This is a genomic window from Pseudolysinimonas sp. (assembly GCF_051954455.1).
In the GTDB taxonomy this organism is placed as follows: domain Bacteria; phylum Actinomycetota; class Actinomycetes; order Actinomycetales; family Microbacteriaceae; genus Pseudolysinimonas.
On sequence record NZ_JBQCHS010000024.1, the window covers coordinates 1 to 57108 of the forward strand.

Sequence of the window (57108 nt, forward strand, 5' to 3'; positions counted from 1 at the left end):
GCCCGGGTTGGGGGCGGCGGTGCTGCCCGCGGCCGGGGATGATCACGGGTATTCGTTGTCGGCGACGTTGGGGGCGGGGACGCACACGGTGTGCGTGGTCGCGTTGGATGACGCTGGCGGGGCCAGTTCGCGTCTTCTCTACGGCGGACCCGGCGCGTCCGGCAACTGCGCAGTCCTCACTCGCGCGAGCTGACGCTCCGGTCAGGAGGCGGGTCCGCGTCCCAACACTCGACGCACTGCTCTGGCCGGGACCGACCTGTTCAGGGCGTGCAACAGGGGTCTGGCCGGCCGACCGGTCATGAGCCGGCGCAGTCGTGCTGCTCGCCATCCGATCCGCGGTGCCGACGCGAACGCTCGGGACCAGACGGCGCCGACCGCCTGGATCGAGCGCCGCCGCTCGATGTCGGCCCGAGCAGCCGTGCGGACGGCCTCGCGCAGTCCTGGATCGGTGAGGTAGGCGTCGACCGCCTCCGACCAGGAACGCCCGTCATCACCTACCAGAAGCCCGGTCACGCCGTCGCGCACAGTGAGGTAGGGGAGCGATGACTGGTAGATGCCCGGGATGCCGAGCGCCGCGTACTCGCGGAACTTGTTGTCGGTCTTGTAGAGGTTGGACGGCGATCCGGACAGGGGTGCCAGGGCGAAGTCCCACTGACGCTCGATCTGAAATCGGATGTAGCTCTCATAGTCGGGGAGGAACGGAAAGCGACGAATACGGGGGTGGTCGGGGACCGAAGCGTATTCGGGGCCGATCAGTTCGAGTTCCAACTCCGGGTGCGTCTCGAGCGACCGCATCAGCTCGGGGATCACGGGTATGAGGTCGATCGCCCGGTCGGCGCTGCTGGACGCGAAACCGCCGCGGACGATGGAGCGAGCCGGCGGCGCCCCCGGAAGGGAGGGGACCAACGAGAAGTCGAAGAAGGACTCGAGCTGCATCGTCGGCACGCCGAACCGGCTGACGTAGTCGCTCAGCGCCGGGGTCGACGCCAGAACCCGGTCGGCGTTCCTCACCAGCTCTTCGACGCGGGCCTGCACGTGCGGATGCCGGTAGTACCGACCGACCTCGGTGTCGAGGCTGAGCTCCCAGAAGTTGTCGTCGAGGTAGTACCAGTACCGGATGCCCAGGCGGTGCATCATGGCCGCCTGATAGTAGATCGGGATCGTGTCCACGCGAGCCAGGACGGGGATGGTGCGGCGGCGGATATCGCTCGAAGAGAGCTCTGCGACCGTTCGGGTCCGCAGGGTCCAGCCCTTCTCCTGCGCGACACGCGAGAGGATCTGCTCCAGCAGGCGGATCGTCGGCATCCGCGATTCGCCGACCAGCAGGATCTCCCTGGATCCACCCATGGCGGGCTCTCAGTCCCCGGACTTGCCGGACCTGTTGCGCGGACCCTTGGTCGCACGGCGGACCAGGGCCCCGAATCCCTCGGCGGCGAGCAACGCCTTCGCGCCTTCGAGCCTGTTCCAGAGCCGGGGGCGACCGATCGTGCTGTCCCGCTTCTGGCGGTCTGCCGCGCGGTGCGGGTTCTTCACGAACTCGACGAGGGGTGCCAGGACGATGGGCCATTCGTACCCGTGAGCGACGCGACGTACATTCTCGGCGGCCGCGTCGTGCGTCGCGCGATCATAGACCACACGCTCGATCGCGTCGGCCAGGGCCTCGACGTCCTCTTCGGGAACCGCGACACCGAGACCTTCTCTGGCCACCAGGTCGGCGAAGTGGTCCCCCCGCGTCACGACCATGGGAAGACCCGCCCACAGGTAATCGAGGATGCGCGTGCGGAAAGAGAACATGGTCTCGATGTGCACCGGATGCGTGCTGACGCCGAGATCCGCTTCCAGCAGGTAGTTCTGCCTGTCCGCGTAGTCCACCCAGGATTCGTTGAAGATCACATTCCTACCTGCGACGCCGAGCTCCTTGGCGAGCGATCGGGCGCGGCTGACGATCTCCATCTCCTCCACGTCGGGATTCGGGTGCTTAGTGCCGAGGAAGAAGAGCTTGAGATCCGGCCGCCGCGGTGCGAGAGCGGCGACCGCCCGGATGAGCGTGAAGGGATCGAACCAGTTGTATATGCCGCCGCTCCAGAGCAGCACCTTGTCGTCCTCCTCGATCCCCGGGTAGACGCCCTTGAGTACCTGACGCTCGTGGACGGGCGGCTCGGAAGCGAGCCCGAAGGGCACGACATCGATCAGGTCGTTCGTCGATGGGTCGGCGCGGTATGTGTAGGGATTGACTCGCCCCAGTGCCGTGAGAGCTCCTAGCCAGAACATCCGCTGACGCTCCGACGCGGCGAGGAAGAAGTCAGCGCGCTCGAGCGTCTGATTCATGAAGTACGAAAGGTGCGCGTGGCGGCGCTCGGCAGTCCGCAGGTCGTATTCCCCGTCGTACTCCAGGTTCTCGAGCTGCATCGGAACGTAGGAGTCGCAGATGAGGATCTTCTCGCTCGACGCGAGATCGGGCCAGATCGCCATAGCGACGCCCTGAAAGAGGATCATGTCGGCCCAGCCCTCGAGCTCGGCGAAGGCGTCTCCGTCGCCGAGCTTCAGGCGCTCGACCGAGAACGGTGCCGTCATCTTCTCGACCTTGGACCAGGACACGAGCCGTACGTCGGCCACCACAGAGAGGGCCAGCGCCATGTGCCAGGCGCGGATGCCGGGACCGGCGAGCTTCTTCCCGATCGAGTCCGCGGTGAGGACCACGATCCTCCGCCGTGTCGGTGTCTCGGACATGTCAGTCTCCTTCAGGGCCAGCGAGGTATGCGGAGAGTGCCGTCCGCCAGTCCCGCGGTACGAACCCCGTGTCGAGAACACGCGTCAGGTCCAGTGAGGAGTGGCGTGGACGCGGCGCGTGACCCCGGTCTCGGGCGTACTCGTCGGTGCGGACGTCACGGACTCGTGACGGGTCGGCGCCCACTTCGGAGAAAACGGCTCTGGCGACTTCCGCCCAACTGACGAGGTCACCGGTGTTCGACAGATTGTAGGTTCCCGAAGAGGCGCCGGTCTCCACCAGGTGGCGGACGCCGCGGGCGATGTCGATGGCGAAGGTGGGGCGGCCCAACTGATCGTCGACCACGGACGGCTCGACCCCGCGCTCCGCCAAGGAAACCATGGTCCGCACGAAGTTCTTGCCGTCTCCGACGATCCAGCTGCAGCGGATCAGCCAGTGCTGTGGCAGCGAGGACACGGCGAGATCTCCCGCCGCCTTGGAAGCGCCATACACGGAGATCGGGCTCAGGGGTTCGTCCTCGCGATGCTCCTCGACCGACCCGTCGAAGACGTAGTCGCTGGAGAAGTGGACGAGGGGAATGTCGGCCGCGAGGCAGCGAGCGGCGATGAAGGAGACCGCTGAAGCGTTGGTGGCCCACGCGTCGCGCCGGCCTTCCGGGTTCTCGGCCTCGTCCACCTTTGTGTAGCCGGCGGCGTTGATCACCAGGGCGTAGTCACGCCATCGGATCCGGTCGAGGTCTTCGACGCGGGTCACGTCGCACTCCGCCCGAGAGAGGAAGACGCCGCTCGGGAACTCGGAACGTAGGGCACGGCCGAGCTGACCACCCGCTCCCAGCACCAGGACCGGCTTGGCGGCGAACGGCGTCACCTCGGCCAGGGTCGGATGCGTCAGATCCTTCTCCGACCGGATCGAGCGATCGAGTGGGATCGGCCACGGCACCTCGACCGTCTCGTCGGCGAGGTTGAGGAACGTGTAGTCCGCGTCAGGGGACCAGTGGTCATCGACGAGGTAGGAGTACGCGGTCCCCGGTTCGAGCGTCTGGTAACTGTTCCCCACGCCTCGCGGCACGAAGACGGCCGTTTCCGGCCCCATCTCGATCGTGAAGACCGAACCGAAACCGGGGCCTTCGCGCAGGTCCACCCAGGCGCCGAAGATCCGGCCGGACGAGATCGAGACCAGCTTGTTCCACGGCTCGGCGTGGATGCCGCGGGTGACGCCGACCTCGTCGTTGTAGGAGACGTTCTGCTGGACCGGCCGGAAATCCGGAAGGCCGAGGTCCACCATCTTGGCGCGCTGCCAGTTCTCCTTAAACCATCCGCGGGCGTCGCCATGCACGACGAGGTCGACGACGAGCAGCCCGTCGATTGGTGTGGTGCGGATTCCGAGAGCCACGCTCACTGCCCTTGCGCGGCGTAGAACGCCTCGGTCGCGTCCTTCGCGGGCGACCACCAGGGCTCGTGCGCGCGGTACCACTCGATGGTCGCGGCCAGCCCCTCGCGGAAGTCCCGGTACGCCGGGCGCCAGCCGAGCTCGGTCCGAAGCTTGGTTGAGTCGATGGCGTATCGAAGGTCGTGGCCGGCTCGATCGACGACATGGTCGTAGGCGTCCGTCGGGAGACCGCTGAGCTCGAGAATGAGCTCGACCACGTCCTTGTTCGAGCGTTCGCCGTCGGCGCCGATCAGGTAGGTCTCGCCGATGACACCGGTGCCGAGGATCGTCAGCACCGCGCTCGAGTGATCGTCGGCATGAATCCAGTCGCGTACGTTGAGGCCGGCGCCGTACAGCTTCGGCCTGATACCTCGCAGCACGTTCGTGATCTGGCGCGGAATGAACTTCTCGACGTGCTGGTACGGGCCGTAGTTGTTCGAGCAGTTCGAGATCGTCGCTCGGACCCCGAACGAGCGGATCCAGGCACGCACGAGCAGGTCGCTGCCTGCCTTCGTCGAGGAGTAGGGGCTCGACGGGTTGTACGGAGTGCTCTCCGTGAACCGATCGGGGTCGTCGAGCTCGAGGTCTCCGTAGACCTCATCGGTCGAGACGTGATGGAACCGTATGTCGTGCCGACGGGCGGCCTCGAGCAGCGTGTAGGTGCCCACGATGTTCGTGTCCAGGAAGGGCCGCGGGTCCGCCAGCGAGTTGTCGTTGTGGCTCTCGGCCGCGTAGTGGACGACCGCGTCGTGGCGACGGAACAGGTCGTCAATGAGATCGGCGTCCCCGATGTCGCCCACGACGAGGCGCACACGGTCCTCGGGAAGGTCCTCGAGGGAAGCGGCATTACCCGCGTAGGTGAGCTTATCGAGGACCGTGATCTGATGATCGGTGTGCGCCACCACGTGGTGCACGAAGTTCGACCCGATGAACCCGGCGCCGCCCGTCACGATCAACTTCATCGCGAACCCCTTTCCAGGATGTCCAGCAAGTAGGTGCCGTAACCGGACTTGACCAGCGGCTCGGCGCGCGCGCGGAGCTCGTCATCGCTCAGGAACCCCTGGCGCCACGCCACCTCCTCGGGCACCCCGATCCGCATCCCGGTGCGGCGCTCCATCGTTCGGACGTAGTCGGCGGCGTCGGTCATCTGATCGAACGTCCCGGTGTCGAGCCATGCGGTGCCGCGCGGTAGCGCTTCGACTCTGAGCTCGCCCATGTCGAGGTACGCGCGGTTGACGTCGGTGATCTCGTACTCGCCGCGCGCGCTGGGGGCCAGGTCGCGGGCGATGTCGATGACGCGGTTGTCGTAGAAGTAGAGGCCCGGCACGGCATAGTTGCTCGTCGGGTTTAGCGGCTTCTCCTCGAGCGACACAGCACGTCCGTGCTCGTCGAAGTCGACCACGCCGTAAGCCTCGGGATTGGCGACCCAGTATGCGAAGACCGCCCCTCCGACGACGTCCTTGAACCTCGTGAGTCGCGAGCCGAGCCCGGGGCCGTAGAGGAGGTTGTCGCCGAGGGCAAGAGCGACGGAGTCATCACCGATGAAGTCCGCGCCGATGGTGAACGCCTGGGCGAGCCCGTCCGGGGAGGGCTGCTGCAGGAACCTGAGGGAGATGCCGAACTGGGAGCCGTCGCCGAGCAACCGCTCGAATGCGGGGGCGTCATGGGGTGTCGTGATGACCAGGATGTCGCGGATCCCGGCCAGCATGAGGGTCGACAAGGGGTAGTACACCATCGGCTTGTCGTAGACCGGGATCAGCTGCTTCGAGACACCGATCGTGATCGGGTGGAGCCGGGAGCCCGTGCCGCCGGCCAAAATGATGCCCTTCACGTCGAGCCATCCTGCCAGACCCTTGCTGCGTGTCCGCATCGGCGGGGTCGGTCGGAACGCCAATTGGTACAGTCGACCGGTGCGCGATGGTCGAGGCCGAACCCTGATCATCATGCCGGCGTTCAATGAGGAACGGAGCGTACACGGGGTGCTCCGAGAGGTCGAGGACATCCTGGGGGCCGAGGTCGACTGCATCGTGGTCGACGACGGTTCGCGAGATCTGACGGCCGCGGAAGCGCGCCGCGCCGGCGCGATCGTCGCTCGGCTCCCCTTCAACCTCGGTGTCGGCGGGGCGCTTCGCACGGGCCTGCGGTACGCACTGGACTGTGGATACGACGCAGCCGTTCAACTGGACGCCGATGGCCAACACGACGCCCGCTATGTGTCCTCGTTGCTCGATGCCTTGTCGGGAGCCGATCTCGTCATCGGCTCGCGCTTCGCCGGTACCGGCGACTACGTGGCCCGCGGTCCGCGGCGGTGGGCGATGGTTCTGCTCTCAGGTGGTATCCGCCTCTTGACGGGGAACAGGCTCACGGACACCACCTCCGGTTTCAAGGCGTACGGACCGATGGCGATCAAGGTGTTGGCTGAGGCGATGCCGGCGGAGTACCTGGGTGACACGGTCGAGGCGCTGGTGATCATCTGCCGCGCCGGTGGCCGGGTGCGGGAGGTGCCCGTCTCGATGCGAGAGCGATCCGCCGGACAGCCGTCCGCGGGGCCGCTGCGCTCGGCGCGGTACCTCGCCCGTGTGGTCCTCGCGCTGGTCATCGCCGCGATCAAGCCGTCGAATTCTGTCGAGACGAACGCGTGAGCGTCACCAGCTACGTCCTCGGGATCATCGCCGCAGTCGCTTCTCTGGTCTTCGTCGTCGAACTGCTCCGGCGGGGGCGCCTACGAGAACGGCACGCGATCTGGTGGATGATCGCGTCACTGCTGTCACTCGTGATCGGGATCTTCCCCGGGACGCTCACGTTCGCGGCGCGCGTCGTGGGCATCAACGTGCCGACCAATCTGGTGTTCTTCGTCAGCATCGCGGTGCTGTTCCTGGTGTGCATCCAGTACGCGACGGAGCTGACGTTGGTGGAGGAGCGCAATCGTCGGCTCGCCGAGACGGTAGCGCTGCTTGAAGTGCGGGTCGCCCAGCTCGAAGGCGCCCGGCCGGCGCCGCCCGGTGTCGAGGACGATCTCTAGTCAGCTCGAGCCGCGAGCTCGGCGTCGCGGCTCGGTCGACTGTTGATCCAGACGAGGATCGCTAACAATCCGGCGACCGACACGACAACGGAGACCTCCACGGTCAACGGCGACGGAACTGCGGCCCACCACCAGCCTCCGCCACGGCCGGGATCGATCGCGAGTGCCTTCAGGCCGCCGGTGTACCGGCGCATGTTGAAGTAGAACGCGACGCAGATCGCCAGCATCAGTGCGCCCGATGCCACCGCCTGGCGAGACCCGCGCCAGGCGGACGCGGTCCTCGGTGAAGCGGCGGCGACCCCGAGCCCGATGATGATCAAGGGGAGGAGGTAGCGGGGCTGCACTGCTCCACCCACCGTCACGTGCGACAGGAGGAGCAGCAGCCACGGATAGAAGTAGGCCGCCGAGGCCACGCTGCCGAGAGCCAATCCTCGGCGCAGAGTGAGCGGCCGAAGTCCGATGAAGATCACGGCCACCGCCACCGCGACAGCAGCCGCCGGCACGATCAGGGGGAGCGGCGTATCGATCCATCCCAGCGGCCAAGCGCCGTACACCCCCGACCAGAGGTAGGGGATTCCGGTCGCGTTGTCGATCATCTGGCGCACCGACAACGCCGGTGCGGAGTGCTCCAACCCTGCGGTGGATGCTGCGGACTGCCCGGACGTGAGGTAGAACGTCACGGCCAGAGCTGAGGAGACACCGATCGCGGAGAGCGGTATCACCTTCGCAGAATCGCGCCTCAACCCCAACAAGAGCCCGACCATGATGCCGAACACCGCGAACCCGGCAGCATCCGCGCGGGCCCCTGCCCCGATGAGGCTGCCGATCACAATCAGTGCGCTGAGCGCCCATTGGCGTCGGCCCCGGGTCGTGACAGCCCCCCACGTCGCAAGCCACACGGTCACGGCCGAGATGATCGCCCAAGAGGACGGATTGGTCGACGGGATGATGAACAAGCCCAGCGGTACGACGCTGGCGGCGACGGAGACGACGAGCGCAGCTCGCTTCGGACGCGGAAGACACCAGAAGAGCGTGGTGAAAACGGCGACGGCGAGGGCCGAATTGAAGATCCGCATCGCCACCACAGACGTTCCCACATCGGGGCTCGCCATCACAGACATCACTCCGTAGAAGACCGGCGGATAGCCGTGAGCGGTATCTACGCGAGAGGTGGCGGACAGGCCGCTCCGGCCGAGGTCGACGCAGGCGGCGCTGCGATTCGGGTGAGCGTAGTAGCACGGAGCGCCGCCCGATGCGATGGGAAGGGGAACTTCGCGTTCACTCGACTTGGACGCAGGCTGACACAGTCCCGGCCGTTCGCCGAGGCCGCACCAGATGGACGGGAGGTGGTAGTCGTCATCGGGACTGGACCCGACGGGCGACGAGAGGCCCCACCCGACGAGCAGGGTCAGGAGGAACAAGGGGGCCAGGATCCGGCGAGCCCAGGTGGTCCGCGTTCTCACAGTGAGGATTCCGATCGGGATGTTCAGACGGTGACGGCGGGGTCGCCGCGCCGACGTCTCCCTCAGGCATTATCCCCGACCGGATCCCCGCACGTCCTCGCAGCTCCACCGCGGTGGCCCGACGAGGCCCAGTCCTAGACTCTGGCCGGTGACGATCCATCTGCTGATGCCTTTCTACGGGGAAGCCGCTCTCTTCCGGATCGCCGTCGAGAGCGTCCTCGCGCAGGACGATCCCGACTGGCAGTTGACGATCGTCGACGACCGGTACCCGGGCACCGCTCACCTCGATGTCTTGCGCGAGCTCGCTGATCCCCGCATCGAGTACGTGCTCAACGAAAGAAATCTCGGCATCTCCGGGAACTTTCAACGGTGCGCCGAGCTCGCCAGGGGTCGCTGGGCGACCATCTTCGGGGTCGACGATGCGTTCCTTCCCGGATATGTCGGGCGCGTCCGTGGCCTCGTGACCGAGTATCCTGACGCGTGGGTCATCCAGCCCGGCGTTCAGGTCATCGACGAGGCCGGCCGACCCGCTCTCCCCCTCGCTGATCGGGTGAAGCGCTGGTACCGACCACGAGCGCAGAGAATAGTGCTCCGAGGCGAAGAGCTCGCTACCAGTCTTCTGCGTGGGGATTGGACGTACTTCCCCTCGTTGCTCTGGTCGGTCGAGTTTCTCCGGACGCACCCGTTCCGTGCCGGCCTCGAGGTCGTTCAGGATCTGACGCTCAAGCTCGATGTCGCGTTCGATGGAGGATCGATGGTCGTCGACTCCGACCCGGTCTTCCAGTACCGGCGTCATGACACCAGCGTGTCCTCGGTGCGAGCCGTCGATGGATCAAGATTCCTCGAGGAGCGCGAGTTGTTCGTACGTTCGGCCGCGCGGGCGGAAGGGCTGGGCTGGGTTCGAGCCCGCCGGGCAGCGCGCCGGCACGCCTCGTCGCGGCTCAATGCACTGAGTCGTCTTCCATCGGCGGTCGCGGCCCGGGACTTTCGCGGGGCAGAGCTTCTCGCGCGACACGCCCTGGCGAGCTGGGGGCCGTCCGCCGCCGCGAGGAGGGCCGAGGGATGAACGCTGCAAGTGGGCGAGCGCCACGACGCTGCTCCTGCCGACCGCTTCGCGGCGTCAGCGTCAGCCATAGGATCGGGAAGTGAGCGCCACCCCGGGACCGATCGCCGGACGCGTCGCGGCGGTGGTCACGTCGTTCCATCCGGGCGAAGGACTTCGGGACTTGATCGCCGCGACCCGAGGGCAGGTCGCTCGAATCGTCGTGATCGACAACACGCCTTCCGGCTACGAGGGCGCCGACTCCGTCGTCGGCACCGCCCATGACCTCATCATTCGAAGGAATGGCACGAACGAGGGCCTCGGAGCTGCTCTCAACCGGGGAATCCGAGAGGTCGGTGACGCGGAGTTCGTATTCCTGCTCGACCAGGACTCCGTCCCTCCGGCGGGCATCGTCGCCGGGCTGGGAGCCCTGTTGGACGCGGACCCCGAGATCGCGATAGCAGCACCGGCCCCGTGGGACCCGGCGCACCAGCGCTACCTGGATCCGCGCGCGTCGCGCCGACCTTCGATCGCCGCGCTCCCCGTGGTCATCACATCTGCGATGTTGCTGCGTCGCGCGGCGTTCGACCAGACGGCCGGCATGCGCTCCGACTTCTTCGTCGATTGTGTCGACCAGGACATCTGTCTTCAGCTGGGCCGGCTCGGCTGGCGAGTGGTTCAGGACCGTCGTTGGCGCCTGCCCCACTCGCTCGGGTCGACCAGGTGGCACGGCATCGGCGCGCTGCGTCTGCGGGCGACCCACCACCCCACGTGGCGGCTCTACTGGGCCGCCCGCAATGGTGTGATCCTCAGTCGGGAGCACCGTCGAGACGCGCGTGGCTGGAGTCTGATGAATCTGGTGCTTTTGGCCTACTGGGCTGGCACCGTGCTCCTCTTCGAGCCGCCTCGCATCGTCCGCCTTCGGACCATGGCTCACGGGCTCCTCGACGGCCTGCGCGGTCGCCGCGACGTGCACCAGCTGCCGACATGACCGGCGGAGTGCCCTCTGTCGGTGCTGCAGGCTACGCGAGGTCGGCGGCGCTGGCGGCGATGGCGCGGACGGCGCCGCTCGTCGTCCAGCTCGCCGCGACTCCGTTCGTGATCGGATCCGCCGGGGTGTCGAGCTACGCGGTCTGGGCGATCCTCATGACGACGATCAACCTGCTCCTCACGGCGGACCTCGGGGTGGTCGGCGTCATGCAGCGATTTCACTCCCTCGCGCGTGGTCGCGGGGATCCCGCCCTCGGAGCGCGAGTCACCTCCAGCGTGCTTCTCGTGTTGTGCGGCCTGCTCGTGATCATGGCTGTGGCCGGACCGTTGATCGGACGCCTCGTGATCTCTGTGGTCCGCGTCGATCCCGGAGTCGCTCCGGAGGCGCTCACCGTCTTCGCCAACGCCGGAGTGATCGCGGTCCTGCAGCTGATGGGTCTGGCACTCAGCTCGTATCTCGCCGCGCATGAGCGCTTCGCGGCCATGGCCGTCGCATCGCTCGGCGCCCGGGCCGTTGCGGCGGTCGTCATCGTGATCGCTTTGACCAGCCGCTCCGGCCTCGATGGACTTCTGATCGCCGCCTATGTGGATGCGGCGATGGCACTCTTCCTTGCGGCAGTGTTCAGTGCCCGTCACCTCGTCTTCGAAGTACGTCGCCCCGTTCACCGACGCGAAGCTCGGGCCTTGTGGGCCTTCGCTTGGCGCAATCAGGCGAGTGCGCTCGGGTTCGTCGCACAGCGCGAGAGCGACCTCGTCATGGCGTCGATCCTCCTGCCGGCCGTGGCGCAGGCCACGGTGGCGTCCGGCGCGCAACTGGCCGCCGCAGCGTCGCTCGCCCCGACGGTTCTGCTCGTCCCGCTTTTCAGCAGCTTGAGCCGGATCGCCGGCCGTTCGGTGCCCGACGCCGTGGATGAGCTGCCTCGGGCCGAGTCGAACTGGTTCGCCTTCCTGTTGCCTTTCGCGGCCGTTGTGATGGTGGCCCTTCCCCCGTTCGCTGCGGCGTGGGTGGGGCCCGATCTCCCCGCCGCGTATGCGGTGACGGCGATCCTGAGCGCAGGGTTCCTCGTCGCTCTGATCAATTCGGCGCGCGCGGTCCTGGTGCGTTCGATCGGTCGACCCGGTCTGGAGACTCTCTCGTTCGTGGTCGTGGTCGTGGTCAAGTTGGTCGTCGGGATTCCGGCAGCGATCTACCTCGGCGTGATCGGGCTCGTCGCCACCACGATCCTCGCGGCGGCGGCAGGGGCGGTCACGTTATGGGTCGGCTCCACGCGTTCGATACCCGGGCTCCGAGCCGGGCGGGTAGGAACCAGCCCCCTGATTCTCGCGGCGGTCATCCTCGCAGCGGGTCTTCCTATTGCGTGGCTCATGCACGAGCTGCTGCCGCGCTGGCCTTCTCTCGGAGCCTCGATCTTGCTCGCGGTGACGGCAGCGGGGATAGCAGCTGTGGTGACTCTTGGTGCCCGTGGCGCTCGGGGGGACGCGCGGCCGCGGGCATGACTCGCGGCCGGGCGCATCATTCCCGCGGCTGCAGCGCTCGTCGCCAGCTCAGCTCCTGCGACGCCTTCACGCAGCAGATGACGAACGTCATCCAGCCGAACTCCGCGAGGATCGAGCTCTCCGCGAGCGAGATCACCAGCAGCGCAAGCAACGTCGCTGCCGGCCACGCGTACACGACGCTGCGACGGCGCCCGGCCAACAGCCACGACCGCGTGAACGCCAGTCCGGCCACCCCGAGGAACAGAACGAGGCCGACGATCCCGAGCTGGAGCCACACATCGAGAAACGCGTTGAGTGCGGTGCCGGTGGGTCGGTCTCCCGAGGCGACGAGGAGCGAGTAGGGATAGATCGACGTCCGCCACGGACCCATCCATCCGAACCCCTGGAGGAAGTTCTGCTGGATGAGCGCGAGAATCTGCTTCCACAGCTCGATCCGGTAGTTCAGTACTCCGCTCGCGTTGAAGAGGGCGATCAGCGGCGCTCGCAGGAGCCAGGTCACGACGGCAGCGACCGCCGCGAGACCGAGGACGAGTATCTGGAGGGCAGGTCGTCCCGACGCCGGCACGCGACGGATCCCGTAGAGGATCGCGGCGGCGACCCCGACCAGGATCGCGGCCCCATAGACGACGGGCGAGAAGGTCAAGACGATGCAGATGCCTGCTACAGCCAATGACGAGACGGCATTGAGGCGGCTCACCGAACGGGTGCGGGCCTGTGTCGCGAAGGTGATCGCCCCCACGATCGCCACGAACCCGAGTTGGTTCCTCGTCGACACGACGCCGGAGATCGGTAGCAGGTCGGCGATCTGACCCTTGACGCCGAGCACCGGGATCGGACCCTGAAGGATGAGCCCGGCGAAGATCTCGACGCCGAGTGAGACCACGAGGACGAACCTCAACACGTCGCCGAAGGCGCGGACCACCTGGATGCTGTCCCGGGAGAGGGCGACGAACACCCCGACCAGGGTGAAGGCGGCGAGGTACACGAGACCGCCCGCCGTCGCCCATTGATAGGAGCTCCACACGAGCGAGACGAGCGACCAGCCCAGGAACGCGAGCAGCGAGATCGGCAGCAGCCCGTGCAGCTCGATCTCGCGGCGGCGGATCACGAACGACACCGCCATGAGCACGAGCAGCACGACCAGAGCGCTGAGCAGGCCCGGCCATCCGATGAGGCGCCGGGCCGGGTAGACGAGGACGGCGAGCCCGATGCCCGTGGTGGCCAACGCCTGCGTCAGCCGAGGCGAGCCGAAGAACTCTGCGAGGGGGCCGGTTCGCTCTTCGGACATGCTCATGGGGCGGGGGACTTCCGGCTCACGGTGATGGTCACCACGACGAGCAGCGTGAAGCCGATCTCGATGAGGAGACGGCTCTCGGCGAGGCTGTGCACGAGCAGGGCGACGAGGACGACGACGGGGAACAGGCGCACGAGGCCGGTGCCGGGTGCGGCGTCGATCGCCGTGGTCCAGGCGCGGAGGAGCGTGACCACCACGAAGATGCCGAACACGATGAGGCCCACCACGCCGAGTTGCAGGAAGACGTCGAGCCACGCCTCGTGCGCCTGCAGGTAGTTGATGCCCCCGTGCTCGATGAGCCCGTCGTAGGGCTTCAGCCACGGCACCCAATAGCTGACCCAGCCCCAGCCGCCCACCGGCCGTTCGAGGGCCTTCTCGATCACCGTGCGCCAGATCACGGTGCGGAAGGTGAGGTCCGAGCTCTTGCCGAGCAGTTTGAGGAGCGGATGCCAGGCGAGCACGACCACGGCGATCCCGGCGACCAGCACAGCTGCGCCACCGACGTAGAGGCCCGTCCGCACTCGGCTGCGCGCGCGGCGCACGAGGAGGAGGAAGGCTCCGACCAGCAGTGCGACCGCTGTTGCCGCCATCACCGTCGACGATCGTGTCAGCGCGAGCGTCAGCAGCGCGACGATGATCCAGACCCCGAGCCAGAGACGTGACCCGCTCCGGGCGACGAACTGCACGAGGAAGACGATGAGCGCGAACATCGCGGCCAGCGCCAGCAGGTTGGAGTTGCCGACGATGCCCTGGATCTGCCCGCCGTGCAGCAGCAGGTCGCGCGACCAGTAGCACGCGTTCGGGATCTTCTTCGAGGGATCGCAGTACGCCACCCACAGCGGCAGGATGTGATGCCGGATGACGAGCGCGACGAACAGCTCGAAGACGAGCGACAGGCCCAGGATCCAGCGCAGCGCGGTGCCGAACGAGCGCAGGAAGTCGGTCAGCGACATCGTCGTGGCGAGGAACACGCCGAACGTGGTCGTGATGAGCGAGGCGAGGGTGCCGAGCAGTGTCCACCCCGGATAGTTCGACCAGATCGTCGACACGAGCATGAGCGCTAGGAACGCGACGAGGGTGAGCGGGAGGCGTCGGAGGTCGACCCGCGCGCGGACGATCTCGATGATCCCGAGGATCAGGAGCACCAGCACGATCGCGCCCCAGCCGTACCAGGTGAGCGAATAGCGCCAGAAGTCGCCCGCGGTCAGGGTGAAGAGGCCGAGGGTGGCGATCGTGCGGCGGTAGAGCGTCGCCTCGGGCATGGGGTCAGGTTACCGGGGCGACCGCGAGACCCCGTGATGGGGGGTCGCGAGCCCGGCGGGTGGAACATAGCGTGGGCGACAAGGCGGAGCGGGGGCTCCGCGGGTTCGTGTTGAGCTGGGGGGCTCCGCATGCTGAGAGAACGCATTCGTCCGACGCTGTTCGTCGCGGCCATCATCGTCGCGACCACCGGCCTCGTCGCCGGAGGTCTGGCCGCGCCGGCGACCGCGGCCACCAGCCCATCCACCGCCGTCGCCAAGATCCTCGCCGACACCAATGCGCTGCGGATCGCCAATGGGAAGGCGGCTCTCGCCGAGAACCCGGCGATCGACCAAGTGGCGCAGGCCTGGGCTGCGCAGATGGGCGCCGCGGGCACGATGTCGCATAATCCGAGCTACTCCACCCAGGTGCCGACGGGCTGGAAGCAGGTCGGCGAGAACGTCGCGACCGGCTACGCCTACGACCGCGTCGTCTCCGACGGCTGGGCGAATTCGCCCGACCATCTCGCGAACATGCTCGGCGACTACACCGACATCGGCATCGGGTACTGGGAGTCGCCGTCCGGCGTCACCTACTTCGTCCAGGACTTCGGCGCGTACGCGTCCGGCAGCACCTCGTCGACGCCCGCGGCGACTTCGTCGCCCACTCCGAGCCCGACGCCGTCGGCGACGGCATCGCCGACGGCGACCAGCGGCTCGACCGCGACGGCGGGGGCATCGATGCCGAACTTGCCGACCATCCCGTGGTCCGGCGGCCCGGCGTACTACGCGCAGTTCCCTGTCGCCAAGGCCGGTGGCTGGACCGACCCCTCCTTCTTCCCGATCGGCGTCTGGTACGGCAAGCCGAGCCATGCGGCGACGCTCGCCTCCCTCGGCATCAACACCTACGTCAACGCCGAGCACGACGGCTCTCCGATCTCGATGATCACGAATGAGGGGATCTCGGTGATCGCGGGCGACGAGTGGACTCCGGCGGAGGTCAAGGGCAACAACAAGGTCGTGGGGTGGCAGGTCTCCGACGAGTGCGAGATGGCCATGGGCCCCTGCGCGACGGGTGGCGAGGCTGGTGCCCTCGCCACGCAGAAGTCGTTGGTGGCGCCCTTCCGCGCCTACAACGACGGCCGATTCCTGCAGGCCAACTTCTCGAACGGCGCGCTGGGCACCTGGTGGGCGCCGAACACCATGGGTCAGCACGTCGGGCTCATGGACGTGACCAGCGTCGACAAATACGCCTACACGAACCCCGAGGCCGACTACGTCATCTCGCAGGCGCCGACGTGGCCGAAGGGCAAGAATCCGGACTCCGCTGCCGCGTACGGCTGGCTCCAGGACCGCATGGAGACCTACTCGTCGAAGCCCAACTGGGTGATCGTCGAGACCGCCAAGCCGTATCTGGACGACCCGAGCGCACGGACCATCCAGCCCGATCAGATCGAGGGCGCGGTCTGGAACGCCATCATCCACGGCGCGACGGGCATCACCTACTTCCAGCACAACAACAACGGCTGCGGCAACTACTCCATCGTCGAGTGCGGAGCGACGCTGCAGAACAAGATCAAGGCGATCGACTCCCAGGTGAAGTCGCTCGCTCCCGTCATCAACACGCAGTCCTACGTATGGAACTTCGGCAGCGGCCTCGACACCTCTCTCAAGATCGTCGGCGGTTACGCGTACATCTTCGCCATGACGGACGGCTCGACGGGGACCAAGACCTTCACCCTCCCCGCCGGGCTCTCGGGTTCGGTTCAGGTCGTCGACGAGAACCGGACGGTCACGGCGAACAACGGAGTGTTCGGTGACGCCTTCGCGGCGGAGTACTCCCATCACATCTACAAGGTGGCGCTGACCGGTGCGGCTCCCGCGACGGGCAACGACGCGCCGCCGGTCGGCGGTGGCTCGTCGTCGGCCCCGTCCAGCCCCGTACCCTCGCGTGCGCCGGTGGGGTGGATGGATTCGGCGTCGTTGTCGGGGTCGACGTTGACGGCGTCGGGGTGGTCGATCGATCCGGATACGGCGTCGCCGGTTCAGGTGCAGCTGGTGGTGGACGGTTCGGTGGTGGTGTCGGGTTCGGCCGGGACGTTGCGGTCGGGTCTGAGTGCGGCGGTCGGGATGTCGGCGTTGGGGGATCGGCACGGGTATGCGTTGTCGTCGACGTTGTCGCTGGGTCGGCACACGGTCTGTGTTGTGGCGGTGAATGATGCGACGGGTCCGAACACGACCTTGAGCTATGCCGGTCCGGGCGCCTCCGCGAACTGCGCGATCGTTCAGCGATGATCGCTAGACGAACGCCGCCACCCCCGTGATCGCCCGCCCCACGATCAACGTGTTCATCTCCCGCGTCCCCTCGTAGGAGTACAGCGCCTCCGCGTCCGCGAAGAAGCGGGCGACGTCATAGTCGAGCACGATGCCGTTGCCGCCCATCGACTCGCGGGCCCAGGCGACGGTCTCGCGCATGCGCGACCCTGCGTACTCCTTGGCGAGGGCGGCGTGCTCGTCGCGCTGCACGCCCTGGTCGAGCATCTGCGAGACACGGGTGCACATCGCGATCGACGCCGTGATGTTGCCGAGCATCTTGGCGTAGTGCTCCTGGATCAGCTGGAACGAGTGCAGCGGCCGCCCGAACTGCTGACGGGTGGCGCCGTACCCGACCGCGCCCTCGTACGCGCCGACGGCGACGCCGACCATCGCCCACGCGACCTCGGCGCGGGTGAGGCGCAGCACGCCGGCGGTCTCGCGGAACGAGTTGCCGTTCTGCAGTCGCGAGGACTCGGGCACGCGCACGCCGTCGAGGGTGATGTCGGCGTTCTGCACGATCCGCAGCGCCTGCTTGTTCTCGATCCTCGTGGCGCTCCACCCGGCGGAGTCCGTCGGCACGATGAAGCCCTTCACCTGGTCGTCCTCGGCCGACTTCGCCCAGACGATCGCGTGGGTCGCGATGGTGCCGTTGCCGATCCAGCGCTTGGACCCGGTGATCACCCAGTCGTCGCCGTCGCGGGTCGCGACCGTGCGCAGGCCGCGGGCGCTGTCGGATCCGGAGAGCGGTTCCGTGAGCGCGAAGCAGCCGAGTGCCTCCGCGCGCGCGAACCGCGGCAGCCACTCGGCGCGCTGCTCGGGCGAGCCGGCGACGCCGAGCGATCCCATGACGAGGCCGTTCTGCATTCCGACGAGGGTCGCGATCGACGCGTCGACCCGCGCGAGCTCGAGCGCCACCCAGCCGCGGAACACGGCCGAGTTCTCGAACGGGCGGGTCTCCTCCCACGGCAGTCCGAACACGCCGAGCTCTGCGAGCCCGTCGACCACCGAACGCGGGAACCACGCGGCGCGCGCCCAGTGGTCGTTCGCGATCGGCTTCACCTCGGCCTCGAGGAACTCGCGCAGCCGGGCCAGGAAGTCCTGCTCCTGCGGTGTGAGCAGCTCCTCCGAGCGGTAGAAGTCGGCGGCGAGCGGGGCCAGGGTGCGCAGGGGGGCGTCGGTCGTCATGCGCGCGACGATACGGTGGGCTCGCGCCCCGCCCAACTCGATTGGCGGTGTGCTCCAACACCTCCGGGAGGCCCCTTCGTGTTCGTGGAGATCACCAACACACCGCGGGATTATGCGTGGGGTTCCCCCAGCGCGATCCCCGAGCTCCTGGGGCGGGAGCCGAGCGGCGGCCCGGAGGCGGAGCTCTGGCTCGGGGCGCACCCGGGCTCGCCCGCGCGGCTGGTCGGGCGTGACGAGACGCTGCGCGATGTCGCACCGCGACTTCCGTTCCTGCTCAAGGTGCTCGCCGCCGCGTCGCCCCTGTCGCTCCAGGCGCACCCGACGATCGCACAGGCGGAGGAGGGGTTCGCCCGCGAGGAGGCCGCCGGGGTGCCGCTCGACGCGCCGTCCCGCAACTACAAGGACCGGCTCCACAAGCCCGAGATGATCTACGCGCTCTCGGACCCGTTCCGCGCGCTGTCGGGGTTCCGCCCGGCGGAGGAGACCCGCACCGTGCTCGAACCCGTCGCCGGTGATGAGCGGATCGCGCCGCTCCTCGACCGGCTCCGCACCGACGCCGACCTGCGGGCGACGTTCGAGTGGCTCATCACGGGCGGCGACGACGTCGACGACCTGGTCGCGGCGCTCGTCGAGACCTCGTCGGTCGCGGACGACGTCGCCTGGGACACCGTGCGGCGGCTCTCGGAGGCGTACCCGGGCGACCCGGGGATCGCGATCTCGCTCCTCCTGCACACGGCGGTGCTGCAGCCGGGCGATGCGCTCTACCTCCCGGCCGGCAACATCCATGCCTATCTCGAGGGAGTCGGTGTGGAGCTCATGGCGGCCTCCGACAACGTGCTGCGCGGCGGTCTCACCCCGAAGCACGTCGACGTGCCGGAGCTGCTGCGGGTGCTCGACTTCACGCCGCGGCCCGTGCCGTACCTCGTGCCGGACGAGCCGGCGCCGGGGGTGCGGGTGTTCCGGCCCGACGTGCCGGACTTCGTCATGACGGTGGTCGACGGGGTCGAGACGGAGGTCCCGCTCGCCGGCGACGCGATCGTGCTGTGCGTGCGGGGGGAGTCGCGCATCTCGGGAGGACCGAGCGTCGAGCGCGGGCACGCGGTGTTCGTCGGCGGGGAGTCGGCGGTGCGGATTTCGGGCGATGGCCTCGCCTTCGTCGCGACCGGAACACGACGTTGATCTCGCTGCATCCGGAACACCAGCGAGCGAAGGCGAGGAGGACTCGACGCTAAGATCGAGCCGTGCGTCGAGGTGTTTCCATCGTCATCACCGCCATCACGGCAGTCATCCTTCTTGCAGGGTGCGCGGTGGCTCCCGTCGCCCGTCATGTCGCCACCCGCAGCCCGTCTCCGACCCCCAGCGTCGCGCCGGCGACGGCGCCCTCCCCGCGACTTCCCATCAGTTGTCCGCGGCTCCTCGCCACCGCGGAGTTGCAGGCCCTTCTGGTCGATCCGATCTCGGTCCGAGACGACGGGACAGCGCCTCACGACTTCCAGGGAGCCGTGCTCGACCAGGCGGGCGGTCTCGCGTGCGCATGGGGCGGAGAAGACAGGACCGACTCGACCTACAACACGGGGCTGACGCTGACTCTGCTCCCCGATGCGACGGCCGACTTCGCGGCCTTCCAGAGGGACCCGTATCTGAACGGCAACAACGCACCGACCGTCGGGGCGGCTTCCGTGATCCATTGCAATGGGCCGCAGGCGCCGTGTCTCGGCGACGTCCTCGTCGGAGCAACCTGGCTGGAGTTCACCTACTCCGATGCCGGGCGGGCCGCCGACCCCACGTCGGCGGTCGTCGCGCTGCTCACGAGCATCGCGAGCCGGGTCCAGGGACTGATCCCGGCGCCTCATTGGGAGCCGCCGGCGTCTGCCGCTTCGGCGGTTGACTGCTCCGATGCCGCCGGTTCCGCCCTCGTGGGGATTCCGGTGAGTTCGACCCCGCAGGATCCGGGACTTGTCTCGCTGGGCTCCGCAGCGGCCCGCCGAGCCGGCGTCGTCGGGTGCGAGTGGGGGGCGGAGGACGCGGCCGCCTCCGCGGCGGTCGGCCTGCTGCCCGGTGGCGCGTGGGCGTTCGCCCCGATGGCGGCGACATCGCCCGCTGTTCCGCTCGTCGGTCCGCTCGTGCCCTCGAGTGTCGAGTGGAGCGACGGGGCTCTGAGCGGCTGCGGTGACGGCTGCGACGGAATCATCTCGGTGCGGGGCAGCCTCGTCTTCGTCAACGCGGCGGGCGTGGACCCCGCCGGATTCCCCGCGATGTTGTCGCGAGTCCGGCCGCTGGTCACTTCCGGCTGAGAACGAAGGCGCTCCGCTCGCTAGCGTTGTCCTCATGACCTGGCTCGTGACCGGCGGCGCCGGCTACATCGGTGCGCACGTGGTCCGCTCCCTCCTCGAGGCGGGGCTCGATCCGATCGTGATCGACGATCTGTCGAGCGGCCACGAGGAGTTCGTGCCCGCCAGCGTCCCGTTCGTGCGCGGCAGCATCCTCGACGGCGCGCTCGTGCTGCGGGCGCTCGAGGAGCACCGCGTCACGGGCGTCATCCACGTCGCCGGGTTCAAGTACGCCGGGGTCTCGGTGCAGCGCCCGCTGCACACCTACGAGCAGAACGTGACCGGGATGGCCGTGCTGCTCGGCGCGATGCAGGAGCGCGGCGTCGACCGCATCGTCTTCTCGTCGAGCGCGGCCGTGTACGGCACGCCCGACGTCGACCTGGTGACCGAGGACACGCCGAAGGCTCCGGAGTCGCCCTACGGCGAGTCGAAGCTCGTGGGGGAGTGGCTGCTGCGCGACCAGGAGGTGGCCGCGGGCCTGCGCCACACGAGCCTCCGCTACTTCAACGTCGTCGGCTCCGGAACCCCCGACGTCTACGACACCAGCCCGCACAACCTCTTCCCCAAGGTCTTCGACGCGCTCGTCGAGGAGCGCACGCCGGTCATCAACGGCGGCGACTACCCGACGCCGGACGGCACCAACGTCCGCGACTACCTGCACGTCGCCGACCTCGCCACGGCGCATGTCGTGGCGGCGCAGCAGCTGGATGCGGGCGAGCCGCTGGAGCCCGCCTACAACCTGGGCAGCGGCGACGGCGTCTCGGTCGCCGAGATCATGGCGGCGATGGCGCGGGTGACCGGTATCGACTTCGCGCCGGAGATCGGCCCGCGGCGACCCGGCGACCCGGCGCGGATCGTGGCGAGCGGCGAGCTCGCGGCGCGCGACCTCGACTGGGCGATGCGGCACTCGATCGACGACATGGTGCGGAGCGCCTGGGAGGCGCGCGTCGCCCACCGGGATTGAGTGACGGACCCTCGGTTCTGACCCCCGTTCGAGGGGTTTTCGCGGCGCGTCGTGACGACACGCCGCCGGAGGCAGCCAATATGCTCCGCCGGCTTGACTCGGGGGTAATCACACCGCTGTAATTACTGGCATGACGGCGAGCAGGGGGCGCGCCGCAGACGCGAGGGAGAGGGACATGACGATGAGCGAATTCCGCCCGTCCGTCCCGGAGGACTGGTTCGTCGACCCGGTTCGCCTGGGCATGCCGAAGGTCCGCCCGTCCGTCGTGATCGACGAGGAGGACGCGCTCTCCTGGCAGGCCGACGCCCTCTGCGCGCAGACCGACCCCGAGGCCTTCTTCCCGGAGAAGGGCGGCTCGACCCGCGACGCGAAGCGGATCTGCACCACCTGCGAGGTCAAGGCCGAGTGCCTCGAGTACGCCCTGCAGAACGACGAGCGCTTCGGCATCTGGGGCGGGCTCTCCGAGCGGGAGCGCCGTCGCCTCCGCCGGGCCCGCACCGCGTAGCCGTCCCGCCCCGGGCGACGACCGCAGCGGAGAACCGCTCGAGTTCCTTCTCCCGCGCGCGCCGCGTCACCGTCGCGCCGTGCCGCGCCTAGCCTCGACCCGATGCAGCCCCGAGTCACCGCGATCGTCGTCGTGCGCAACGGCGCCAGGTGGCTCGATCGCACCATCGCGGCGGTCGCCGCCCAGACCCGTCCGGTCGACGCGGTCGTCTGGTTGGATGCCGGCTCGACCGACGAGGGACGCGAGCGGATGCCGGAGGGCACGATCCGCGCCCCCGCCCAGCCGTTCGGCGCCTCCGTCGCGACCGCGCAGCGCTACGTCGCCGGCCCCGGCGGGCCCGACGACTGGCTGTGGCTGCTGCGCGCCGACACCGCGCCGGAGCCGGATGCGCTCGAGCGCCTCCTCGCCGCGGTCGAGGTCGCGCCCTCGGTCGCGATCGCGGGTCCCAAGCTCGTCGACCCGGACGACCGCGGCATCATCCGGTCGTTCGGCGAGAGCCTGACCCCGCTGGGCGCCACCGTGCGCCTCGTCGAGGACGAGCTCGACCAGGCACAGCACGATCGCGAGTCCGACGTGCTCGGCGTGACGGACGCCGGCATGCTGGTCCGCCGCGGCGTCCTCCACGATCTCGACGGGTTCGACCCGGGGCTCCCGACCGCCGACGCCGGCCTCGACCTCTCGATCCGCGCCCGTCTCGCCGGGCACCGCGTCGTGCGCATCGCCGACGCCCGGGTCTCGGCCGCGCTCGCCCCCGAGGACGTCGGGCGTCGCCGTCCGCGCGGCGGCGGAGCGAGGCGTCGCATCGGCCGCACCGCGCAGCTGCATCGGCGCCTCGTGTACGCGCCCGCGGCCGCGCTGGCGATCCACTGGCTCTCGCTCGTGCCGCTCGCGATCCTCCGCTCGATCGGGCAGCTCCTGGCCAAGCGTCCCGGCGCGGTCGCCGGCGAGATCGCGGCCGCCTTCGCCGCGGCCTTCGCGGGCAACGTCCCCGCCGCGCGACGACGGCTCCGGCGCGGCCGGCGGATCGGCTGGAACGCGCTCGCACCCCTCCGCGTGCCGCGCGACGAACTCCGCGAGCGGCGGGCGACCGCGCGGGAGCGCGCGGCGGAGGCCGCCGGTCCCGAGCTCGTTCGCGCCTCCTTCCTCTCCGGCGGGCTCGCCGTCACGGTCCTCGCCGCGGTCGTCGGCGTCGCGCTCTCGTGGCGCCTGTTCTCGGCGACGGCACTCGAGGGCGGGGCGCTCCGCCCGCTCGCCGACGTCGGCACGATGTGGGCGCGCATCGGCTGGGGCCCGCGTCCCGCCGGTGCGGGTCTCACCGGGCCGTCGGACCCGTTCAGCGCCATCCTCGCGGTGCTCGGCAGCCTCACCCCGTGGAACCCCTCGCTCGCCCTCGTGCTCCTGTGGATCACCGCGCTTCCGCTCTCCGCGCTCGGCGCCTGGTGGGCGGCCACGCGGGTGAGCTCCCGTGCCTGGCCGCCCGCGCTCGCCGCGGCGCTGTGGGCGCTCGCCCCGCCGCTGCTCGTCGGGCTCGACGCCGGACGGCCGGGCGCGGTCATCGCCCACCTGCTCCTCCCGTGGCTCGCCCTCGCGGTCCTCGAGGGCGCCCGCTCGTGGAGCGCCGCCGCGACCGGGTCGCTCCTGTTCGCCGCGATCGTCGCCGCGGCGCCGATCCTCGCGCCGGCCCTCGTGCTCGCGATCGTGGCGTGGGCGGTCGCCCGGCCGTGGGGCATGGTCCGGATCCTCGGCACGTTCATCCCCGCCGCCGCCCTCTTCGCGCCGCTCGTCGTCGCGCAGGTGCAGCGCGGCCATCCGCTCGCGCTGCTCGCGGACCCGGGCGTCGCGCTCCCCTCGGCGGAGCCGACCGGCTGGCGGCTGCTGCTCGGGCACCCGACGGCGTCGACCGGCTGGGAGCCTATCGTCACGGCCCTCGGCATCCCGCCGGTCTTCGGCGGGCTGCTGCCCGCGATCCTGCTGGCACCGCTCGCCGTCCTCGCGCTCCTCGCGCTCTTCCTGCCCGGCTCGCGCCGCGCGATCCCCGCGCTTGTCCTCGCGCTGGTCGGGCTCGCGACGGCCGTCGCCGCCGTACACCTCGGCATCGCGAACGCCGACGGCCAGGTCGTGACCCCCTGGGCGGGCAGCGCCCTCAGCCTCTACTGGCTCGGGCTGGTCGCGGCCGCGGTGGTCGGCCTCGATGCGCTCGGCCGTGCCGCCGTGGGCGTCGGCGTCGCCGGTCTCCTCGCCGCCGCGATCGCCGTCGCCCCGGTGGCGGCTCTGCCCGCGCTCGGGGCGTCGAGCGTCGAAGCGGGCGACGGGCGGATGCTGCCCGCGCTCGTCGCGGCTGCGACGGGCCCCCATCCCCAGCTCGGCACGCTCGTGCTCACCCCGCAGCCGGACGGCTCCCTCGCCGCCGACGTGGAACGCGGCGCCGGTACCACGCTCGACGGGGAGTCGACGCTCTGGTCGACGCGGCGGGAGCTCGACGCGACCTCGCGCGAGGTCGCGCGGCTCGCGGGCAACCTCGCCTCGCAGAGCGGCGCCGACGTGCGGAGCGGCCTGCAGCGGGAGCAGATCGCCTTCGTCGTGGTCGCACCGACGCCGGCGGGCGCCACGCCCGCCCAGCAGGACCTCGCCCAGCGCGCCGCCGAGGCGCTCGACGGCGACCCCGCACTGCAGGCGGTCGGCACGACCGACCTGGGTTCGCTGTGGCGGTTCGCCGATGTGCGGATCGCGCCGACCGTGGCGGCGGCCCGGACGCCGCTCGGCACGGCGGTGCTCATCGGCCAGGGCGTCGTCATCGCGCTCGCGTTGCTGCTCGCCATCCCGACCGGCCGCCGTCGCCGGGTGGTGCAGGAGGCGACCTCGTCGCACGACGACCCGGCCGACACCTTCGACGAGGACGACCAATGAGCGACACCCCCGACGAGCGGCGGCCGGAGGAGCCGTCGACGGAGCCCCCCGGGACCGCCGCGCCCGAGCCGATCGCCTCCGGGCCCGTCGCGCCTGGGCCCGTCGCACCCGAGTCGGCCGGCTCGGCGGCCGCCGCCTCCGACATCGAGGCGCGCGCCCGCGATGCCGAGCGCGCGGCCCCGGCCGATCGCGCCGGCCGCGGCCGGCGCGCCGCCGTCATCGGCGTCCGGGTGGTGAGCGGCGCGATCGGCGTCGCCATCGCCGTCGCGGTGGTCGCCGCGGTCGGCCTCATCCCGCTCCGCTCGGTCGCGGCGGGCGCGCCGCAGGCGACGATCACCCCCGAGCCCGCGACCCAGCTGCGCGTCTGCCCCGGAGCCCTCCTCCGCCTCAGCGACACCGGCACCCAGGCGGCCGGGACCCCGTCGGGCATCGGCGCCCCGCAGCGCCGCGACGCCGCGACGGGCGGCACGATCTCCGTCGACGTCCTTGCCCGGGGCGACGCGGGCACGGGAGGCTCGTCGAGCGCGCCGACCGCCCTCCGCATCCCCGGGGGGACCGGCCTCCTGGCGGGCGCCCAGTCGCAGACCGCCCGCAGCGACGACGTCGCGGGGTTCGCGGCGTCCGACTGCGCGGAGCCGAGCAGCTCGGCCTGGCTCGTCGGCGGCTCCACCGCGACCGGCCGGACGACGCTCCTCACCCTGGCCAACCCCACGCAGGTCGACGCCACCGTCGCCCTCGACATCTACGGCGAGAAGGGGCCGGTGTCGGCGCCCGGCCTCGCCGGCATCGCGGTCGCGGCCGGATCGCAGCGCGTGCTCTCGCTGGCCGGGTTCGCTCCGGATCTGGCCTCGCCCGTGGTCCACGTGACCGCGCGCGGTGGCCGCATCGTCGCCGCGCTGCAGCAGACGACGGTCCGCGGGCTCGACCCGGGCGGCGTCGACCTCGTCGGTCCGACCGCCGACCCGGCGACCTCGCAGCAGATCCCGGGCGTGCGGGTGCTCGGGGCGGCGGCGATCGCGGGATCCATCGCGCTCGCCGACTGGACCGACGCCGTCCCGTCCATCCGGGTCGCGAACCCGGGCGCGGAGTCCGCCAAGGTGCACGTCAGCATCGTGCCCGAGACGGCCGGCGCGACCGGCGCCTCCTTCGACGTCGTCGTTCCGGCCGGCACCACCAACGAGACCGGGCTCGACGCGGGCATCGACACCGATTCCGGCCAGCTCGCGATCCCGGACGGCGAGTACACGGTGTCGGTCGACTCCGACCACCCCGTCGTCGCGGCCGTGCGCATCTCGACCGCCGTCGCGAACGGGAGCGGCACTCCGCAGAGCGACTTCGCGTGGGACGTCGCCGCGTCCGCTCTGCAGGGACCGACCCTCATCACCGTCGCGCCGGGGCCCGACCCGCGGATCGCGCTGCTCTCGCGCGGAGCCGCGGGAACGGTTGTCCTCAAGGGCGTCGACGGTGCGGCCGACGTGACGGTCGCCGTGCCGGCCGGCGGGCAGGCGTCGGCATCGGTGGTCGCCGGCGCCTCGTACCGGCTGCAGGGCGCCGACGGCATGTCGGCCTCGATCGGCTACGCCGGTCCCGCCGAGATCTCCGGTTACGCTGTGACCTCGCCGCGCCCGGTGTCGGGGCCGATCGTCGTCCACCCCTGAGGTCGGCGCGGCCGCTCAGAAGTGCCGGTAGCGCTCCGGCGCGATGTCCCACGGGTCCTTGCCGAGCAGCTCGGCCACCGCGCGGAACACGCAGCTCTCGATGAACGAGCGACGGTGCCACTCGTCGTCGCGGTGCAGGTGCGCCATCCGCTCGATCGGCAGCCGGTAGAGCACGACGAGGCGCTCGCGCGGGCTCACCCGCCAGCGGTCGACGCCCTGCGCCGACGGCTCGCCGGAGGGCACCCCCGCGACCTCGAAGCGCACCCGGTCGAGCTCGTCCGGCCAGAGGTCGCGCAGGTATTCGACCGCACTCGCGACGCAGGAGTCGAAGAAGTCGGCGCGGGTGCGCAGCGGCCCGAGCGGCGGCCGCACGACCGCGGAGCGGATGCCCCGGCCATGCCGGTCGCGAGCGCCCGCCCGGGCGGACCGGGACGTCGAGCGGACCATGGGCCCATCCTATTTCTGCGCGCCGGATCCGGCCGATGTCCCCCGCGGGAGGTACGGTGTCGAGCGGAACGAGGGGCTGGGATGGTCGGTCGGCAGTGCAGCAGGGTCGCCTGCGTCGAGGAGGCGGTCGCCACCCTCACCTACGACTACGCCGACGCGCTCGCGGTCCTCGGCCCGCTGAGCATCCGGCACGAGCCGCACAGCTACGACCTCTGCGCCCGGCACGCCGAGCGGCTCTCGGCCCCGCAGGGCTGGCAGGTCGTGCGGCACTCGGTCCTCGGGGAGCTCGGCCTCGGCGCCTGACCGCCCCGCGCCACCCGCGTGCGCGGCCTGCCGCCGCCTGGGATGATGGACCGGTGAGCCCCACCACCGACACCGCCCTCCCGTTCAAGGTCGCCGATCTCTCGCTCGCGGCGGCCGGCCGCCACCAGCTGCGGTTGGCCGAGAACGAGATGCCCGGCCTCATGGCCCTGCGCGAGGAGTTCGGCCCGAGCCAGCCGCTGAAGGGCGCCCGGATCGCGGGCTCGCTGCACATGACGGTGCAGACCGCGGTGCTCATCGAGACCCTCGTCGCGCTCGGCGCGCAGGTGCGCTGGGCGAGCTGCAACATCTTCTCCACGCAGGACGAGGCCGCCGCGGCCGTCGCCGTCGGCCCGACCGGCACCGTCGACGCGCCCGCCGGGGTTCCCGTGTTCGCCTGGAAGGGCGAGTCGCTCGAGGAGTACTGGTGGGCGGCCGAGCAGATCTTCGACTGGTCCACCGAGGCCGAGGCCGCCGGTGCGGACTGGGACGGCCCGAACATGATCCTCGACGACGGCGGGGACGCCACCATGCTCGTGCACTGGGGCCGTCGCTACGAGGAGGAGGGCGTCGTCCCGGACCCGGAGGACGGCGCCAGCCACGAGTGGCGCATCGTGCTGGACGTGCTGCGGCGCTCGCTCGCCCGCGACCCGCAGCGCTGGACGCGGATCGCCCCCGGCATCCAGGGCGTCACCGAGGAGACGACGACCGGCGTCCACCGCCTCTACGAGCTGTTCCGCGAGGGCCGGCTGCTCTTCCCGGCGATCAACGTCAACGACTCGGTCACCAAGTCGAAGTTCGACAACAAGTACGGCATCCGCCACTCGCTGCCGGACGGCCTGGACCGCGCGACCGACATCCTGATCGGCGGCAAGGTCGCGTTCGTCGCGGGCTACGGCGACGTGGGCAAGGGCGCCGCGGAGGCGCTCCGCGGTCAGGGCGCCCGCGTCATCGTGTCGGAGGTCGACCCGATCAACGCGCTGCAGGCGGCGATGGACGGCTATCAGGTCGCGCGCCTCGAGAGCGTCATCGGCGAGGTCGACATCCTCATCACGGGCACGGGCAACAAGGACGTCGTGACGCTCGACCACCTGCTCGGCCTCAAGCACCTCGCGGTGGTCGGCAACGTCGGGCACTTCGACAACGAGATCGACATGGCGGGCCTCGAGTCGCTCCCGGGCGCCGAGAAGATCGAGATCAAGCCGCAGGTGCACGAGTGGCGCCTGCCGACCGGCCGCAGCATCCTCGTCATGAGCGAGGGCCGGCTGATGAACCTCGGCAACGCGACCGGACACCCGTCGTTCGTCATGAGCAACTCGTTCTCAAACCAGGTGCTCGCGCAGATCGAGCTCTTCACGAAGCGCGACGAGTACCCGGTCGGCGTCTACACGCTGCCGAAGGTCCTCGACGAGAAGGTCGCCCGGCTGCACCTCGCGGCGCTCGGCGTCGAGCTCACCGAGCTCACGCCCGACCAGGCCGCGTACATCGGCGTGCCGGTCGAGGGGCCGTACAAGCCGGACCACTACCGGTACTGATCGCCCGGCCGGGTCGAGGCGATGGACGGGCTCGTCGTCGCGGTCGTGCTCGGCCTCGCCGTGCTCGCCGGCGGACTCGTCCAGCGCTGGACCCGGATCCCGGCGCCGTGGGCGTGGGTGGTCATCGGCGCGGGGCTGAGCTTCGTGCCGTCCCTGCACGCCGTGAGCCTGCCGCCGGACGTCGTCCTCCTGCTGTTCCTGCCTGCGCTCCTCTACTGGGAGGGCATCAACACCTCGCTGCAGCAGCTGCGCTACGACGCGCGCGTCATCACGCTGCTCAGCGTCGGTCTCGTCGCGGCGACCGCCGTCGTCGTCTCGGGACTCGGCGCGCTGCTCGGGCTCGCGGGCCCGGTCGCCCTGGTGCTCGGGGCGATCCTCTCGCCCACGGACGCGACGGCCGTCGCAGCGATGGCGCCGCGGCTTCCCCGCCGGACCGCGGCGATCCTCCGCGGCGAGAGCCTCGTCAACGACGGCAGCGCGCTCGCGCTCTACGCGGTCGCCGTCGCGGCCGTCGTCGCCGGGAACGGGGTGCAGCCGCTCGACATCTCGCTGCGGTTCCTCTACGCGGTCGTGGTCGGCGTCGCGAGCGGACTGGTGGTCGGATTCCTCATCGCGCAGCTGCGCCGCCTCGCCCGTCGGCCCGCGGTCGACGACACGATCTCGATCCTCAGCCCGTTCCTGCTGTTCCTCCCGGCCGAGGCCCTGGGCGCGTCGGGCGTCGTCGCCGTGGTGACCGGCGTGCTGCTCCTCGGCCGGCTGACGCCCCGCATCATCCCCGCGCGCTCGCGCAACGAGGGCTACAGCTTCTGGCGGGCGTCGACCTCCGTCATCAACGGCGCGCTCTTCGTGCTGATCGGGCTCCAGGCGCGGTCCGTGTACGAGACCTTCGCGGGCGACGGCTGGGCGCGCGTGCTGCTGCTCGCCGTCGTGTGCGCCGTCGCGGTGTTCGGCATCCGGGTGCTGTGGAACGCGGCGATCGCGCCGATCATCCGGCTGCTGGACCGCCGGCCGTCGCAGCGGGAGCGCCGGGCGCCGCTGCGGACGCGGATGGTCATCGCCTGGGGCGGATTCCGGGGCGCGGTCTCGCTCGCCGCCGCGCTGTCCCTGCCGCTCACCATCGGCTCCGGCCGCCCGTTCCCGGGGCGCGAGGAGGTGATCGCCGTCACCTTCGTCGTCATCGTGCTGATGCTGTTCGTGCAGGGGGCGACCATGCCGCTGATCGTCCGCCGCGCCCGGCTCGCACCCGACACGGGGGAGCAGGAGGAGCGCCGCCTCGCGCTCACCGCTCCGCTCGAGACCGCGCTCGAGCACCTCGACGAGGACGCGCGCGCCGTTCGGGCCGACGACGACGCCCGCGCGTACGTCCAGCAGACCCTGGAGCACCAGCTCGAGCACGCCTGCGCGCCCGCGGACGGTGACGAGCACAGCGCCGGCAAGCACCGGCTCCTACTGCGCACCCTCCGCCGGCGGCGCGAGGAGGTCATCCGCCTGCGCAGCACGGCCCGGATCGACGACACCGTCATGCTCGACGCGCAGGCGGCCCTCGACTACGAGGAGCTGCGGATCAGCGCCGACGACGATCCGGAAGCCCCGCCCGCCTGAGCGGTCGCCCGGTGTTTTGTCCGTGTCAAAATATCGGGGTTAGCCTGGAGCGGTGATGACGGCGGACGGCGCGGGCGCGATCCGGGGCGCCGGCCTCCGCGTCACCGGGTCGCGGGTCGCCGTGCTCGAGGCGCTCCGGGCACTGCCGCACGCGAGCGCCGACGACGTGCACCGGGCGGTCGTCGCGCGCACCCCGCAGGCGAGTCGGCAGTCGGTCTACAACGCGCTCGGCGACTTCGTCGACGCGGGCCTCGTGCGCCGGATCGAGCCGGCGGGCAGCCCCATGCTCTTCGAGATCCGGGTCGACGACAACCACCACCACCTCGTATGCCGCCTCTGCGGCGCCGTCGCCGACGTCGACTGCCTCACGGGCGACGCGCCGTGCCTCGCACCCGCCGACGCGCACGGCTTCGTCGTCGACACCGCCGAGATCGTCTTCTGGGGTCTGTGCCCCGACTGCGCCGCCTCCTCCACCGAAGAAAGGACGTCATGACCGACGACACCACCCCCACCGACCAGAGCACCACCGACATCGACTCGGACGAGGCGCTGGCGCAGGAGCAGGCGGGCGACTGCCCGGTCGTGCCGCAGCAGCCGCGGCCGACCAACGGCGACGCCAACCAGGTGTGGTGGCCCGACCGGCTGAACCTCAAGATCCTCGCCAAGAACCCGCCGTCGCGGGATCCCTACGAGGAGGACTTCGACTACCGCGCCGCGTTCCAGGCGCTCGACCTCGCCGCGGTCAAGGCCGACATCGCCGAGGTCCTCACCACCTCGCAGGACTGGTGGCCCGCCGACTTCGGCAACTACGGCCCGCTCATGATCCGCATGGCCTGGCACAGCGCGGGCACCTACCGCGTCTTCGACGGCCGCGGAGGCGCCGGTCACGGGCAGCAGCGCTTCGCCCCGCTGAACAGCTGGCCCGACAACGTCAACCTCGACAAGGCGCGGCGTCTGCTCTGGCCGGTCAAGAAGAAGTACGGCCGCAGCATCTCATGGGCCGACCTCATGATCCTCACCGGCAACGTCGCTCTCGAGTCGATGGGGTTCTCGACCTTCGGCTTCGCCGGCGGCCGCCCCGACGTGTGGGAGCCGGACGACGACGTCTACTGGGGCCCCGAGACGGTGTGGCTGGGCGACGAGCGCTACACGGGCGACCGCGACCTCTCCCGCCCCCTCGGCGCGGTGCAGATGGGGCTCATCTACGTGAACCCGGAGGGCCCGAACGGCACGCCCGACCCGCTCGCCTCGGCGCGGGACATCCGCGAGACCTTCGCCCGCATGGCGATGAACGACGAGGAGACCGTGGCGCTCATCGCCGGCGGCCACACCTTCGGCAAGACGCACGGGGCGGCGCCCGACGACCACCTCGAGGGCAACCCCGAGGCGTCGGGGATCGAGCGCCAGGGCCTCGGCTGGAAGAACGACTTCGGCACCGGCTCGGGCGACGACACGATCACGAGCGGCCTCGAGGTCACCTGGACCTACCACCCCACCCGCTGGGACAACGAGTTCTTCCACATCCTCTACGCCTACGAGTGGGAGCTCATGGAGAGCCCCGCTGGAGGCCACCAGTGGCGCCCGAAGAACGGCGCGGGTGCCGACATGGTGCCGCTCGCCCACTCGGACGGCAAGCGGGAGCCGCGCATGCTCACCTCCGACCTGGCCCTGCGCATGGACCCGGAGTACGACAAGATCTCGCGCCGTTTCGCGGAGGACCCGGTCGCGTTCGGCGACGCCTTCGCGCGCGCCTGGTTCAAGCTGACCCACCGCGACATGGGGCCGATCCAGCGCTACCTCGGCCCCGAGGTCCCGCAGGAGGAGCTCATCTGGCAGGACCGTGTGCCCGCGGTCGACCACCTGCTCATCGACGACGCGGACGCCGCCGCGCTCAAGCGGACGATCCTCGACGCCGGTCTCTCGACGGCCGACCTCGTCGGCGCCGCCTGGGCCGCCGCCGCCACGTTCCGCGGCAGCGACAAGCGCGGCGGTGCGAACGGCGCGCGCCTGCGCCTCGCACCGCAGAAGGACTGGGAGGTCAACGACCCGGCGCGCGTCGCGCGCGTGTTCGAGGTGCTCGAGCGGGTGAAGGCCGACTTCGACGCGAGCCGCACCGACGGCACCCGCGTCTCGCTCGCCGACCTCCTCGTGCTCGCGGGCAACGCGGCCGTCGAGGAGGCGGCTCGCGCCGGCGGCGTGGAGGTGACCGTGCCGTTCCACCCCGGGCGCACCGACGCCACGCAGGAGCAGACCGACGTCGAGTCGTTCGGCCACCTCGAGCCGACCTCCGACGGGTTCCGCAACTACCTGGGGCCGATCGCCGCGGCGTCCGGCATCCCGGAGGAGCACCTGCTGATCGACCGGGCCAACCTGCTGACGCTCTCGGTGCCCGAGGTCGTCGTGCTCGCGGGCGGGCTGCGCGTGCTCGGCGCCAACTGGGACGGCTCCGACTACGGCGTGTTCACCGACCGCCCGGGCGTGCTGAGCAACGACGTGTACGTCAACCTGCTCGACCTCGGCACGACGTGGAAGGCGCTCGACCCGGGGTCGCACGCCTTCGAGGGCACCCGCGACGGTTCCGGCGAGGTCGTCGGCCGCGGGACGCGCGTCGACCTGCTGTTCGGCTCGAACTCCGAGCTGCGGGCGATCGCGGAGGTCTATGCGAGCGACGACGCGCACGAGAAGTTCGTGCGCGACTTCTCGGCCGCGTGGGGCCGGGTCATGGAGCTCGACCGCTTCGACCTGCGGTGAGCCGACGGCGGGTCGGGCGGCTGCGCTACTCGACCCGCCGGCGCCGGCCCTCGAAGAGGAACCGCCAGGTGAATCCGGCGATGAGCGCCCCGAGCAGCGGCGCCACGATGAAGAGCCAGAGTTGCGCGAGCGGCGTCGCGCCGCCGAGGATCGCCGTCGCGATCGAGCGGGCCGGGTTCAGCGAGGCGTTGCTGACCGGGATCATCACGAGGTGGAACAGGGTGAGCGCGAGCCCGATGGCGAGCGGCGCGAAGCCGGCCGTCACGTGCCGTTCCGGTCCCGGTGCGGTGACGCCGAGGATGATGTACAGGAATAGGGCGGTCGCGACGACCTCGGCGATGAGGACCGCGGCGAGGCCGAATCCCGCCGGCGACGCGGTGCCGTACCCGTTGGAGACCGCGGCGAAGTCGAGCGAGCGGATCGACGGGCTGAGGACACCGTAGAGGCCGAGCGTCAGCGTCGCGAGGATGCCGCCCACGACCTGCGCGGCCATGTAGGGCAGCACGTCACGCCACGGCATGCGGCCGGCGGCCGCGGCGCCGAGCGACACGGCGGGGTTGAAGTGCCCGCCCGAGATGTGCCCGACCGCGTAGGCGGCGGTGAGCACCGCGAGCCCGACGGCGAGGGCCACGCCGAGCGGCCCGGTCGACTTCGAGATGAAGAGGGCGGCGCCGATGACGCCGAAGACGAGCATGAAGGTCCCGAACAGCTCCGCGAGCAGCCGCGACACGAGGGTGTAGGGCGCGGGAGCGCTTGCGTCGGCCATGACGATCCAATCCTGAGAACCCAATGGATGCGCGCAGGCTACTCCCTGCGCGTCGTGTGACGGCAGAGGCGGGCCGGACGATCTCGACGCCGACGCGCGGCCTGGAGCGGGAGGTCGGCGGGAGCTCGGCGGCGGGCGGCGGCGGCCCGGCGGGGCTCACGTTACCCTGGTGCGAAAGATCGGCGAGGTGGATGAACCCAAGGATCCTGGTGGTCGACGACGACCCCTCCATCGCGGAGATGATCGGCATCGTCCTGCGCGGCGAGGACTTCGAACCCGAGTTCGCCGCGGAGGGCGTCGGTGCGCTCGCCGCGTTCCGCGAGCGGCGGCCGGACCTCGTGCTGCTCGACGTCATGCTGCCCGGCGTCGACGGCGTCGAGGTGTGCCGGCAGATCCGCGCGGAGAGCGGGGTGCCGGTCATCATGCTGACGGCGCGCGGCGACACGGCCGACGTGGTCCGGGGTCTCGAGTCGGGCGCCGACGACTACGTCGTCAAGCCGTTCAACCCCAAGGAGCTCGTGGCGCGGATCCGAACCCGGCTGCGCCCGGCGCTCCCCGACTCGCCGGAGGAGGTGCGCATCGGCGACCTCTCCATCGACGTCGCCGGTCACGAGGTCCGCCGGGGCGGCGTGCGCATCAACCTCACGCCGCTGGAGTTCCAGCTGCTGCTGGCGCTCGCCGCGAAGCCGCAGCAGGTCTTCACGCGCGAGATGCTGCTCGAGCAGGTCTGGGGCTACCACTACAAGGCCGACACCCGGCTCGTGAACGTGCACGTGCAGCGGCTGCGCTCGAAGGTGGAGCTCGACCCCGACGACCCGAGGATCGTCACGACCGTCCGCGGCGTCGGCTACCGCGCCGGCGCGGTCGCCTAGCGTTCCGTCCGCGGGCTCCACCCCCCTCCGTCGGTGTGTAACAAATGACGGAGAAGGTGCGTGCGCCGCGCGCGTGCGCGCACGGAACTCCGGCTGGTCCTGCGCCGGCAGATGGGATCTCCGTCATTCGTCACACGCAGCTGCGGCGGAGGGGACGGGATCGCACCGACGCGATCCGGCGACGGCAGAAGTCGGGTCAGCCCAGGACGCGGCCGACGACGCGCTCCACGGCGTGCGCCGCGAGGTGGATGCTGTCGACGTCGATGCGCTCGTCGTCGCTGTGCACGAGGTGGCGGAACTCGGCGTGCGTCCAGCGCGGCGAGAACATCCCGAAGCCGTAGGCCGGGATGCCCATCCGGCGGAAGAACCGGCTGTCGGCCCCGCCCGGCGCGATCACCGGCACGGCCTCGGCGCCCGGGTGGGCGGCGGCGACCGCCTCCGCGAGCGCCGCGTAGAGCGGCGTGTCGAGCGGCGAGCGGGTCGCGGGCGTCGTGCCGCCGAGCGGCTGGATCCGCACCCGATCGGCGGCGGGACCGGCCGCCTCGAGCAGGTGCGCGTCGACCGTCTCCGCGTCGGTGCCGGGCATCGTGCGGACGTCGACGTCGATCGTGGCGCGACCCGGCACGACGTTGAGCTTGTCGCCGCCGCGGATGACGTCGGGGGAGTAGGTGGTGCGGGTGAGCGCATGGGCGAGCCCGGCGAGCGGCCCGAGCAGCGGGATCGCCTCGTCGATCGTCTCGGGGTCGACGAGCGCGGCGCGCAGCTCCTCCGACACGTCGAGCGCGGCGACGTAGCGCGGCCACAGGTCGTCGAGCTCGAGCAGGTCGCCGGCCGCGGCGAGACGTCCGACGATCCCGGCGGCGGTGACGATCGCGTTGTCGGCGCCGTAGGGCGTCGAGGCGTGCCGCGGGTGGCCCGCGACCTCGACGCGCCGCCCCGTGATCCCCTTCTCGCCCACCGTCACGGTCACGCCGCGCACCGCCCCGCCGACCGCGAGCGGGATGCCGCCCGTCTCGCTGAGGACGCCGTCGGCGCGCACCAGCTCGGGTCGGTTCCGCACGATCCACTCGGCGCCGTAACGGCCGCCCGACTCCTCGTCGGCGACCGCCGCGAGGATCAGCCGGCCGCGCCGCGGCGACCGGGCCGCCCGCCGCAGCACGCTCGCGTACGCGGCGGTGAGATGCAGCATGTCGAGCGCGCCGCGGCCCCACAGCACGCCGTCCACCAGCTCGCCGCCGAACGGGTCGCGCGACCAGCCGTCGCCGACGGGCACGACGTCGAGGTGCCCGAGCAGCAGCAGGGCGGGGGCGTCGGGATCGGTGCCCGGCACGGTCGCCACGAGCGAGGTCCGTCCGGGGTGCGGCTCGACCACCTCGAGCTCGGCTCCGGCCCCGTGCAGGAACCGCTCCAGGCTGGCGACGCTGCGGTGCTCGGCGCCGGAGTCGGGCGTGCCGTCGTTGACGCAGCCGTTGCGGATGAGTTCGCGGGTGAGGGCCACCGTGTCGCGGGTCAGCTCGTCGGCGTCCGTCGCCGTCTCGATCGTGTCCGTCATCGCCTCCCGTCCACCGTATCCGCGCGCGCTCCGGCTACGCCGGGTCGCCGTCCTCGGTGAGCGGGCGCTCCGCCTCGAACTCGGCGCGCAGGTGGCGGACGACGGCGGCCAGATCCCCCGCGTGCGCCGCCGCCACGCGGTGCTGGCGCCGGCTGCCGTTGCCGTGGGCGAGGATCGTGCGCACTCCCGCGAGCTCCCCGGCGCAGTCGAGCTCCTCGGCGACGGGCGCGAGGGTCGTCAGCAGCTCGCCGAGGTCGGCGCGCACCGGGCCCTCCGCGCCGTCGGCGCCGAGGATGACGGTCGCGTCGAGCCCGTAGCGAGCGGCGCGCCACTTGTTCTCGCGGTGGAACCACGGTGCGAGCGGCTCGAGCTCCTCGCCGGCATCGATCCGGCGGGAGGACCACTCCACGATCGACTGCACGAGCGCGGCGATGCTGGCGAGCTCCGTGAGGTTGCTGACCGCGTCGCAGGAGCGGTTCTCGACGGTGCCCCAGCGCGGCGCCGGCCGCACGTCCCAACGCACCTCGGTCACCTCGTCGATGACGCCCGTGCGGGTGAGGTCGTCGACGTAGCGCTCGAACTCGGCCCACTCCGTCATCGGCCAGGGCAGTCCCGTGGTCGGCAGCTGCTGGAACACGAGCGCCCGGTTCGAGGCGTAGCCCGTCTCCTCGCCGGCCCAGAACGGGCTCGACGCGGTGAGCGCCTGCAGGTGCGGGAGATAGCGGGTGAGCTCGCCGATGATCGGCAGGACCTTCCGCCGGTCGTCGACGCCGACGTGCACGTGCATGCCCCAGATCATCATGTTGCGGCCCCACCACTGGGTGCGCTCGACGAGGCGCCGGTAGCGGGTCTTCTCGTTGATGCTCTGGTCGTGCCAGCGGGCGAAGGGGTGGCTGCCGGAGGAGACGAGACCGACCCCGCGGGGCTCGGCGAGTTCGCGCACCTCCGCCAGCCGGTCGCGGATGTCCGCGACCGCGTCCCGGACCCGCGTGCGGGCGCCGCTCGTCACCTCGATCGTGTTGGTGAGGAGCTCCTCGGTGATCCCCGGGCGGTCGGCGAGCTCCGCGAGGAGGGCCGGCGCCTCCGGCACCAGGTTGCCGGCCGCGTCGACGAGCATGAGCTCCCATTCGATGCCGACGCTCGAGCGCGGGGACTCCTCGAACCGGATGGCGGTCATGCGCCGATGATGGCGGATCGCGCCCCCGCCGCGGGGCGGACACGGAGGAGAAAGACAGCTCCGAGGGTCGCGGGCTACATTCGCGGCATGCGATTCGACGCGCGGAGGCGGCTCGGCGAGCTCGCGCGCGTCTGGCGCCGTTCGCTGCGCGTGCGCGTCATCGCGGTCACGCTCATCCTCTCCGCGGTCGCGAGCGTCGCGATCGGCCTCTACATCTCGGTCAGCGTGCGGGGCAATCTCTACGACCAGCGCCGCACGCAGATCCTGGCCGAGGCCGGGCGCGCCACCGCGGCGGCGCGGAGCGTCTTCGAGCAGGCGGAGGCCTCGGGCGACAGCCCGGATCTCGACAACGCCGGCGACCGGGCCGTCGACGCGATCCTGTCGCGGGTGTCGTCGCATCCGCTGCTCGCGCTGCAGCGGGCACCCGGGCAGGCGGGCGGCATCCCGGCCCTCGAGGACCTGCAGACCCCCGATTTCCGCGACACCATGGCCACCTCCGCGCTCCGCGACGCCGTGCGCTCGGGCGGGATCGACGAGGTCTCCTGGCAGTCCATCGCGCTCGTCAAGGCCAACGGCGCGCGCGCCCCCGGGATCGTCACCGGATCCGTCATCGACATCGCGAACGCGGGCCGGTACCAGCTGTTCCTGGTCTACGACCTCTCCGACGTGCAGAGCACCCTCGACTTCGTGCAGGGCACGCTCGCGCTCGGCGGCGTCGCCCTCGTGATCCTCATCGGCGCCGTCGCCTACGTCATCGTCCGGCTGGTGGTGGGGCCGGTGCGCGAGGCCGCCGAGACGAGCGAGAAGCTGGCCGCCGGCCAGCTCGAGCAGCGCCTGCCGGAGCGCGGCGACGACGAGCTCGCGACGCTCGCACGCTCGTTCAACCGCATGGCCGACTCGCTGCAGTCGCAGATCTCGCAGCTCGCCGACCTCTCCCGGCTGCAGCAGCGGTTCGTCTCGGATGTGTCGCACGAACTCCGCACGCCGCTCACCACGATCCGGCTCGCGGGCGACGTGCTGTACGACCGCCGCGACGAGTTCCCGCCCGCGACGCGGCGCACCGCCGAGCTGCTGCACGCGCAGACCCAGCGCTTCGAGGTGCTGCTCGGCGACCTGCTCGAGATGAGCCGCTACGACGCCGGGGCGGTGCAGCTCGACCTCGAACCGACCAACCTCGTGCGCCTGGTGGAGGACGCCGTCGAGTCGCTGCGCCCGCTCGCCCTCGAGAAGGAGACCGAGGTGCGCGTGACGGCGCCGGGCGGCTACTTCGAGGCGGAGGTGGACGCGCGCCGCATCCGCCGCATCCTGCAGAACCTCCTCGGCAACGCGATCGACCACGGCGAGGGACGCCCGATCGACGTGCACGTCGACTCGGACGCACAGGCGGTGGCGATCGCGGTCCGCGACCACGGGATCGGGATGACGCCGACCGATGCGCAGCGGGTCTTCGACCGGTTCTGGCGTGCGGATCCCTCCCGGCAGCGCACGACGGGCGGCACCGGGCTCGGTCTCGCGATCGCGCAGGAGGATGCGGCCGTCCATGGCGGTCGCCTCGAGGTGTGGTCGTCGCCGGGAGAGGGGAGCTGCTTCCGGCTCACCCTGCCGCGGCGCCGCGGCGAGGTGCTCCGCGGGTCGCCGCTCGAACTGCCGCCGCCTGAGCCGCAGGATGCCGCGGCCCCCCTCGGAGCGGCCTCGTGACCCGGCGGCCCGCGCTCGCCGCGGCGATCGGTCTCGCGCTCGCGGCGATGGTCGCGCTCGCCGGCTGCGTCACCATCCCCACCGGAGGAGCCGTCGGAACCCAGCGCATCAGCGAGCAGCAGGGGCCCGATAACGGCACCATCCGCGCCGCCAACCCGCCGCGCGACGGCGCGAGTCCCGGCGAGATCGTCGCCGGCTTCGTGCGCGCAGGCGGCAGCCCGCAGGGCGCCTACGCCACCGCGAAGCTCTACCTGACCTCCGGCTCCAAGTGGAAGCCGGGGGCCGGCACCGTCGTCAGCGACAGCACCGTGGCCCCCTACGCCGACGGCATCATCAGCGATTCCGAGGTCGACTATTCGCTCGACCTCAGCGTGTCGGCCCAGATCGACGCGACCGGTGTCTACGCCGCGCAGAAGCCGACCGAGCGGGCCCTCCACTTCCACCTCGTCAAGGAGAAGGGGCAGTGGCGCATCGCCGAGGCCCCGGACGGCACGGTGCTGCGCAGCCGCGACCTGGGCGTCGTGGTGAAGCCCTACCTGCTCTACTTCTTCGACCCGCAGTACGAGTTCCTGGTGCCCGATCGCCGGTGGTTCACCGACCAGGGCGCGGCGGTGTCGGGGCGGATCGTGGGCGCGCTCCTGGCCGGACCGTCGCCCTACCTCGCGTCGCCGGTCTCCGTCTCTGCCTTTCCCGCGGGGGCGCAGCTCGGCCAGCCGGTCGCGATCGAGGCCGGCACCGTCACCGTCGACCTGAACACCGCGGTGCTGGACGCGGGCGGGACTCAGCAGGCCCGGATGCTCGAGCAGCTCACCTGGAGCCTCCGCGCGCTCGACGTCACCCGGGTCACGATGACGGCGAACAGCATCGAGGTCCCGACGACCGAGCCCGCGACCGCCGACGGGGACCCGGGCGCGTACTACGAGGCGATCGGCTCCGACGGCAAGTCGTTCGGATCCGTCAGCGGGGACGCGCTCGCCCCGCTCGCCCTCGGCTCCGCCATCGAGGCGCCGCAGCCCACGGCGGTCTCACTCGGTCGCGACCGGACCACCGCGGCGGTGCGCGGCGCGGGCGGGGTGAGCCTCGTGACCACGAGCGCCCGCTCCGTCGTGGACCCTCGCGACGGGCTGCTCGCGCCGAGCCTCGATCCGCTCGGCTGGGTCTGGAGCACGACCTCCGACCCGGACTCGCTCGTGGCCGTCCGCGCGGACGCCAAGCAGCGCGCCCTGCCGCTGCCCGTGACCGGCAGCGTCGTCGCGATCGCGATGTCGCGCGACGGCACGCGCCTCCTCGCCGCGTTCGACACCGACTCCGGCGCGCGTCTGACGGTGTTCGGTGTCCAGCGCGACAAGGACGGCGTGCCGGTCGGCTTCGGGACGCCGCTCGAGGTGCCGGTGCCGGCCGGCAACCCGATCGTCGACGCGGCGTGGGTCGACGGCTCCACCGTCGCGACCCTCGCGGGCGCGGCGGGGGCGAAGGACGACGTGGTCGAGTACCCGCTCGGGGGGCAGCCCGTCGATCACGGCCAGGTGACCGACGGCCGGTCGCTCGCGGCCGGCTCGCTCGGCACCGGGTTCACCGCCGTGCGGGTGCGGCTCGGCTCGGGCGAGCTCGACCAGCCCAGCTTCGTCGGCGACTGGCAGTCGACGGGGGTCAAGCTGTCCCTCCTCGGCGTCCAGCAGTAGGGGCTCTCCACCACCCGGCCGGCGGCGACGTCCTCCGCCGACGCCGAGCGGCAGGCTCGACCGGTGCCCGAGTCCCCGCTCACCGCCGCCCTCCTCGACGCGGCCGCCCTCCTCCTGCCCGTCGTCTGCGCGGGTTGCGGTGCCGACGACCGCGCGCTGTGCGCGACCTGCGCCGCGGCGATCACCCCCGCGCCGCTCCGCCGCCGGCTGCCCGACGGGACCCCGGTGCACGCCGGCATCGCCTACGGCGGGGTCGTGCGCCAGGTCGTCGTGGCCATGAAGGACGGCCGCCCGGGCCTCGCGCGCCGCCTCGCGCCGCTGCTCGTCGCAGCCGTCGCCGCCGCCGGCGCGGAGCTCGCCGACGGCCCGCCGGTGGAGCTCTGCGCCGTCCCGTCGACCCGTCGCGCCCGGCGGCGTCGCGGATACGATCCCGTGCCGCTGCTCCTGGCCCGGAGCGGACTCGGCGTCGCCCGCGTGTTCGCCCCGGCCCGCCCGCACCCCGCGCAGAAGACCCTGACGCGCGCGGAACGCGCGGCGCACCTCGACGGCGTCTTCCGCGTCCGTCGCCTCGTCGCGGGGCGCCGCTTCGTGCTCGTCGACGATGTCGTCACAACCGGCGCGACGCTCGCGGCGGCGTCCGCGGCCATCCGCGCGAGTGGAGGCGAGGTGCTCGCGGCGGCCGCCGTCGCGTCGACGCCGCGGCGTGTCGGCGATCTCCCGGCGGATCCTGCGGGAGCTCCGTGGGGTCTCCCATCGGGCGCCTGGTGACATCCCACGGGGAGCGGACTACCGTGGCCCGAAAGGCGAGGACCCGCCTGACCCGGCAGCTCCTCGCCGTCGTCATCAGTGCGAAGGAGGCTGTCGATGGACATCACGATCACCGGTCGAGGCGTGGGGATCCCGGACCGGTTCGAGGATTACGCCACGGAGAAGGCCGAGAAGGTCTCCGCCCTCGCCGAACGGGCGCTCGCCCTCGAGATCCGGGTCTGCCGCCATCACGAGAAGTCGGGGGGAGCCAGCGGCGACGACCGCGTGGAGCTCACCCTCATCGGACCGGGACCGATCGTGCGCGCCGAGGCCGGCGCGGCCGACAAGTACGCGGCCTTCGACATCGCCCTCGACAAGCTGGTCGAGCGCATCCGCCAGGCGAAGGACCGGCGCAAGATCCACCGCGGTCAGCACCGGCCGGCGTCGCTCGGCGAGGTGGTCGGCAACGGCCGCGTCGCCGACGTCGTGCCCGCGAGCGTCGACGTCCTCGAGCGGGTGTCGACCGGCTCGGTGGCCGTGATCGACGACGAGACCGCCGAGGAGTCGTGGAGCCCGATCGTCGTGCGCCAGAAGGTGTTCCCTGCCGAGCGCATGACCGAGGAGGAGGCGGTCGACCGCCTCGAGCTGGTCGGCCACGACTTCTTCCTGTTCATCGACGCGCGCACCGACCGGCCGAGCGTGGTCTACCGCCGCGTCGGCTGGGACTACGGAGCCATCTCCCTTCAGGAGGCGTGAACCGCGCATCCAGAGTCCGGGGGCGGTCGCTTGCTAGAGTCACACTCTGGTAACGGCCGCCCTTCTGGCGTGCCCGCAATCCCGATGACGGACTGGAGAACCCGTGGCGAACCCGCTCGAGAGGGTCCTGCGCGTCGGCGAGGGCCGCACCCTTCGCCGCCTCAAGAACTACGCGACCGCGGTCAACCACCTCGAGGAGTCCTTCGAGGAGCTGTCGGACGAGGAGCTCGCCGCCGAGACGGTGCAGTTCCGCGAGCGGTACGGCAACGGCGAGTCGCTCGACGACCTGCTCCCGGAGGCATTCGCCGCCGTCCGCGAGGCGTCGAAGCGCACGCTCGGCATGCGCCACTTCGACGTGCAGATCATGGGCGGTGCGGCACTGCACCTCGGCAACATCGCCGAGATGAAGACCGGTGAGGGCAAGACCCTCGTCGCGACGACCGCCGCCTACCTCAACGCGATCGCGAGCCGCGGTGTCCACGTCGTCACGGTGAACGACTACCTGGCCAGCTACCAGTCGGAGCTCATGGGCCGCGTCTACCGCGCCCTCGGCATGACGACGGGCGTCATCCTCAACGCCCAGGACCCGTCGGAGCGGAAGGCCCAGTACGAGGCCGACATCACCTACGGCACGAACAACGAGTTCGGCTTCGACTACCTGCGCGACAACATGGCGTGGTCGGCGCAGGACATGGTGCAGCGCGGCCACCAGTTCGCGATCGTCGACGAGGTCGACTCGATCCTCATCGACGAGGCGCGCACCCCGCTCATCATCTCCGGCCCCGCCGCCGGTGACGCGAATCGCTGGTTCACCGAGTTCGCGAGCGTCGCGCGTCGGCTCGTCGAGGGCGAGGACTTCGAGGTCGACGAGAAGAAGCGCACCGTGGGCGTGCTCGAGCCCGGCATCGAGAAGGTCGAGGACTATCTCGGCATCGAGAACCTCTACGAGTCGGCCAACACCCCGCTCATCTCGTTCCTCAACAACTCGATCAAGGCGCGCGCGCTCTTCAAGCGCGACAAGGACTACGTCGTCATGAACGGCGAGGTCCTCATCGTCGACGAGCACACCGGCCGCATCCTGGTCGGCCGCCGCTACAACGAGGGCATCCATCAGGCGATCGAGGCGAAGGAGGGCGTGGAGGTCAAGGCCGAGAACCAGACCCTCGCCACCGTCACGCTGCAGAACTACTTCCGCCTCTACTCGAAGCTCTCGGGCATGACCGGAACGGCGGAGACCGAGGCCGCCGAGTTCATGTCGACCTACAAGCTCGGCGTGGTCCCGATCCCGACGAACCGGCCCATGATCCGCAAGGACCAGCCGGACCTCGTCTACAAGAACGAGACCGCCAAGTTCGACCAGGTCGTCGAGGACATCGTCGAGCGCCACCGCAGGAAGCAGCCGGTGCTCGTCGGTACGACGAGCGTCGAGAAGAGCGAGTACCTGGCTCGCCTGCTCGCGAAGCGCGGCGTCAAGCACGAGGTCCTCAACGCCAAGAACCACGCGCGCGAGGCCGCGATCATCGCGCAGGCTGGACGTCTCGGCGCCGTCACGGTCGCGACGAACATGGCCGGCCGCGGCACCGACATCATGCTCGGCGGCAACGCCGAGTTCCTCGCCGTCGCCAAGATGCACGAGCGCGGCCTCAGCCCGGTGGAGACGCCCGAGGAGTACGAGGCGGCCTGGGACGAGGTCTTCGAGTCGGTCAAGAAGGACGTCGAGAAGGAGGCTGAGAAGGTCACCGAGGTCGGCGGACTCTACGTGCTCGGCACGGAGCGCCACGAGTCGCGCCGCATCGACAACCAGCTCCGCGGCCGCTCCGGCCGCCAGGGGGACCCCGGTGAGAGCCGGTTCTACCTGTCGCTGCAGGACGACCTCATGCGGCTGTTCAACTCCGGCGCCGCCGAGGCGATGATGGGCCGCTCCAACGTGCCCGACGACCTCGCCATCGAGTCGCGCGTCGTCAGCCGCGCCATCCGGTCCGCGCAGTCGCAGGTCGAGGCCCGCAACGCCGAGATCCGCAAGAACGTCCTCAAGTACGACGACGTGCTGAACCGCCAGCGCGAGGCGATCTACGGCGACCGCCGGCACATCCTCGAGGGCGACGACCTGCACGAGCGCGTCCAGCGCTTCCTCGTCGACGTCATCGACGAGGTCGTGGACGAGCACACCTCCGAGGGCCAGTCGGACGACTGGGACCTCGACGCGCTCTGGGCCGAGTTGAAGACCCTCTACCCGGTCTCCATCACGCCCGATGAGGTGATCATGGAGTCCGGCAGCCGCGGCCGGCTGAACGCGAAGACCCTCAAGGAGGAGCTCCTCTCCGACGCTAAGCTCGCCTACGCGCGCCGCGAGGAGCAGCTGGGGGCGCCGGCCATGCGCGAGCTCGAGCGCCGCGTGGTGCTCTCGGTGATCGACCGCCGGTGGCGCGACCACCTCTACGAGATGGACTACCTGAAGGACGGCATCGGCCTGCGCGCCATGGCGCAGCGCGATCCGCTCGTCGAGTACCAGCGCGAGGGGTTCTCGCTCTACCAGTCGATGATGGGCGCGATCCGCGAGGAGTCGGTCGGGTTCCTGTTCAATCTCGACGTCGAGGTCACCGGATCCGACGGCACGTCGGTCGAGGCGCGCGGCCTCGCGGCGTCCGAGCAGCGCGGGTTGTCGTACTCCGCTCCTTCCGACGACGCATCGGGCGACGTGGAGGTGCGCGATCAGCGCGGGCGCGTCGAGCGCGGCGCGACGGAGCGTGCGCAGCGTCAGGCGGCGTCGTTCGAGGACGCGATCGCGCCCCAGGCCGAGCAGCAGCAGGGTTCCGCGCCCGCCGGGCAGGGGCAGCGATCCGCGGGCTCCGGCCGCGGGGCGTTCGGGCAGCGCCCCGGGAACGGCGACGCGCCGACGGCGGGAAACCGGGCCGAGCGCCGCGCGCAGGCCAAGCGCAAGTAGGTTCTCGCACCTTTTGCGACGGGATCCGTCGCGTTCTTCACCGAGCGCGACGGATCCCGTCGCATTTTCATTGTCGGCGATGCCTCTGCGCTGCTAGTTTCTGATCCACCCGAGCGCTCGAACCCCCAGGAGATCGCGATGAGTCAGGATGCACCCGCCCGCCAGGATCCGCCCCGCGAAGAGCACCACGAGCTGAGGGCCGACGGCATCACCGCCGCCGGCTCGATCGTGATGGCCGTCGCCGGCAGCGCTCCGGCCTACTCGATCACCGCGACCACCGCGGTCCTCATCGCCGCGGCGGGACTCGCCAGCCCCGCCGCCCTGCTCTGGTGCGGGCTGCCGATGCTCGGCATCGCGTGGGCCTTCGCCTACCTCGGCCGTGCCGACGTCAACGCGGGCGCCGCCTACTCGTGGGTGGGGCGCGCGCTGCACCCGATCCTCGGATTCCTGGCCGGGTGGGCGCTGGTGGTGTCCGCGACGATCTTCATGGTCGCGGGAGCGCTCCCGGCCGGCGCCGCGACCGTCTCGCTGTTCGACGAGAAGGCGGCGAGCAACACGCTCCTCGTCACCGTGGTCGGCGCGGTCTGGTTCCTCATCATGGCGCTCGCCGTGCTGCTCGGCGTGCGGGTGACCGCGCGGGCGCAGTGGATCATGTCCACCGTCGAGGTCGCCCTGCTCGTCGTCTTCGGCGTCCTCGCGATCGTGCGGGCCGCGGGCAGCGACCACGCCGGACCGTCGTTCGACTGGAGCTGGCTCGGCTTCAGCCACTTCAGCGGCGTCGGCGGGTTCGTCGCGGCGGCGCTCATCGCGGCGTTCTACTACTGGGGCTGGGACGTGTCGTCGAACCTCAACGAGGAGACCAAGGACGGCCGCAAAGCGGCCGGACGGGGCGGGATCATCGGCGTCATCATCGTCTTCCTGCTGTTCGAGGTCTTCACGATCGCGGTGCAGGTGCTCCTGCCGGCCAAGGTCATCGCGAAGAGCGACGGCAACATCCTGTCGCTGCTCGGCGACGTGCTGTGGCCCGGGATCGGCGGCAAGATCCTCGTCATCGCCGTCGCGCTCTCGACGATCGCCACGCTCGAGACGACGCTCATCCAGGTCACCCGGTCGCTGTTCGCGATGGGACGCGACCACACGATCCCGCTGGTCTTCGGGCGCGCGCACAAGAAGTGGCGCACCCCCGCATTCGCGACGCTCGTCGTCACCGGGGTGTCGATCATCCTCTTCATCGGGTCGAACTTCCTCGGCAGCGTGGGCGACATCCTCTCCAACGCGGTGTCGTCGATCGGCATCCAGATCGCGTTCTACTACGCGCTGGCCGCGATCGCGGTGATCGTCGCGTACCGACGCCTGGTGTTCCAGTCGGTGCGGAACTTCATCTTCATCGCGCTCTGGCCGGGACTCGGCGCCGCGTTCATGGTGTTCGTGTTCGTGGCCGCCATCCCGAACTCGACGCTGCCCGTCATCCTCATCGGCTTCGGCGCGCTCGCGATCGGCGTCATCCCGCTGATCATCTTCTGGCGCAAGGGGCGGGCCTACTACGGTCGGCGCCCGCTCGAACTGCCGGAGGAGCTGGTCACCAGCCAGATCGACATCTCGTCCAACGACCCCAAGGTCCAGTGAGGCGGACCGCGCCGCCGATCGGACTCAGAGCACGCTGATCGCGGTCGCGCGCCAGCGGCGGTCGAGGCCCTCGAGGCGGATCGCCACGGCGCGCGACCGGGCGCGGTTGTGGACGACGACGACCGCCTCGACGACGCCGTCGCGCGGCTCGCACACCCGCACCGACCCGAGCGTGAAGGCGGGACGCTGCGGCGCCTGACCCTTCGCGTGCCGAGCGCGAGCGGCGAGCACGACCCGCTTCAGCAGCACGCGGTAGACGTCGTCGCTGACCCAGCGGGCGATCTGCTCCAGGTCGCGGGCGCCGGCGAGGATCTCGACGACGCAGCGCGTGAGGTTCTCGAGCAGGGGCGCGGGGTCGGGGAGGGTGCGGGTCGAGGCGGGCTGGCGCCCGAAGTACTCCTCGGTGTCGAGCCGCGCATAGGCGCGGTGGACGTTGCGGTCGATGGCCCCCACGACAGCCGTGCTCATGCATCCCCCTGCGATCGCTCCGAAAATGGCCCCCGTACGGGGGTGGTGACACCTAAGCACGACTCATCTCTCGATGTCGAGGGGGAGATCTCCCCTGTGGAGAATCAGGCGGGCGACCCCGGGGCGGTGGATACGGTCACCGCGTGCGGTGGGACGATCTCTTCGCCGACCTCGAGGGTCAGCTGGAGCAGGGCCTCGGCGCCGAGGACCTCGACCTCGCCGCCGAGGAGGAGCGCCTGCGCCTCGGCCGCCTGGGGCTGCGCGATCGCCTCGCCGCCCTGGCGGGAGAGGAGCTCGCGCTGGAGCTGCGCGACGGCTCGCGACTGCCGCTCCGCATCGAGACCATCGGCCGGGACTGGGTCTCGGGCATGGCGGCGGAGAGCCGTGGACGCTCCTGCGTCGTGCCGATCGACGCCGTCGCGGCGATCCTGCCCGGACCGGACCTCGTCCCGGCGTCGCTCGCGGGCCAGGACGAGCACCCCGACGCGCTCTCGCGGCGTCTCGGCCTCCCGTTCGTGCTCCGCGACCTCTGCCGCCGTCGCAGCCCGGTCGCCGTGACGACGACCACGCGGGCGCTGCACGGCACCATCGACCGGGTCGGGCGCGATCATCTCGACCTCGCCGAGCACGATCCGGGGGAGCCGCGACGCGCCGCAGCGGTCCGCTCGATCCGCATCCTGCCGTTCTCCGTGATCCTGCTGGTGCGGTTCTGACCCCGGTCAGCGGTCGATGAACAGCTCCGGGACGTCGGTGAACTCGGCCTGACGCCAGAGGCCGCTACGACGGCTCTCCTCGTACTTCGCGGCGATGTAGTCCTCGAGCCGGTCCCGCTCGATCCGCCAGTGGCCGCCGCCCACCTTGATCGCCGGCAGCTCGCCCGAGCGCACCAGACCGTAGGCCTGGCCGGCGGACACGTTGAGGATCTCCGCGACATCGGCCAGCGTGAGGAAGCGGCCGAGCGCGCCATCGGATCCCGTCATGGCTCCGATTATGGGCGGCGGGGGTGAGCCGCAGCGGGTGTGTGGATAACTCGCGGAGCCCGGTCGCTGTGCGGGTGAGCATGTCGCCATGACCGACACCGCCTCCGCACCCCCGCTGCGTCGCCGGCCGTTCGCCGACCCGCGTCTGCTCGTGGGCCTGCTGCTCGTCGCCGCCTCGATCGCCGCGACGGCGGGCATCGTCGCCGCCGTCGACCGCCGCGTGCAGGTGTACGCCGCCGCCGGGCCTCTCGAGCCCGGGCAGCGGATCGCGGCCTCCGACCTCGTGTCCCGCGGTGTCGCGCTCGACGGATCCGACTCCCTCTACCTCGGCGTCGGCGACGTGCCCCGCGGAGGTCTCGTCGTGACCCGCGCCGTCGCGCAGGGCGAGCTCGTCCCGGCTGCGTCGGTCGGACGCACGAGCGATGTGGATGCAACCTCGCTCGTCCTGCGCGTCGCGACCCGGGTCAGCGCCGCGGTCAAGCCGGGAGCGTCGATCGACGTCTGGTCGTCCGCCGCACCGGACCCCGGCGCGACCACCGGCGACGACGCTCCGGCGACCGCGCCGCCGACGGTGCTCGTCGCCGGCGCGACCGTCGTGCGGGTGCTCGACGAGCAGCAGGCGCTCGCGGTCGACCGCGACGGCAGCGCGGTCGAGGTCCGACTCCCGCGCGCGCGGGTGGCGCGGGTGCTCGCCGCGCTCGCGGCCGGCGACCAGCTCGCGATCGTGCCGGCCGGCCTCGGGCTGGGGTGGGGATCGTGACCGACGTCGCCCTCGCGCTGCCGCTCGCCGAGGAGGAGACGCTCGCCGCCGATGCGGCCCGGCACGGGCATCGGATCGTCGCGCGCTGCTCGGGTGGCGACGAGCTCGCCACCCGGCTGGCTGCCGCCGACCCGGAGCTCGTCGTATGCGGCGCGGCACCGCAGTATCTGAGTCCGCGCCTCCTCGACGCCTGCGATCGACGCGGTGTGCGGCTCGTCGCCCTGGCGGCGGGGCCGACCGAGCGTCGGCAGGCCGCCGTGCTGGGGTTGGTCGACGTGCTCGAGGCTCCGGCCGGGTGGGAGGCGATCGTCCCGTCGACGGGCGGCCGAGCCGTCGACCTCGCGGGCGCCGACCCGGCCGAGGAGATCCTCGTGCGACCGGTCGGCCGGGCGCCGGAGCGCGGGCGCGTGATCGCGGTCTGGGGTCCGGCGGGCGCTCCGGGGCGCACCTCCGTCGCGATCGCGCTCGCCGCCGAGTTCGCGCTGCGGGGCAGCAAGGTCGCGCTCGCCGACGCCGACACGCACGGCGCCGCCATCGCGCCCGCGCTCGGTCTCCTCGACGAGGCGCCCGGATTCGCCGCGGCGTGCCGGCTCGTCGCCGGGGGCGCTCTCACCAACGCCGAGCTCGACCGCATCGCGCAGCCGCACGGCACCGGGACCCTCCGCGTGCTGACCGGGATCGGGCGGGCGAGCCGCTGGCCGGAGCTCGGGGCCGACCGCGTCGAGGGTGTGCTCGCGGCGCTCCGCGAGTGGGCGCCGGTGACCGTCGTCGACACCGCGGCGAGCCTCGAGGAGGACGAGGAGCTCTCAAGCGACCTCGTCGCCCCGCGCCGCAATGCCGCGACCCTCGCGGCGCTCCGGGCCGCGGATCGCGTCGTCGCGGTCGCGTCGGCCGACCCCGTCGGCCTCGCCCGCTATCTGCGCGTGCACGCCGATCTGCTCGAGCTGGTCGGACCGGACCGCGTCGTCACCGTCGTCAACAAGGTGCGGGCGAGCGCCATCGGCCTCGGCCCCGCGGCGCAGGTCCGGCAGACGCTCGCGCGGTTCGGCGGGGTCCGCGATCCGCTGCTGGTGCCCTGGGACCTCGCCGCCTTCGACGCCGCGCTGCTGAGCGGACGCCCCGTCGGCGAGGCGGCGCCCCGCTCCGCGGCGAGCGCGGCGATCCGCGAACTGGCCGATCGGCTCGCGCCGGATCCGGCCCCCGCCGTCCGGCGCCCGCGGAGGTTCCGCCGCGCGTCCTGAGCCCCGTCCCGGGCCGCCCGGCATCGGGACCGACGCGGCGACCGTCCGGCCGCGCCTAGGCTGGATCGCATGTCGACCCTCTCGGAGCTGGCGGTCGCGCAGGGACGCACGGACGCCGACGTCGAGTGGCTGCACCTGCTGGTCGCCGACGGTCAGCTCATCGCCGACCTCGCGTTCGCCGACGTCGTGCTCTGGCTGCCCGCCTCCGACGGGGGGTTCATCGCGGCCGCCCACTCCCGGCCGTCGTCGGCGGCGACCCTCTTCTACCGCGACTTCGTGGGCCAGCCCATCAAGCCGGAGTGGCGGCAGCAGGTCTCCGACGCGTTCGCGACCGGCGAGATCATCGACACGGCCGCGCCCGACTGGTACGAGGAGACGCCCACGCGCGTGCGCGCCGTGCCGGTCATGCGCCGGCTCTCGGCGAGCGACGCGGAGACCACGCACACCCCGATCGCGGTGCTCACCCGGCACAGCAACCTGAGTGAGGCGCGCACGCCGAGCCGGCAGGAGTTGACCTTCAACCAGTGCGCGAACGACCTGTTCGCGATGATCGCGTCGGGCGACTTCCCCGACCTCGGGGCGCCGTCCGGTCCGCGTCGCGGGGCCCCGCGTGCGGCCGACGGCCTCATCCGCCTCGACGTCGACGGGGTGGTCACCTTCGCGAGCCCCAACGGGCTCTCCGCCTTCAACCGCATGGGATTCCAGGGCGAGCTCGAGGGGGAGTCGCTGGCCGAGGTGACGACCCAGCTCCTGCAGGGCAAGCTCATCGTCGACGAGTCCCTGCCGCTCGTCGTCACCGGGCGCGCGCCGTGGCGCACCGACATCGAGGCGCGCGGCGTCACGGTGACGCTCCGCACGATCCCGATCCGCCACCACGAGGAGCGGGTCGGGGCGATCGTCCTGGTCCGCGACGTCACGGAGGTGCGGCACCAGGAGCAGGAGCTCATCACCAAGGACGCGACGATCCGCGAGATCCACCACCGCGTCAAGAACAACCTGCAGACCGTGGCGTCGCTGCTGCGCATCCAGTCGCGTCGCGCGCACAGCGACACCGCTCGCGAGGCGCTGACCCAGGCGATGCGCCGGGTCGCGGCCATCGCCGTCGTGCACGACACCCTCAGCCAGGGGCTCAGCCAGAACGTCGACTTCGACGACGTGTTCGACCGCGTGCTCATGCTCATCGCCGAGGTCGCGTCGACGCACAACACGACCGTCCACCCGACGAAGAAGGGCAGCTTCGGCGTGCTGCCGAGCGAGTACGCGACGCCGCTCGCGCTCGCGCTCACCGAACTCGTCACGAACGCCGTCGAGCACGGGCTGGCCGGGCGCGACGGCACCGTGGAGATCTCCGCCAAGCGGCGCGACGATCAGCTGATCGTCAAGGTGCGCGATGACGGTGTCGGACTGCCCGAGGGGCAGGTCGGATCGGGGCTCGGCACGCAGATCGTGCGCACCCTCATCCAGGGCGAGCTCGGCGGCACCATCGACTGGCACACCCTCGAGGGCGAGGGCACCGAAGTCACGATCGAGGTGCCGACCCTCTGGATGACGCGCAGCTGACGCGGCGCGTCACGGCATCCACCCACGGGTGCGACGAATCGCACGGGAGCATCGGAGTGGCCGCCGAGGCGCTGCGGAACGGTCGCGCGGAGGCGCGATCCGAGCGCTCCGGTGCGGGGTCAGCTGGCGCGGCGGGCCCGGGCGGCGCGGCGCTTCAGCGCCCGACGCTCGTCCTCGCTGAGGCCGCCCCAGACGCCCGAGTCCTGGTTCGTCTCGAGGGCGTACTGGAGGCACTGCTCGGTGACGGAGCAGCGGGCGCACACGGCCTTGGCCTGGTCGATCTGGTCGACGGCGGGGCCGGTGTTGCCGACGGGGAAGAACAGCTCGGGGTCTGCAGCGAGGCAGGCGGCCTTGTCACGCCAATCCATGTGGTGCTCCTCTGTGTTGCTCTGACGCGAGCGCACGGCATGGATTCGTGGTTGCGGCCGCGCGCAGCTGAAGGGAATCCGTAGATTTGGGGGATTAGTCTGCGGACTCACCTACCGCGTTGTAGGCGTCACATCAACCGCCACCAGAGTTTCATACTTGTTACGGCGAATCAATAGTTTCGAATAGGACGACCCTGTGAACCGACCCCGCCGTCCGCCCCTCCTCTGGGTGCTCGTGGGCCTCCTGACGGTCGAGTTCCTGCTCGTCGCGGGCCTCACGGTGCTGCTCGCGGTGTCGCTCGCCGACGGCGGCGCGGGAAGTCTGGCGAGCGGTGTCGCCCTGACCGTCATCGCCGCGATCGCCGCGATCTGGTTGGGGGCGATGGTCGTGGGGGCGTTCCGCGGTCAGGCGTGGATCCGGGCGGCGGCCGTGGTCTGGCAGGTCATCCAGATCGCGGTCGGCGTCGGCTCGCTGCTCGGGGCTCTCGCCCAGCCGTGGATCGGATGGCCGCTGACGATCGTCGGCGTCGGCGCGTTCGTCCTCCTCTTCACACCGTCGGTGGTCGATGCGACCCGGCGCCGCGACGACGCCGCCATGTGACTAGGCCGCGAGTCCGAGCTTCTTGCGCAGCGCCGCGACGTGACCGGTGGCCCGCACGTTGTACTGCGCGAGCTGGATGCGGCCGTCCTCGTCGATCACGAACGTCGAGCGGATGACGCCCACGACCGTCTTGCCGTACATCGACTTCTCGCCCCACACGCCGTAGGCCTCGTGGACCGCGCGGTCGGGGTCGCTGAGGAGCGGGAAGGTCAGGTGCTCCTCCTCGGCGAACCTCTTGTTCTTGGCCGGTTGGTCGCGCGAGACGCCGAGCACGGCGTAGCCGGCCGCCGCGAGCGAGCCGAGGCTGTCGCGGAAGTCGCAGGCCTCCTTCGTGCAGCCCGGCGTCGACGCCTCGGGGTAGAAGTACAGGATCACCTTGCGCCCGCGAAGGTCGGCGAGCGCGACCTCGTCGCCGGCCTGGTCGACGAGGGTGAAGTCGGGGGCGATGTCGCCCGGCTCGAGGCGTGATGCGGCCATGTTCTTCTCCTGTTAGAGTTGATCCCCGGCCCAGTCAATCAGGGTCGAGCACCTCTAGCTCAATTGGCAGAGCAGCTGACTCTTAATCAGCGGGTTCCGGGTTCAAGTCCCGGGGGGTGTACCACCCCGGTCTCTTCTGCGCCCCGTTCGCGAGCTTCGTAACAGAGGTACGCATTCGCGTCGCGCCCGCGGACGTCGTGCGAGCCTGTCTGCACTCGGGCGGGAGGCTGGTCCCGCCCCGACCTCGCAGGTCGGAAGGCGTGAACAGGATCATGAGCACTTCACCCGACGAGCGGGCGGCGGGCTTCACCACCCGTCAGCTGCGCGCCGGCGACGCCGACGGGTCGCGCATCGCCCCCCGCGCCCTCCCCATCTACCTCACCGCGGGTTTCGAGCTCGCCGACTTCGACGCGGCGGCCGAACAGTTCCACGGCGGCGACGGCTACTCGTACACCCGGGTCGCCAACCCGACGACCGATGCGCTCGAGCGTCGGATCGCCGACCTCGAGAGCGGCGCCGAGGCGCTCGTCGTCGGCAGCGGCCAGGCGGCGACGTCGATCGCGCTCCTCGGGCTGCTGCGCGCGGGCGACCACATCGTCTCGGCGGCGAGCATCTACGAGGGCACCCGCGGGCTCCTCCTCGACAACCTCGCCCGGCTCGGCATCACGGTCGACTTCGTCGCCGACGCGGCGGACCTCGGGGCGTGGGAGCGGGCGATCCGGCCCGAGACGCGGGTGCTGTTCGGGGAGTCGATCCCGAATCCCACGAACGACCTGTTCGACATCGCCGCGGTCGCCGACCTCGCCCACGCCCACGGCATCCCGCTCGTCATCGACAGCACCCTCGCGAGCCCGTACCTCCTGCGCCCCATCGAGCACGGCGCCGACATCGTGGTGCACTCCGCGAGCAAGTTCCTCGCGGGTCACGGGGCCGTGCTCGGCGGCGTCGTCGTCGACAACGGCCGCTTCGACGCGGCCCGGTCGGGGGAGCTGTTCCCGCACCTCGTCGCGCGCGACCGGCTCGGCGGCCCGAGCCCGTGGGAGCGCGCCGGCGGCCGCGCCCGCATCGCCTACCTCCGCGACGTGGTCGCCCTGCGCTTCGGCCCGACGGCGTCGCCGCTCAACGCGTTCCTGATCAACCAGGGGATCGAGACGCTGTCGCTGCGGGTCGAGCGGCAATCGGCGAACGCTCTGGTTGTCGCGCGGTGGCTCGAGGAACGGCCCGAGGTCGCCTCCGTCGCGTACGCCGGCCTGCCGTCGAGCCCGCACCACGCGCTCGCGACGCGCTACCTGCCGAACGGCTTCGGCTCGGTGTTCGCGTTCACGCTGCACGGGGGGCTCGCGGCGGCGCGCGCGTTCGTCGACGCGCTCGAGGTCTTCACCCACATGACGCACCTCGGCGACGTGCGCTCGCTCGTGCTCCACCCGGCGTCGACGAGCCACACCCTCCGGAGCGCCGAGGAGCAGGCGGCGGCCGGCATCCTGCCCGGCACGCTGCGGGTCTCGATCGGCATCGAGGACGCGCCCGACCTGCTCGCCGACCTCGAGCGCGGCCTCACCGCCGCGCGCGCCGCGGCGCCCGCCGGTCGGACGGCCCACGAGGTGGCCGCATGAGCCGGATGCAGCACCTCGGCTGGTTCCTCGCGCGCGGCTTCGGCCCGCAGGGCTGGGGCCACCCCTCCCTCGACTGGGACTGGGACTGGACGCGCCCCGACCTGTACCAGCAGTCCGCCCGCGAGCTCGAGCAGGCGGGCGTCGACCTGCTCATCATCGAGGACGCGCCCTCGCTCGGGAACGCCGCGACGATCGACACCCGCATCCGCCAGGCGTTCGGCGGACCGAAGTTCGACCCGCTGCTGCTCGCGCCCTACCTGTTCGCGGCGACCCGGCACCTCGGCGTCGCGCCGACGGTCAACCCGGCCGCGTACCTGCCGTACACGGCCGCGCGCCAGTTCGCCTCGCTCCAGCACCTGAGCGGCCACCGGCTCGGCCTCAACGTCGTCACCGACACCGGGAGCGCGCGGCACTTCGGCACGGAGCCGCCGCTCGCGCACGATGCGGCCTACGACCGCGCGGAGGAGTGGCTCGACGGCGTGAAGCGGCTGTGGCGCTCGTGGGGCGAGGGGGCGCTCGTCGCCGACTCCTCGATCCCGCTCTACGCCGACGGCTCGAAGCTCGACCCGGTGCGGCACCGCGGTGAGTACTTCGGGTTCGACGGGCCGCTCAACGCGATCCCGTTCACCGACGGCGAGCCCGCAATCGTCTCGCCCGGCGGATCCGGGCGCGGCCTGGCCTTCGCGGGCGCGAACTCCGACGTGCAGCTCGCGCTCGCGCCGCTCGACGTCGAGTCCGTCCGTGCCTACCGGGCGAGGATCCACGCCGCGGCCGTCGAGCGCGGCCGGCAGCCGTCGGACATCACGATCCTGTTCGCGATCCAGCCGGTGCTCGTGTCGAGCACCGAGGAGGCCGACCGGCTCGTCGCCGCCTCGGCGCACCCTGACGACGCCGGGATCCGGCTCATCGCCGAGCGTCAGTCGAGCGACCTCGAGACCGACCTGACCGCGCTCGACCCCGACCGGCCCCTCGACCTCGCGATCTTCGGCGACCACGTCTCGCGCGGCAGCATCAACCGGCTGGTCGGCGGGGCCGACCCGTCGACGCCCCTGCGCGAGCTGCTCGCGCGCCAGGCCCGTCTCGGCCGGCTCTCCGACCGCTCCGGGTTCGTCGGCACCGCCGACGAGCTCGCCGACCTCTTCGAGGAGCTCGGCGACGACGCCGACAACGACGGCTTCCTGCTCTGGGGCGACATCCATCCCGTGACCGTGCACCGCATGCTCGACGAGCTCGCCCCGATCCTGCGGCGGCGCGGGATCCTGCGCCGCGAGTTCGGCGACGGCGGGCTCCTGCAGAACCTGCGGGACTTCTGACGGCCACCGTCGTCGGCATCTCGGGCACGCTGCACGCACCGTCGAAGACCGATCGGGTGCTCGACGCGATCCTCGCGGCCGTCGCGGACCGCACCGGCGCGACCACCGCCACGGTCTCGGTGCTGGACCACGGGCACGCGATCGTCGACGCGCTCGCGGCCCCGCCGGCTCCCGCGCTCGCCGCCGCTGACGAGCAGGTGCTCGCCGCCGACGCCCTCGTCGTCGCGACCCCCGTCTACAAGGGGTCGTACACCGGGCTGCTGAAGGCCTTCGTCGACCCGCTCGCGCCGGCCTCGCTCGCGGACGTGCCCGTGCTCCTCGCCGCGATCGCCGGCGACGACCAGCACGCGCTCGTCATCGACCACGAGCTGCGGCCGCTGTTCGGCTTCTTCGGGGCCGCGGTGCTGCCGCGGGGCGTCTATGCGCGGGGCGTCGATCTCGCCGACCCGGAGGCGCTCTCGCCCGCGCTCGCGGAGCGGATCGACGCGGCGGCCGAGCGGCTGGCGGCGGCGCTCCTCTGACGCCGAAGGGTCAAGCGGACGGGGGAGTGCGCGGAGCCCGCGGGGCGCGCGCACGCGGCGCCCGAGCCTGCTTCGGCGCGGGCGCGCTCTCCGGCCGGTCGATGACCGCCGGAGCCGGAGCCGGAGCTGGAGCCTTCGGGGCCAGCGGCACCGACGCCGCCTCCCGCTGCGCGGCGATGTAGAG

At 71.4% G+C, this 57108-nt stretch carries 50 protein-coding genes and 1 tRNA gene (1 of these 51 only partly in view); 33 read left to right on the plus strand and 18 right to left on the minus strand.

The window, feature by feature from the left end:
* Nucleotides 1-201 precede the first annotated feature (201 nt).
* The 5 genes from ACTHM3_RS10915 to rfbA are packed head-to-tail and all read right to left on the minus strand — an operon-like array spanning nt 202 to nt 5987.
* Nucleotides 202-1347 carry a hypothetical protein gene (locus tag ACTHM3_RS10915; RefSeq protein ID WP_440406126.1) on the minus strand — a complete coding sequence of 382 codons (1146 nt, stop codon included), beginning with the start codon at nt 1345-1347 and terminating at the stop codon, nt 202-204.
* Nucleotides 1348-1356: 9 nt separating this feature from the next.
* Nucleotides 1357-2730: a glycosyltransferase family 4 protein gene (locus ACTHM3_RS10920; protein WP_440406127.1), complete on the minus strand. Its 1374-nt coding sequence runs from the start codon at nt 2728-2730 to the stop codon at nt 1357-1359.
* 1 nt (nt 2731) lies between these two features.
* Complete coding sequence (locus ACTHM3_RS10925) at nt 2732-4126, minus strand: sugar nucleotide-binding protein (RefSeq protein ID WP_440406128.1); 1395 nt, start codon at nt 4124-4126, stop codon at nt 2732-2734.
* Nucleotides 4123-5118 carry a dTDP-glucose 4,6-dehydratase gene (gene rfbB / locus ACTHM3_RS10930; protein WP_440406129.1) on the minus strand — a complete coding sequence of 332 codons (996 nt, stop codon included), beginning with the start codon at nt 5116-5118 and terminating at the stop codon, nt 4123-4125. The genes ACTHM3_RS10925 and rfbB overlap by 4 nt, the downstream gene beginning before the upstream one ends.
* Complete coding sequence (gene rfbA, locus ACTHM3_RS10935; RefSeq protein WP_440406130.1) at nt 5115-5987, minus strand: glucose-1-phosphate thymidylyltransferase RfbA; 873 nt, start codon at nt 5985-5987, stop codon at nt 5115-5117. Before rfbA ends, rfbB begins: the two co-directional genes overlap by 4 nt.
* 79 nt (nt 5988-6066) lie before the next feature.
* On the opposite strand from rfbA, the gene ACTHM3_RS10940 reads away from it, so the two are divergent.
* On the plus strand, nt 6067-6798 hold the full coding sequence (locus ACTHM3_RS10940) for a glycosyltransferase family 2 protein (protein WP_440406131.1): 732 nt from the start codon (nt 6067-6069) through the stop codon (nt 6796-6798).
* Complete coding sequence (locus ACTHM3_RS10945; RefSeq protein WP_440406132.1) at nt 6795-7178, plus strand: DUF2304 family protein; 384 nt, start codon at nt 6795-6797, stop codon at nt 7176-7178. Before ACTHM3_RS10940 ends, ACTHM3_RS10945 begins: the two co-directional genes overlap by 4 nt.
* On the opposite strand, the gene ACTHM3_RS10950 is transcribed toward ACTHM3_RS10945, so the two are convergent.
* Nucleotides 7175-8599, minus strand: coding sequence for a DUF2142 domain-containing protein (locus ACTHM3_RS10950; RefSeq protein ID WP_440406133.1), 1425 nt, complete (start codon nt 8597-8599; stop codon nt 7175-7177). The two genes, ACTHM3_RS10945 and ACTHM3_RS10950, sit on opposite strands and share 4 nt — an antisense overlap.
* Before the next feature lie 190 nt (nt 8600-8789).
* Between ACTHM3_RS10950 and ACTHM3_RS10955 the strand changes: the two genes are divergently transcribed.
* The 3 genes from ACTHM3_RS10955 to ACTHM3_RS10965 all read left to right on the plus strand — a co-directional run bounded on the left by ACTHM3_RS10955 (nt 8790) and on the right by ACTHM3_RS10965 (nt 12170).
* Entirely contained in the window at nt 8790-9707 is a 918-nt protein-coding gene (locus ACTHM3_RS10955) for a glycosyltransferase family 2 protein (protein WP_440406134.1), read from the plus strand.
* A 121-nt stretch (nt 9708-9828) separates the two neighbouring features.
* Entirely contained in the window at nt 9829-10674 is an 846-nt protein-coding gene (locus ACTHM3_RS10960; protein WP_440406135.1) for a glycosyltransferase, read from the plus strand.
* A complete protein-coding gene (locus tag ACTHM3_RS10965; protein WP_440406136.1) occupies nt 10671-12170 on the plus strand; it encodes a hypothetical protein in 1500 nt (499 codons plus the stop codon). The genes ACTHM3_RS10960 and ACTHM3_RS10965 overlap by 4 nt, the downstream gene beginning before the upstream one ends.
* Before the next feature lie 16 nt (nt 12171-12186).
* Here the strand turns inward: ACTHM3_RS10965 and ACTHM3_RS10970 are convergent, their stop codons facing one another.
* Together ACTHM3_RS10970 and ACTHM3_RS10975 are read right to left on the minus strand one after the other, a co-directional pair.
* A complete protein-coding gene (locus tag ACTHM3_RS10970) occupies nt 12187-13458 on the minus strand; it encodes an O-antigen ligase family protein (protein WP_440406137.1) in 1272 nt (423 codons plus the stop codon).
* A 2-nt stretch (nt 13459-13460) separates the two neighbouring features.
* Nucleotides 13461-14726, minus strand: a complete 1266-nt coding sequence (locus ACTHM3_RS10975; RefSeq protein ID WP_440406138.1) for an O-antigen ligase family protein — start codon at nt 14724-14726, stop codon at nt 13461-13463.
* A gap of 129 nt (nt 14727-14855) precedes the next feature.
* Here ACTHM3_RS10975 and ACTHM3_RS10980 point away from each other — a divergent pair, with 129 nt between their 5' ends.
* A complete protein-coding gene (locus tag ACTHM3_RS10980; RefSeq protein ID WP_440406139.1) occupies nt 14856-16997 on the plus strand; it encodes a CAP domain-containing protein in 2142 nt (713 codons plus the stop codon).
* Between the two features lie 3 nt (nt 16998-17000).
* Here ACTHM3_RS10980 and ACTHM3_RS10985 read toward each other — a convergent pair whose 3' ends face one another.
* Nucleotides 17001-18203, minus strand: coding sequence for an acyl-CoA dehydrogenase family protein (locus ACTHM3_RS10985; protein ID WP_440406140.1), 1203 nt, complete (start codon nt 18201-18203; stop codon nt 17001-17003).
* A gap of 78 nt (nt 18204-18281) precedes the next feature.
* Here ACTHM3_RS10985 and manA point away from each other — a divergent pair, with 78 nt between their 5' ends.
* From manA to ACTHM3_RS11015, 6 genes are all read left to right on the plus strand, one after another.
* Nucleotides 18282-19382, plus strand: a complete 1101-nt coding sequence (gene manA, locus ACTHM3_RS10990) for a mannose-6-phosphate isomerase, class I (RefSeq protein ID WP_440406141.1) — start codon at nt 18282-18284, stop codon at nt 19380-19382.
* Nucleotides 19383-19705: 323 nt separating this feature from the next.
* Nucleotides 19706-20497 (plus strand): hypothetical protein, encoded by a 792-nt coding sequence (locus tag ACTHM3_RS10995; RefSeq protein ID WP_440406142.1) that lies wholly within the window; start codon nt 19706-19708, stop codon nt 20495-20497.
* 34 nt (nt 20498-20531) lie between these two features.
* The gene (galE, locus tag ACTHM3_RS11000) at nt 20532-21497 is read left to right on the plus strand and encodes a UDP-glucose 4-epimerase GalE (RefSeq protein ID WP_440406143.1); all 966 of its coding nucleotides are present in this window, start codon (nt 20532-20534) and stop codon (nt 21495-21497) included.
* 175 nt (nt 21498-21672) lie between these two features.
* Nucleotides 21673-22002, plus strand: coding sequence for a WhiB family transcriptional regulator (locus ACTHM3_RS11005; protein WP_440406144.1), 330 nt, complete (start codon nt 21673-21675; stop codon nt 22000-22002).
* 102 nt (nt 22003-22104) lie between these two features.
* Entirely contained in the window at nt 22105-24909 is a 2805-nt protein-coding gene (locus ACTHM3_RS11010; RefSeq protein ID WP_440406145.1) for a glycosyltransferase family 2 protein, read from the plus strand.
* Complete coding sequence (locus ACTHM3_RS11015) at nt 24906-26567, plus strand: DUF5719 family protein (RefSeq protein ID WP_440406146.1); 1662 nt, start codon at nt 24906-24908, stop codon at nt 26565-26567. The genes ACTHM3_RS11010 and ACTHM3_RS11015 overlap by 4 nt, the downstream gene beginning before the upstream one ends.
* Before the next feature lie 15 nt (nt 26568-26582).
* Here ACTHM3_RS11015 and ACTHM3_RS11020 read toward each other — a convergent pair whose 3' ends face one another.
* Complete coding sequence (locus tag ACTHM3_RS11020) at nt 26583-27014, minus strand: metallopeptidase family protein (RefSeq protein ID WP_440406147.1); 432 nt, start codon at nt 27012-27014, stop codon at nt 26583-26585.
* Nucleotides 27015-27095: 81 nt separating this feature from the next.
* On the opposite strand from ACTHM3_RS11020, the gene ACTHM3_RS11025 reads away from it, so the two are divergent.
* From ACTHM3_RS11025 to katG, 5 genes are read left to right on the plus strand one after another with little or no spacing between them, the layout of a single operon-like run.
* Nucleotides 27096-27317, plus strand: a complete 222-nt coding sequence (locus ACTHM3_RS11025; protein WP_440406148.1) for a DUF3499 family protein — start codon at nt 27096-27098, stop codon at nt 27315-27317.
* 53 nt (nt 27318-27370) lie between these two features.
* Nucleotides 27371-28849, plus strand: coding sequence for an adenosylhomocysteinase (gene ahcY, locus ACTHM3_RS11030; RefSeq protein ID WP_440406149.1), 1479 nt, complete (start codon nt 27371-27373; stop codon nt 28847-28849).
* Nucleotides 28850-28870: 21 nt separating this feature from the next.
* A complete protein-coding gene (locus ACTHM3_RS11035; protein WP_440406150.1) occupies nt 28871-30451 on the plus strand; it encodes a Na+/H+ antiporter in 1581 nt (526 codons plus the stop codon).
* 55 nt (nt 30452-30506) lie between these two features.
* Nucleotides 30507-30944 (plus strand): Fur family transcriptional regulator, encoded by a 438-nt coding sequence (locus tag ACTHM3_RS11040; RefSeq protein WP_440406244.1) that lies wholly within the window; start codon nt 30507-30509, stop codon nt 30942-30944.
* Nucleotides 30941-33202 carry a catalase/peroxidase HPI gene (katG, locus tag ACTHM3_RS11045; RefSeq protein ID WP_440406151.1) on the plus strand — a complete coding sequence of 754 codons (2262 nt, stop codon included), beginning with the start codon at nt 30941-30943 and terminating at the stop codon, nt 33200-33202. Before ACTHM3_RS11040 ends, katG begins: the two co-directional genes overlap by 4 nt.
* A 25-nt stretch (nt 33203-33227) precedes the next feature.
* On the opposite strand, the gene ACTHM3_RS11050 is transcribed toward katG, so the two are convergent.
* Nucleotides 33228-33968, minus strand: a complete 741-nt coding sequence (locus tag ACTHM3_RS11050) for an aquaporin (RefSeq protein WP_440406152.1) — start codon at nt 33966-33968, stop codon at nt 33228-33230.
* Nucleotides 33969-34159: 191 nt separating this feature from the next.
* Here ACTHM3_RS11050 and mtrA point away from each other — a divergent pair, with 191 nt between their 5' ends.
* On the plus strand, nt 34160-34840 hold the full coding sequence (gene mtrA / locus ACTHM3_RS11055) for an MtrAB system response regulator MtrA (protein WP_440406153.1): 681 nt from the start codon (nt 34160-34162) through the stop codon (nt 34838-34840).
* Between the two features lie 196 nt (nt 34841-35036).
* Here the strand turns inward: mtrA and ACTHM3_RS11060 are convergent, their stop codons facing one another.
* Nucleotides 35037-36392, minus strand: coding sequence for a M20/M25/M40 family metallo-hydrolase (locus tag ACTHM3_RS11060; protein ID WP_440406154.1), 1356 nt, complete (start codon nt 36390-36392; stop codon nt 35037-35039).
* A 34-nt stretch (nt 36393-36426) separates the two neighbouring features.
* Nucleotides 36427-37569 (minus strand): glutamate--cysteine ligase, encoded by a 1143-nt coding sequence (locus ACTHM3_RS11065; protein WP_440406155.1) that lies wholly within the window; start codon nt 37567-37569, stop codon nt 36427-36429.
* An 87-nt stretch (nt 37570-37656) separates the two neighbouring features.
* On the opposite strand from ACTHM3_RS11065, the gene mtrB reads away from it, so the two are divergent.
* The 6 genes from mtrB (at nt 37657) to ACTHM3_RS11095 (ending at nt 47022) form a co-directional block, all read left to right on the plus strand.
* Nucleotides 37657-39267: an MtrAB system histidine kinase MtrB gene (mtrB, locus tag ACTHM3_RS11070; protein WP_440406156.1), complete on the plus strand. Its 1611-nt coding sequence runs from the start codon at nt 37657-37659 to the stop codon at nt 39265-39267.
* Nucleotides 39264-40949, plus strand: coding sequence for a GerMN domain-containing protein (locus ACTHM3_RS11075; protein WP_440406157.1), 1686 nt, complete (start codon nt 39264-39266; stop codon nt 40947-40949). Before mtrB ends, ACTHM3_RS11075 begins: the two co-directional genes overlap by 4 nt.
* A gap of 63 nt (nt 40950-41012) precedes the next feature.
* Nucleotides 41013-41717: a ComF family protein gene (locus ACTHM3_RS11080; protein WP_440406158.1), complete on the plus strand. Its 705-nt coding sequence runs from the start codon at nt 41013-41015 to the stop codon at nt 41715-41717.
* A gap of 96 nt (nt 41718-41813) precedes the next feature.
* A complete protein-coding gene (gene hpf, locus ACTHM3_RS11085; protein WP_440406159.1) occupies nt 41814-42452 on the plus strand; it encodes a ribosome hibernation-promoting factor, HPF/YfiA family in 639 nt (212 codons plus the stop codon).
* Nucleotides 42453-42555: 103 nt separating this feature from the next.
* A complete protein-coding gene (gene secA / locus ACTHM3_RS11090; protein WP_440406160.1) occupies nt 42556-45396 on the plus strand; it encodes a preprotein translocase subunit SecA in 2841 nt (946 codons plus the stop codon).
* A 138-nt stretch (nt 45397-45534) separates the two neighbouring features.
* Nucleotides 45535-47022: an APC family permease gene (locus ACTHM3_RS11095; protein ID WP_440406161.1), complete on the plus strand. Its 1488-nt coding sequence runs from the start codon at nt 45535-45537 to the stop codon at nt 47020-47022.
* 24 nt (nt 47023-47046) lie between these two features.
* Here ACTHM3_RS11095 and ACTHM3_RS11100 read toward each other — a convergent pair whose 3' ends face one another.
* Nucleotides 47047-47490 carry an Rv3235 family protein gene (locus ACTHM3_RS11100; RefSeq protein ID WP_440406162.1) on the minus strand — a complete coding sequence of 148 codons (444 nt, stop codon included), beginning with the start codon at nt 47488-47490 and terminating at the stop codon, nt 47047-47049.
* 143 nt (nt 47491-47633) lie between these two features.
* Here ACTHM3_RS11100 and ACTHM3_RS11105 point away from each other — a divergent pair, with 143 nt between their 5' ends.
* Nucleotides 47634-48203: a hypothetical protein gene (locus tag ACTHM3_RS11105; protein WP_440406163.1), complete on the plus strand. Its 570-nt coding sequence runs from the start codon at nt 47634-47636 to the stop codon at nt 48201-48203.
* A 6-nt stretch (nt 48204-48209) separates the two neighbouring features.
* Here ACTHM3_RS11105 and ACTHM3_RS11110 read toward each other — a convergent pair whose 3' ends face one another.
* Nucleotides 48210-48470 (minus strand): helix-turn-helix domain-containing protein, encoded by a 261-nt coding sequence (locus ACTHM3_RS11110; protein ID WP_440406164.1) that lies wholly within the window; start codon nt 48468-48470, stop codon nt 48210-48212.
* An 88-nt stretch (nt 48471-48558) separates the two neighbouring features.
* On the opposite strand from ACTHM3_RS11110, the gene ACTHM3_RS11115 reads away from it, so the two are divergent.
* The 3 genes from ACTHM3_RS11115 to ACTHM3_RS11125 all read left to right on the plus strand — a co-directional run bounded on the left by ACTHM3_RS11115 (nt 48559) and on the right by ACTHM3_RS11125 (nt 52031).
* A complete protein-coding gene (locus tag ACTHM3_RS11115; RefSeq protein WP_440406165.1) occupies nt 48559-49230 on the plus strand; it encodes a hypothetical protein in 672 nt (223 codons plus the stop codon).
* On the plus strand, nt 49227-50471 hold the full coding sequence (locus ACTHM3_RS11120; RefSeq protein WP_440406166.1) for an AAA family ATPase: 1245 nt from the start codon (nt 49227-49229) through the stop codon (nt 50469-50471). Before ACTHM3_RS11115 ends, ACTHM3_RS11120 begins: the two co-directional genes overlap by 4 nt.
* Before the next feature lie 69 nt (nt 50472-50540).
* The gene (locus tag ACTHM3_RS11125) at nt 50541-52031 is read left to right on the plus strand and encodes a sensor histidine kinase (RefSeq protein ID WP_440406167.1); all 1491 of its coding nucleotides are present in this window, start codon (nt 50541-50543) and stop codon (nt 52029-52031) included.
* Between the two features lie 119 nt (nt 52032-52150).
* Here ACTHM3_RS11125 and ACTHM3_RS11130 read toward each other — a convergent pair whose 3' ends face one another.
* A complete protein-coding gene (locus tag ACTHM3_RS11130) occupies nt 52151-52399 on the minus strand; it encodes a WhiB family transcriptional regulator (protein ID WP_440406168.1) in 249 nt (82 codons plus the stop codon).
* A gap of 196 nt (nt 52400-52595) precedes the next feature.
* Between ACTHM3_RS11130 and ACTHM3_RS11135 the strand changes: the two genes are divergently transcribed.
* Entirely contained in the window at nt 52596-53000 is a 405-nt protein-coding gene (locus ACTHM3_RS11135; RefSeq protein ID WP_440406169.1) for a hypothetical protein, read from the plus strand.
* On the opposite strand, the gene bcp is transcribed toward ACTHM3_RS11135, so the two are convergent.
* Nucleotides 53001-53477 (minus strand): thioredoxin-dependent thiol peroxidase, encoded by a 477-nt coding sequence (gene bcp, locus ACTHM3_RS11140; protein WP_440406170.1) that lies wholly within the window; start codon nt 53475-53477, stop codon nt 53001-53003.
* A gap of 48 nt (nt 53478-53525) precedes the next feature.
* Here bcp and ACTHM3_RS11145 point away from each other — a divergent pair.
* From ACTHM3_RS11145 to ACTHM3_RS11160, 4 genes are all read left to right on the plus strand, one after another.
* A tRNA-Lys gene (locus ACTHM3_RS11145) sits at nt 53526-53601 on the plus strand.
* Nucleotides 53602-53749: 148 nt separating this feature from the next.
* A complete protein-coding gene (locus ACTHM3_RS11150) occupies nt 53750-55090 on the plus strand; it encodes an O-acetylhomoserine aminocarboxypropyltransferase/cysteine synthase family protein (protein ID WP_440406171.1) in 1341 nt (446 codons plus the stop codon).
* Nucleotides 55087-56403 carry an LLM class flavin-dependent oxidoreductase gene (locus ACTHM3_RS11155; protein WP_440406172.1) on the plus strand — a complete coding sequence of 439 codons (1317 nt, stop codon included), beginning with the start codon at nt 55087-55089 and terminating at the stop codon, nt 56401-56403. The genes ACTHM3_RS11150 and ACTHM3_RS11155 overlap by 4 nt, the downstream gene beginning before the upstream one ends.
* 17 nt (nt 56404-56420) lie before the next feature.
* Nucleotides 56421-56924 carry an NAD(P)H-dependent oxidoreductase gene (locus ACTHM3_RS11160; protein ID WP_440406245.1) on the plus strand — a complete coding sequence of 168 codons (504 nt, stop codon included), beginning with the start codon at nt 56421-56423 and terminating at the stop codon, nt 56922-56924.
* A gap of 10 nt (nt 56925-56934) precedes the next feature.
* Here the strand turns inward: ACTHM3_RS11160 and ACTHM3_RS11165 are convergent, their stop codons facing one another.
* Nucleotides 56935-57108 carry the final stretch of a hypothetical protein gene (locus tag ACTHM3_RS11165; RefSeq protein WP_440406173.1) on the minus strand. 180 nt of this gene lie beyond the right edge of the window, so 174 of the gene's 354 nt are visible here — the last part of the coding sequence; the start codon falls outside the window, past its right edge; the stop codon is at nt 56935-56937.

Coding starts and splice junctions, on each gene's coding strand:
- ACTHM3_RS10915 (WP_440406126.1), bottom strand. CDS start 1,347: ATGGGTGGATCCAGGGAGATCCTGCTGGTCGGCGAATCGCGGATGCCG.
- ACTHM3_RS10920 (WP_440406127.1), bottom strand. CDS start 2,730: ATGTCCGAGACACCGACACGGCGGAGGATCGTGGTCCTCACCGCGGAC.
- rfbB (WP_440406129.1), bottom strand. CDS start 5,118: ATGAAGTTGATCGTGACGGGCGGCGCCGGGTTCATCGGGTCGAACTTC.
- ACTHM3_RS10965 (WP_440406136.1), top strand. CDS start 10,671: ATGACCGGCGGAGTGCCCTCTGTCGGTGCTGCAGGCTACGCGAGGTCG.
- ACTHM3_RS10970 (WP_440406137.1), bottom strand. CDS start 13,458: ATGTCCGAAGAGCGAACCGGCCCCCTCGCAGAGTTCTTCGGCTCGCCT.
- ACTHM3_RS10975 (WP_440406138.1), bottom strand. CDS start 14,726: ATGCCCGAGGCGACGCTCTACCGCCGCACGATCGCCACCCTCGGCCTC.
- ACTHM3_RS10980 (WP_440406139.1), top strand. CDS start 14,856: ATGCTGAGAGAACGCATTCGTCCGACGCTGTTCGTCGCGGCCATCATC.
- ACTHM3_RS10985 (WP_440406140.1), bottom strand. CDS start 18,203: ATGACGACCGACGCCCCCCTGCGCACCCTGGCCCCGCTCGCCGCCGAC.
- galE (WP_440406143.1), top strand. CDS start 20,532: ATGACCTGGCTCGTGACCGGCGGCGCCGGCTACATCGGTGCGCACGTG.
- ACTHM3_RS11005 (WP_440406144.1), top strand. CDS start 21,673: ATGACGATGAGCGAATTCCGCCCGTCCGTCCCGGAGGACTGGTTCGTC.
- ACTHM3_RS11010 (WP_440406145.1), top strand. CDS start 22,105: ATGCAGCCCCGAGTCACCGCGATCGTCGTCGTGCGCAACGGCGCCAGG.
- ACTHM3_RS11015 (WP_440406146.1), top strand. CDS start 24,906: ATGAGCGACACCCCCGACGAGCGGCGGCCGGAGGAGCCGTCGACGGAG.
- ACTHM3_RS11020 (WP_440406147.1), bottom strand. CDS start 27,014: ATGGTCCGCTCGACGTCCCGGTCCGCCCGGGCGGGCGCTCGCGACCGG.
- ACTHM3_RS11025 (WP_440406148.1), top strand. CDS start 27,096: ATGGTCGGTCGGCAGTGCAGCAGGGTCGCCTGCGTCGAGGAGGCGGTC.
- ACTHM3_RS11035 (WP_440406150.1), top strand. CDS start 28,871: ATGGACGGGCTCGTCGTCGCGGTCGTGCTCGGCCTCGCCGTGCTCGCC.
- ACTHM3_RS11040 (WP_440406244.1), top strand. CDS start 30,507: ATGACGGCGGACGGCGCGGGCGCGATCCGGGGCGCCGGCCTCCGCGTC.
- katG (WP_440406151.1), top strand. CDS start 30,941: ATGACCGACGACACCACCCCCACCGACCAGAGCACCACCGACATCGAC.
- ACTHM3_RS11050 (WP_440406152.1), bottom strand. CDS start 33,968: ATGGCCGACGCAAGCGCTCCCGCGCCCTACACCCTCGTGTCGCGGCTG.
- mtrA (WP_440406153.1), top strand. CDS start 34,160: ATGAACCCAAGGATCCTGGTGGTCGACGACGACCCCTCCATCGCGGAG.
- ACTHM3_RS11060 (WP_440406154.1), bottom strand. CDS start 36,392: ATGACGGACACGATCGAGACGGCGACGGACGCCGACGAGCTGACCCGC.
- ACTHM3_RS11065 (WP_440406155.1), bottom strand. CDS start 37,569: ATGACCGCCATCCGGTTCGAGGAGTCCCCGCGCTCGAGCGTCGGCATC.
- mtrB (WP_440406156.1), top strand. CDS start 37,657: ATGCGATTCGACGCGCGGAGGCGGCTCGGCGAGCTCGCGCGCGTCTGG.
- hpf (WP_440406159.1), top strand. CDS start 41,814: ATGGACATCACGATCACCGGTCGAGGCGTGGGGATCCCGGACCGGTTC.
- ACTHM3_RS11095 (WP_440406161.1), top strand. CDS start 45,535: ATGAGTCAGGATGCACCCGCCCGCCAGGATCCGCCCCGCGAAGAGCAC.
- ACTHM3_RS11100 (WP_440406162.1), bottom strand. CDS start 47,490: ATGAGCACGGCTGTCGTGGGGGCCATCGACCGCAACGTCCACCGCGCC.
- ACTHM3_RS11110 (WP_440406164.1), bottom strand. CDS start 48,470: ATGACGGGATCCGATGGCGCGCTCGGCCGCTTCCTCACGCTGGCCGAT.
- ACTHM3_RS11115 (WP_440406165.1), top strand. CDS start 48,559: ATGACCGACACCGCCTCCGCACCCCCGCTGCGTCGCCGGCCGTTCGCC.
- ACTHM3_RS11125 (WP_440406167.1), top strand. CDS start 50,541: ATGTCGACCCTCTCGGAGCTGGCGGTCGCGCAGGGACGCACGGACGCC.
- ACTHM3_RS11130 (WP_440406168.1), bottom strand. CDS start 52,399: ATGGATTGGCGTGACAAGGCCGCCTGCCTCGCTGCAGACCCCGAGCTG.
- bcp (WP_440406170.1), bottom strand. CDS start 53,477: ATGGCCGCATCACGCCTCGAGCCGGGCGACATCGCCCCCGACTTCACC.
- ACTHM3_RS11150 (WP_440406171.1), top strand. CDS start 53,750: ATGAGCACTTCACCCGACGAGCGGGCGGCGGGCTTCACCACCCGTCAG.
- ACTHM3_RS11155 (WP_440406172.1), top strand. CDS start 55,087: ATGAGCCGGATGCAGCACCTCGGCTGGTTCCTCGCGCGCGGCTTCGGC.